At 70.1% G+C, this 57,077-nt stretch carries 50 protein-coding genes, 1 tRNA gene and 1 pseudogene (2 of these 52 running past the window's edge); 20 read left to right on the top strand and 32 right to left on the bottom strand.

The genetic code is table 11. From position 1 onward, the window contains the following. The 3 genes in view from ABKA17_RS37455 to ABKA17_RS37465 are tightly spaced (at most 38 nt apart) and all read left to right on the top strand, a layout consistent with a single transcriptional unit that may run on beyond the window. Positions 1 to 69, top strand: the 3' portion of a protein-coding gene (locus ABKA17_RS37455; protein ID WP_353696836.1) for a M18 family aminopeptidase. It extends 1,224 nt beyond the left edge of the window; the window shows 69 of its 1,293 coding nt (coding positions 1,225-1,293); its start codon lies off the left edge, out of view; it ends in the stop codon at positions 67 to 69. 38 nt (positions 70 to 107) lie between these two features. After that, complete coding sequence (locus tag ABKA17_RS37460; RefSeq protein WP_353696837.1) at positions 108 to 848, top strand: thioesterase II family protein; 741 nt, start codon at positions 108 to 110, stop codon at positions 846 to 848. Further along, the gene (locus ABKA17_RS37465) at positions 845 to 2,707 is read left to right on the top strand and encodes a non-ribosomal peptide synthetase (RefSeq protein WP_353696838.1); all 1,863 of its coding nucleotides are present in this window, start codon (positions 845 to 847) and stop codon (positions 2,705 to 2,707) included. Before ABKA17_RS37460 ends, ABKA17_RS37465 begins: the two co-directional genes overlap by 4 nt. Here the strand turns inward: ABKA17_RS37465 and ABKA17_RS37470 are convergent. After that, positions 2,673 to 4,136, bottom strand: a complete 1,464-nt coding sequence (locus tag ABKA17_RS37470) for an MFS transporter (protein WP_353696839.1) — start codon at positions 4,134 to 4,136, stop codon at positions 2,673 to 2,675. The two genes, ABKA17_RS37465 and ABKA17_RS37470, sit on opposite strands and share 35 nt — an antisense overlap. A 187-nt stretch (positions 4,137 to 4,323) precedes the next feature. On the opposite strand from ABKA17_RS37470, the gene ABKA17_RS37475 reads away from it, so the two are divergent. After that, positions 4,324 to 4,398 (top strand) — tRNA-Cys (locus tag ABKA17_RS37475). A gap of 26 nt (positions 4,399 to 4,424) precedes the next feature. On the opposite strand, the gene ABKA17_RS37480 is transcribed toward ABKA17_RS37475, so the two are convergent. The 12 genes and pseudogenes from ABKA17_RS37480 to ABKA17_RS37535 form a co-directional block, all read right to left on the bottom strand. Next, positions 4,425 to 5,594: an SUKH-4 family immunity protein gene (locus ABKA17_RS37480; protein WP_353696840.1), complete on the bottom strand. Its 1,170-nt coding sequence runs from the start codon at positions 5,592 to 5,594 to the stop codon at positions 4,425 to 4,427. Between the two features lie 132 nt (positions 5,595 to 5,726). Continuing rightward, a pseudogene (locus tag ABKA17_RS37485) lies at positions 5,727 to 6,074 on the bottom strand (phosphotransferase); the annotation flags it as partial. A 44-nt stretch (positions 6,075 to 6,118) separates the two neighbouring features. Then, complete coding sequence (locus tag ABKA17_RS37490) at positions 6,119 to 6,241, bottom strand: hypothetical protein (RefSeq protein ID WP_353696841.1); 123 nt, start codon at positions 6,239 to 6,241, stop codon at positions 6,119 to 6,121. Continuing rightward, positions 6,238 to 8,547: a xanthine dehydrogenase family protein molybdopterin-binding subunit gene (locus ABKA17_RS37495; protein ID WP_353696842.1), complete on the bottom strand. Its 2,310-nt coding sequence runs from the start codon at positions 8,545 to 8,547 to the stop codon at positions 6,238 to 6,240. Before ABKA17_RS37495 ends, ABKA17_RS37490 begins: the two co-directional genes overlap by 4 nt. After that, complete coding sequence (locus ABKA17_RS37500) at positions 8,544 to 10,235, bottom strand: 2Fe-2S iron-sulfur cluster-binding protein (RefSeq protein ID WP_353696843.1); 1,692 nt, start codon at positions 10,233 to 10,235, stop codon at positions 8,544 to 8,546. Before ABKA17_RS37500 ends, ABKA17_RS37495 begins: the two co-directional genes overlap by 4 nt. Further along, positions 10,232 to 11,125 carry an FAD binding domain-containing protein gene (locus ABKA17_RS37505; protein ID WP_353696844.1) on the bottom strand — a complete coding sequence of 298 codons (894 nt, stop codon included), beginning with the start codon at positions 11,123 to 11,125 and terminating at the stop codon, positions 10,232 to 10,234. The genes ABKA17_RS37500 and ABKA17_RS37505 overlap by 4 nt, the downstream gene beginning before the upstream one ends. Before the next feature lie 255 nt (positions 11,126 to 11,380). Next, entirely contained in the window at positions 11,381 to 13,012 is a 1,632-nt protein-coding gene (locus ABKA17_RS37510; protein WP_353696845.1) for a beta-N-acetylhexosaminidase, read from the bottom strand. 1 nt (position 13,013) lies between these two features. Then, on the bottom strand, positions 13,014 to 13,838 hold the full coding sequence (locus ABKA17_RS37515; protein WP_502994509.1) for a carbohydrate ABC transporter permease: 825 nt from the start codon (positions 13,836 to 13,838) through the stop codon (positions 13,014 to 13,016). Between the two features lie 29 nt (positions 13,839 to 13,867). Further along, positions 13,868 to 14,758 carry a carbohydrate ABC transporter permease gene (locus tag ABKA17_RS37520; protein WP_502994510.1) on the bottom strand — a complete coding sequence of 297 codons (891 nt, stop codon included), beginning with the start codon at positions 14,756 to 14,758 and terminating at the stop codon, positions 13,868 to 13,870. 80 nt (positions 14,759 to 14,838) lie between these two features. Next, entirely contained in the window at positions 14,839 to 16,131 is a 1,293-nt protein-coding gene (locus ABKA17_RS37525; RefSeq protein WP_353696848.1) for an extracellular solute-binding protein, read from the bottom strand. Between the two features lie 198 nt (positions 16,132 to 16,329). Then, positions 16,330 to 16,617, bottom strand: coding sequence for a DUF3039 domain-containing protein (locus ABKA17_RS37530; protein WP_079309856.1), 288 nt, complete (start codon positions 16,615 to 16,617; stop codon positions 16,330 to 16,332). Positions 16,618 to 16,647: 30 nt separating this feature from the next. Next, positions 16,648 to 17,220 (bottom strand): YqgE/AlgH family protein, encoded by a 573-nt coding sequence (locus ABKA17_RS37535; RefSeq protein ID WP_353696849.1) that lies wholly within the window; start codon positions 17,218 to 17,220, stop codon positions 16,648 to 16,650. Positions 17,221 to 17,530: 310 nt separating this feature from the next. Between ABKA17_RS37535 and murA the strand changes: the two genes are divergently transcribed. Further along, positions 17,531 to 18,877: a UDP-N-acetylglucosamine 1-carboxyvinyltransferase gene (murA, locus tag ABKA17_RS37540; RefSeq protein WP_353696850.1), complete on the top strand. Its 1,347-nt coding sequence runs from the start codon at positions 17,531 to 17,533 to the stop codon at positions 18,875 to 18,877. Between the two features lie 166 nt (positions 18,878 to 19,043). Here the strand turns inward: murA and ABKA17_RS37545 are convergent, their stop codons facing one another. The 6 genes from ABKA17_RS37545 to ABKA17_RS37570 all read right to left on the bottom strand — a co-directional run bounded on the left by ABKA17_RS37545 (position 19,044) and on the right by ABKA17_RS37570 (position 26,101). Continuing rightward, a complete protein-coding gene (locus ABKA17_RS37545; protein ID WP_007382399.1) occupies positions 19,044 to 19,325 on the bottom strand; it encodes an HU family DNA-binding protein in 282 nt (93 codons plus the stop codon). Between the two features lie 286 nt (positions 19,326 to 19,611). After that, positions 19,612 to 21,024: an NAD-dependent malic enzyme gene (locus tag ABKA17_RS37550; protein ID WP_353696851.1), complete on the bottom strand. Its 1,413-nt coding sequence runs from the start codon at positions 21,022 to 21,024 to the stop codon at positions 19,612 to 19,614. A 304-nt stretch (positions 21,025 to 21,328) separates the two neighbouring features. Further along, positions 21,329 to 23,758: a HelD family protein gene (locus tag ABKA17_RS37555; protein WP_353696852.1), complete on the bottom strand. Its 2,430-nt coding sequence runs from the start codon at positions 23,756 to 23,758 to the stop codon at positions 21,329 to 21,331. Between the two features lie 69 nt (positions 23,759 to 23,827). After that, the gene (locus ABKA17_RS37560; RefSeq protein WP_353696853.1) at positions 23,828 to 24,655 is read right to left on the bottom strand and encodes a zf-HC2 domain-containing protein; all 828 of its coding nucleotides are present in this window, start codon (positions 24,653 to 24,655) and stop codon (positions 23,828 to 23,830) included. Then, entirely contained in the window at positions 24,655 to 25,176 is a 522-nt protein-coding gene (locus tag ABKA17_RS37565) for a sigma-70 family RNA polymerase sigma factor (protein WP_010039908.1), read from the bottom strand. Before ABKA17_RS37565 ends, ABKA17_RS37560 begins: the two co-directional genes overlap by 1 nt. A 328-nt stretch (positions 25,177 to 25,504) precedes the next feature. Next, on the bottom strand, positions 25,505 to 26,101 hold the full coding sequence (locus ABKA17_RS37570; RefSeq protein ID WP_353696854.1) for a CGNR zinc finger domain-containing protein: 597 nt from the start codon (positions 26,099 to 26,101) through the stop codon (positions 25,505 to 25,507). Positions 26,102 to 26,273: 172 nt separating this feature from the next. On the opposite strand from ABKA17_RS37570, the gene ABKA17_RS37575 reads away from it, so the two are divergent. Then, positions 26,274 to 26,774, top strand: coding sequence for an anthrone oxygenase family protein (locus tag ABKA17_RS37575; protein WP_353696855.1), 501 nt, complete (start codon positions 26,274 to 26,276; stop codon positions 26,772 to 26,774). 171 nt (positions 26,775 to 26,945) lie between these two features. On the opposite strand, the gene ABKA17_RS37580 is transcribed toward ABKA17_RS37575, so the two are convergent. From ABKA17_RS37580 to ABKA17_RS37590, 3 genes are all read right to left on the bottom strand, one after another. Beyond that, the gene (locus ABKA17_RS37580; RefSeq protein ID WP_353696856.1) at positions 26,946 to 28,100 is read right to left on the bottom strand and encodes a uroporphyrinogen-III synthase; all 1,155 of its coding nucleotides are present in this window, start codon (positions 28,098 to 28,100) and stop codon (positions 26,946 to 26,948) included. Positions 28,101 to 28,223: 123 nt separating this feature from the next. Then, on the bottom strand, positions 28,224 to 29,609 hold the full coding sequence (locus ABKA17_RS37585) for a nitrate/nitrite transporter (RefSeq protein WP_353696857.1): 1,386 nt from the start codon (positions 29,607 to 29,609) through the stop codon (positions 28,224 to 28,226). A gap of 215 nt (positions 29,610 to 29,824) precedes the next feature. Next, positions 29,825 to 30,748, bottom strand: coding sequence for a hypothetical protein (locus ABKA17_RS37590; protein ID WP_353696858.1), 924 nt, complete (start codon positions 30,746 to 30,748; stop codon positions 29,825 to 29,827). 160 nt (positions 30,749 to 30,908) lie between these two features. Here ABKA17_RS37590 and ABKA17_RS37595 point away from each other — a divergent pair, with 160 nt between their 5' ends. The 7 genes from ABKA17_RS37595 to ABKA17_RS37625 all read left to right on the top strand — a co-directional run bounded on the left by ABKA17_RS37595 (position 30,909) and on the right by ABKA17_RS37625 (position 36,880). Continuing rightward, positions 30,909 to 31,601: a hypothetical protein gene (locus ABKA17_RS37595; RefSeq protein ID WP_353696859.1), complete on the top strand. Its 693-nt coding sequence runs from the start codon at positions 30,909 to 30,911 to the stop codon at positions 31,599 to 31,601. Further along, the gene (locus ABKA17_RS37600) at positions 31,598 to 31,984 is read left to right on the top strand and encodes a hypothetical protein (protein ID WP_353696860.1); all 387 of its coding nucleotides are present in this window, start codon (positions 31,598 to 31,600) and stop codon (positions 31,982 to 31,984) included. Before ABKA17_RS37595 ends, ABKA17_RS37600 begins: the two co-directional genes overlap by 4 nt. Next, positions 31,963 to 32,157: a hypothetical protein gene (locus tag ABKA17_RS37605; protein WP_353696861.1), complete on the top strand. Its 195-nt coding sequence runs from the start codon at positions 31,963 to 31,965 to the stop codon at positions 32,155 to 32,157. Before ABKA17_RS37600 ends, ABKA17_RS37605 begins: the two co-directional genes overlap by 22 nt. Positions 32,158 to 32,340: 183 nt before the next feature. Then, a complete protein-coding gene (locus tag ABKA17_RS37610) occupies positions 32,341 to 32,847 on the top strand; it encodes a hypothetical protein (protein WP_353696862.1) in 507 nt (168 codons plus the stop codon). Between the two features lie 133 nt (positions 32,848 to 32,980). After that, a complete protein-coding gene (locus tag ABKA17_RS37615) occupies positions 32,981 to 33,595 on the top strand; it encodes a hypothetical protein (protein WP_353696863.1) in 615 nt (204 codons plus the stop codon). Then, on the top strand, positions 33,595 to 33,831 hold the full coding sequence (locus ABKA17_RS37620; RefSeq protein ID WP_353696864.1) for a helix-turn-helix domain-containing protein: 237 nt from the start codon (positions 33,595 to 33,597) through the stop codon (positions 33,829 to 33,831). The genes ABKA17_RS37615 and ABKA17_RS37620 overlap by 1 nt, the downstream gene beginning before the upstream one ends. Before the next feature lie 649 nt (positions 33,832 to 34,480). Continuing rightward, positions 34,481 to 36,880: a proprotein convertase P-domain-containing protein gene (locus ABKA17_RS37625; protein WP_353696865.1), complete on the top strand. Its 2,400-nt coding sequence runs from the start codon at positions 34,481 to 34,483 to the stop codon at positions 36,878 to 36,880. A gap of 97 nt (positions 36,881 to 36,977) precedes the next feature. Here the strand turns inward: ABKA17_RS37625 and ABKA17_RS37630 are convergent, their stop codons facing one another. The 8 genes from ABKA17_RS37630 to ABKA17_RS37665 form a co-directional block, all read right to left on the bottom strand. Further along, on the bottom strand, positions 36,978 to 37,160 hold the full coding sequence (locus tag ABKA17_RS37630; protein ID WP_353696866.1) for a hypothetical protein: 183 nt from the start codon (positions 37,158 to 37,160) through the stop codon (positions 36,978 to 36,980). Next, entirely contained in the window at positions 37,141 to 37,479 is a 339-nt protein-coding gene (locus tag ABKA17_RS37635) for a hypothetical protein (RefSeq protein ID WP_353696867.1), read from the bottom strand. Before ABKA17_RS37635 ends, ABKA17_RS37630 begins: the two co-directional genes overlap by 20 nt. Before the next feature lie 162 nt (positions 37,480 to 37,641). Further along, positions 37,642 to 38,085 (bottom strand): hypothetical protein, encoded by a 444-nt coding sequence (locus tag ABKA17_RS37640; RefSeq protein WP_353696868.1) that lies wholly within the window; start codon positions 38,083 to 38,085, stop codon positions 37,642 to 37,644. A 72-nt stretch (positions 38,086 to 38,157) separates the two neighbouring features. After that, entirely contained in the window at positions 38,158 to 38,796 is a 639-nt protein-coding gene (locus tag ABKA17_RS37645; protein WP_353696869.1) for a hypothetical protein, read from the bottom strand. A 319-nt stretch (positions 38,797 to 39,115) separates the two neighbouring features. Continuing rightward, positions 39,116 to 40,363, bottom strand: a complete 1,248-nt coding sequence (locus tag ABKA17_RS37650) for an acyltransferase family protein (RefSeq protein WP_353696870.1) — start codon at positions 40,361 to 40,363, stop codon at positions 39,116 to 39,118. Next, positions 40,360 to 42,573: a bifunctional polysaccharide deacetylase/glycosyltransferase family 2 protein gene (locus tag ABKA17_RS37655; protein WP_353696871.1), complete on the bottom strand. Its 2,214-nt coding sequence runs from the start codon at positions 42,571 to 42,573 to the stop codon at positions 40,360 to 40,362. Before ABKA17_RS37655 ends, ABKA17_RS37650 begins: the two co-directional genes overlap by 4 nt. Further along, positions 42,573 to 43,379, bottom strand: a complete 807-nt coding sequence (locus ABKA17_RS37660) for a hypothetical protein (RefSeq protein ID WP_353696872.1) — start codon at positions 43,377 to 43,379, stop codon at positions 42,573 to 42,575. The genes ABKA17_RS37655 and ABKA17_RS37660 overlap by 1 nt, the downstream gene beginning before the upstream one ends. A gap of 310 nt (positions 43,380 to 43,689) precedes the next feature. Next, positions 43,690 to 44,661, bottom strand: coding sequence for a LysR family transcriptional regulator (locus ABKA17_RS37665; protein ID WP_353696873.1), 972 nt, complete (start codon positions 44,659 to 44,661; stop codon positions 43,690 to 43,692). A gap of 430 nt (positions 44,662 to 45,091) precedes the next feature. Here ABKA17_RS37665 and ABKA17_RS37670 point away from each other — a divergent pair, with 430 nt between their 5' ends. From ABKA17_RS37670 to ABKA17_RS37700, 7 genes are all read left to right on the top strand, one after another. Beyond that, on the top strand, positions 45,092 to 46,345 hold the full coding sequence (locus tag ABKA17_RS37670; RefSeq protein WP_353696874.1) for an MFS transporter: 1,254 nt from the start codon (positions 45,092 to 45,094) through the stop codon (positions 46,343 to 46,345). 230 nt (positions 46,346 to 46,575) lie between these two features. Further along, entirely contained in the window at positions 46,576 to 47,871 is a 1,296-nt protein-coding gene (locus ABKA17_RS37675) for an ABC transporter substrate-binding protein (RefSeq protein WP_502994511.1), read from the top strand. Continuing rightward, a complete protein-coding gene (locus ABKA17_RS37680) occupies positions 47,868 to 48,818 on the top strand; it encodes a carbohydrate ABC transporter permease (protein WP_353696876.1) in 951 nt (316 codons plus the stop codon). Before ABKA17_RS37675 ends, ABKA17_RS37680 begins: the two co-directional genes overlap by 4 nt. Beyond that, complete coding sequence (locus tag ABKA17_RS37685) at positions 48,815 to 49,639, top strand: carbohydrate ABC transporter permease (protein WP_353696877.1); 825 nt, start codon at positions 48,815 to 48,817, stop codon at positions 49,637 to 49,639. Before ABKA17_RS37680 ends, ABKA17_RS37685 begins: the two co-directional genes overlap by 4 nt. 11 nt (positions 49,640 to 49,650) lie before the next feature. Next, entirely contained in the window at positions 49,651 to 51,903 is a 2,253-nt protein-coding gene (yicI, locus tag ABKA17_RS37690; RefSeq protein WP_502994512.1) for an alpha-xylosidase, read from the top strand. Next, positions 51,903 to 52,913, top strand: a complete 1,011-nt coding sequence (locus ABKA17_RS37695; RefSeq protein WP_353696878.1) for a LacI family DNA-binding transcriptional regulator — start codon at positions 51,903 to 51,905, stop codon at positions 52,911 to 52,913. Before yicI ends, ABKA17_RS37695 begins: the two co-directional genes overlap by 1 nt. Before the next feature lie 50 nt (positions 52,914 to 52,963). Beyond that, positions 52,964 to 55,882: a glycoside hydrolase family 3 C-terminal domain-containing protein gene (locus tag ABKA17_RS37700; RefSeq protein ID WP_353696879.1), complete on the top strand. Its 2,919-nt coding sequence runs from the start codon at positions 52,964 to 52,966 to the stop codon at positions 55,880 to 55,882. Here the strand turns inward: ABKA17_RS37700 and ABKA17_RS37705 are convergent. Next, positions 55,869 to 56,846 (bottom strand): extracellular catalytic domain type 1 short-chain-length polyhydroxyalkanoate depolymerase, encoded by a 978-nt coding sequence (locus ABKA17_RS37705; protein WP_353696880.1) that lies wholly within the window; start codon positions 56,844 to 56,846, stop codon positions 55,869 to 55,871. The two genes, ABKA17_RS37700 and ABKA17_RS37705, sit on opposite strands and share 14 nt — an antisense overlap. Before the next feature lie 77 nt (positions 56,847 to 56,923). Beyond that, a protein-coding gene (locus ABKA17_RS37710) for a hypothetical protein (RefSeq protein WP_353696881.1) crosses the window boundary here: on the bottom strand, positions 56,924 to 57,077 show its 3' portion. 416 nt of this gene lie beyond the right edge of the window; 154 of the gene's 570 nt are visible here — the last part of the coding sequence; its start codon lies off the right edge, out of view; it ends in the stop codon at positions 56,924 to 56,926.

Genomic DNA, 57,077 nt, shown 5'->3' on the forward strand with positions numbered 1-57,077 from the left:
GAACTGTGCGGGGCGGCCGACCCCGGGTATCTGACCCGGGCGCTGACGGAGTTCGTCGCGGCGGGCTGAACCAACGACAAGAGGGTGGGCAGAAGGTGTCGAGGAACGTGACCCTGGCAGGGGCCGACCCGGAGCGGGCCGCGCTGCGGGTGCTGATCGTGCCGCACGCGGGCGCGGGTGCGGCGAGCGGGCAGCCGTTCGCCGCGCACGCCCCGGACGACTGGCTGGTGGCGACGGCCCGCCTGCCCGGCCGCGAGTCCCGGGTCCGGGAGGCCGGGGCCGACCTCGACGCCCTCACCGCGGACGTCGCCGCCACGATCCGGGACCTGCCGGGCTCGGCACCCCTGCTCGTGGTCGGCGTGTGCTCGGGTGCCGTGATCGCGCTGGAGACCCTGCGGCGTTCGGGACCGGCCGGGGTGGCGGGTCTCGCCGTGGTGGCGCAGTGGGCGGTGAACGAGAAGCCGGACCCCGGCCGCCGGCTGCTGCGCGACCTCGACACCGTCCGCGACCGCGCCGAAGTCCTGGACATCCTGCGGGACTTCGGCGGCGTACCGGACTCGCTCGCGGCGAACGAGGAGATGCTCGGCCTGCTGCTGCCGGCGATCGTCGCGGACATCAGGGCCGTCGAGGACTACGTCTGCGAGCCCTTCGACCCGGGCGTCCCGCTGCTGACCGTCTTCGGCGACGAGGACGAGCTGTGCACGGAGGAACGCACCGACGGCTGGTCCCTCTTCGGCCTCCGCACCCGCACGGTCTGGCTCCCGGGCCGCCACCTGCTCCTCGTGGACGAGCCGGAGGCACTGGCAACGACGGTGGCGGACAACCTCGACCACTGGGGCCTGGCATGACGAGCCCGAGCGCGAGCACGAGCACGAGGGACACGGCGGACTCCGCCCGGCGGATCGACGTACTGCTCCTGGAACGCCTGGGACGGGATCCCGGCCGACCTGCGCTGATCGCCGCCGACGGCACGGTCGTGAGCGCCGGACGGTTACGGGAGCGGGTGCTGGGGGTGGCGGGCGCGCTGCGCGCCAGGGGGCTGGGGCCCGGCGACCGGGTCGCGGTCCATCACGAGCGGTCGGTCGAGTTCGTGGTCGCGGTGCTGGGCGTGGCCTGCGCGGGGGCCGCGCACGTGGCGCTCGACGTAGCGGACCCTCCTGCCCGCACGCTCGGCATGCTGGCGGACTGCGCGCCGCGCGCGGTGCTGTCGAGCCGGGCCCTGCGCGACCGGCTCGACGGCTGCGGGGTGCCGATCCTGACGGACGAGGAGGCGCCGGAGTCGGCACCCGTGCCGGCGGGCGGCTCCCCGGACGACCCCGTCGCGCTGATCTTCACGTCCGGGTCCACCGGCCGCCCCAAGGCCTCGCTGATCAGCCACCGCGCCCTGGTCTCCAGGATGAACGCGCTCCAGACCACGCACCCGATGGACGAGCACGACCGGCTCGTCCACCACACCACGTGCACCTTCGACATGTATCTCGCGGAGATCTACTGGCCGTTGCTGACCGGCGCCACGCTCGTGCTCGCCGCCCCGGGCGGACAGCGCGACGCGGACCACCTGGCGGCGCTGATCCGCGACCACCGCGTCACCACGATGTACTTCGGGGTCTCGCTGCTGGAGCTGTTCCTGCTGGCCCGCGACGAGAGCGAGCGCTACGACGGGCTGCGCCAGGTCCTGACCGGCGGCGAGCCGCTCCCCGCGGACCTGGTCCACCGCTTCCACGCCCGTTCCACGGCCTCCCTGACCAACCTCTACGGTCCCAGCGAGTGCACGATCCACTGCACCGCCTGGGTCTGCCCGCGCGACCCCGACCTCGACACGGTGCTCATCGGCTCCGCCGTCCCCGACACCGAGCTGTGGGTCCTCGGCGACGACGGCCGCCCCGTGCCCGAGGGCGAACCCGGCGAGCTGTACATCGGGGGCGCGGGTCTGGCCCTGGGCTATCTCGACCGCCCCGAACTGACCGCGGAACGCTTCCTCGACTCGCCCCCGGTGGCACCGGGCCGCCGCCTCTACCGCTCCGGTGACCTCGTACGGGCCCGCCCCGGGGGCGAGTTGGAGTTCCTCGGCCGGGTCGACCGGCAGGTGAAGATCCGCGGGGTCCGGATCGAGCTCGGCGAGATCGAGGCGACGGCCCGGCGCTGTCCGGGGGTGCGGCAGGCGGTGGTGGTGGCGCACGGCTCGGGCGTGGAGAAGGCGCTGGCCGCGTTCGTGGTGCCCGAGGTGCCGTCCGCGCCGGCCGCCGAACTGACGGCGGCGGTCCGCGAGGCCCTGCGCGGCTGGCTGCCGCCCACCATGGTCCCGGCGACGATGGAGCTCCTCGACGCCCTGCCGTTCACACCGAACGGCAAGGTGGACCGCCTGCTGCTGGAGTCCCGGGCGGCCCGGGCAGCCCGTACGACGCCATCGCACCCGACGCCCGCAACCGAGGCGGGGACCGAAGGGGTTGGAGAGATCGAGGGGATCGAGGAGCTGGTGGCCGCCGTGTGGTGCGAGACCCTCGGAGTGGCCGCCGTACGACCCGACGACGACTTCTTCGACCTCGGCGGAAACTCCCTCTCGGTCGTCCGGACGGTCACCCGGCTCCGGGAGCGGCTGGCCGCGGAGATCCCGCTGGCGGCCCTGCTGGAGGAGCCGACCGCGCGGGGGTTCGCCGAGGAGATCCGGCGGGTCACGGCAGGCGCGGCCCGGTCGGCCGTTCCCTGAGCCGGGTCGTCACCCACGCCCCCACCAGCGCCACCGCCGCCATCGGCAGGAACACGGCGGCGAACGCGGCCGGATGCGATCCGCCGGCCTCCGTCGCCGTATGGCTCACCGTGCCACCGCCGAGGGCCGCGAAGGCGGCGCCGCCGGTCGCCAGCAGGACGACGTTGGACAGGGCGTCGGAGATCTGGAGGGCGGCGGAGTTGGTGCCCGCCTCGGTCGGGGCGGAGAGCTGGAGCAGCAGCACGCTGGTGGAGGCGATCACCAGGCCCATCCCGAAGCAGCCGAGCGCCCAGACCACGGCGAGGGTCCAGACCGGTACCGCGCTGATCAGCACGCTGGGCGCGGCGGCGATGGAGGCGGCGACCAAGACCATGCCCAGCGTCATCAGGCGTTGCCGGAAGGGCTCCACCCGCGGCCGCGACTGCACCCACGAGCCCAGCGCCCAGGTGAGGCCACCCGCGGCCAGGGAGAACCCGGCCAGCGTCGGGGACAGCCCGCGCTGGGTGACCAGCATCAGCGGTACGAAGGACTCGGCCGCGATGAAGGAGCCCGCGGCCACCCCGCGCAACAGCACCACGGACGGCAGTCCGCGCACCGCCCGGTAGGTACCGCGCGGGAGCAGTCCGAGCACGGCGGGTACGAGGAGTGCGGCGCCCGCGACGCCGGGCAGCAGGGAGAGCCAGCGCAGGTCCTGGGCGGCGTACTGGAGGAGTCCGGCGCCGAGCGAGATGCCGAGGGCGAGCCGGATACGGCGACGGTCGACGGCCCCGGCGTCCGTGCCGTCGACCGGTCCGGCGGCCCTCCGCCGGATCTGCGGCAGGGCGAGGGCCAGCGGGAACACGACCAGCACCGGAATCCCGACGAACACCCAGCGCCAGCCCAGGTGTTCGGTCACCGCGCCCGAGGCGAGCGGTCCGACGATCGACGGCACGATCCAGCCCGCCGCGAAGGCCGCCATGATCGCCGGCCGCAACCGCTCGGGGTAGGCCCGCCCCACGACGACGTAGAGGGCGACGATGACCAGCCCGCCGCCCAGTCCCTGCACGGCCCGCCCGAGGATGAACAGCCACATCGCGGTCGCCGTCCCCGACAGCAGCAGCCCCGCGGCGAAGGAGGCCATCCCGGCCGTCAGCGCCCCGAGCGGACCGCGCCGGTCGGACCACTGCCCGGCGAGCACCATCCCGAACAGGCTGGTCGTGAAGTACCCGGAGAACGCGAACGCGTACAGCGGGACCCCGTCCAGCTCCCGCGCCGCGACCGGCATCGCCGTCCCCACCGCCGTCGCCTCGAACGCGATCAGCAGCACGACCGACACGATCCCGACGCTGAGCGCCCGGTACGACCGGCTCAGCACCCCGTCCTCGGCACTCTCGGCCAGGTCGGGGGCGGTGCTCACGGCATCGGTGTCGTGCGGTTCGAGGGCTGTCATGGTCGCCAGCGTAAGGGCCACGACAGGGTTTGACCCCTGTCGAGAGACGGTCGGCCACCCGGACCTTCGTCGTACGACCAGCGACGGATCCCCATTCATGAACGCCGTGTGGCAGTCACATTGCAGCCCCCACGATCCCCTTGAGCCACCCCCTGACCCCGCCCTACGGTCTACATCAAGAAAGCATGGCCGTGTGCCCGAGTGGTTCAGGGAGTCGCCTGCAAAGCGACTTACGCGGGTTCGATTCCCGCCACGGCCTCCAAGTCAGGATCCGCGTCAAGGCTGCTTTCAGAGTGCTGACAGCACCCCGCTCGCCTCGTCCTGGAAGGCCTCCGTCCAGTAGTGCCAGTCGGCGTCCGTGCCGGTGCCGGTGGGGTCCACGGTGGACAGGACCTGGAGCATGGTGGCCGCCAGCTGGGCGTACGGGCCGTCGGAGAGGCCGTGGTCCTGGTTCTCGTCGAGCGTGCGCTCGTGGTGCAGCAGCCAGAGCGTGTACGCGAGCGTGGAGACGTCGGTGTTGAGCGGGTGGAGGGTCGCCTCGGGCTCGCTCCAGTGCAGGATCGCGCCCGTTCTGCCGTCGATCACCAGGCTGTTGTCCTCGACGAGGTAGCCGAGGCGGATCAAGTGCTCGGTGCCGTCGGGGAGTTCGGCGGCGGGTTCGTCCGCGTGGTGCTCGGCGAGGGTGGGGAGCGGGACGTCGGTGTCCAGCTGGAAGAGGACGCCGTCCTCGGGCAGGCCCGTCTCGCGCAGGAAACGGCGGGTCGGCTCATGGGTGAGGGTCGCCGGGAAGTCGACGTCCTCGAAGCGCCAGATCCCACCCTGACCGAACTCCTGGTCCAGGAGCCGGACGGGAAGGTCCAGGGCCAGCCCGGACGATCTGCCCGGGCCCGCGGTCAGCGACAGCGGGCGGATCAGCGCCGTCATCCGCCAGTACGGCGGCACCTCGCCGTCCGCGCCCTCCTCGAAGACCGCGAGCAGCTGACGCGTGGCCTCCGCCGCGACCTGCGGTCCGAAGCGGTCGGCGTAGGAGGCGAACCGGCCGCGCAGGCGCGCCAGTTCCTCCGCCGTCGACGCGAACCGGACCAGCTTCTCCAGTGAGGGGGCGAGCGGGCGGCGCTCCATGAGCTCCGGTGTGTCGTACCAGAAGTCGGTCGTGGAGACCTCGCCTGTGACGCCGTCGAGCAGGACCGGCTCCGTCTCCTGGCCCTCGAAGTCGAGGAGTCCGCCTATGACCAGCTGGCCCCGCAGCTCCACGGCCAGTCGGTCGCCGGGGTCGCCGGTGACGTCCGCCACCGTCCGCAGGCCCTCCTGGTCCAGTTCCGCGAAGCTCAACAGGCCGATGCCGGACGGCAGTCCGGTGCCCGTCAGCCAGCGGCGCGTCGAGGCGTGCGTGACGAAGGTGTCCAGGTCGTCGTCGGTCAGGGTGATCACCGCGGTCGCGGTGCCGGTCGTGCTCATAGCTTCCCCCGTGCGTACAAGCTCATGGTCCCCGAGCAGGGCAGGGCGGTTTTTCGTGCGGGTTTCGCCGCCGTTCCCCACTGCCCAGAACACTACGCGGCACCACTGACAACGCCCTCGGTCTCAAGACGCTCAGACCACCCTGGCGCGTTGCCTCCCCGCCGGAATCTCTTCCACGGTCTCCCCCACCGTCAGCTCCGAGGAGTCCGGCCACAGCCCGATCCGCGGCGTCTCCACCCGCAGCACCCGGTCCAGTTCCGCGACCGTCCAGCCCGCCCCGTAACCCGACTTGGCCCGCCCGGCGCCCGGCGCGTGGACGACGACGTACAGCGGATGGGTGCGGATCAGACGTACGTACGCGGCCGGTTCCTCCCCCAGCACCACGTCCTGCACCACCGCCGTGAACCCGGCCCCGGCGTACGCGTCCGCGGTCGCCGCCGAGAGCCGGTACCGCAGTCGGAGCTGGGCCTCGCCCTCGCCGCGTTCGACCCCCGCATCACGACCCGCACCTCACGAATCGCGTGTCACGTCAAGTAGATGCCGCCGAGCACGACCACGGTCGCCGCCAGTGCGAACACCAGGATCCACAGCAGCAACTTCCCGACGCTGGGCGGCGGTTCGTAGCGCTGTGGGTCCTGCGCGCTCACTGTGCCGTCACCACCGCGGCCTGCGGTCGGATCGGCAGCCGGTTGACGGGGCGTCCGGTGGCGGCGCGGACGGCGGAGGCGACGGCCGCCGGGGACGTCACCACCGGCACCGCGCTGACCGCCTTCGCGCCGAAGGGCGCGATCACGTCCCGTTCCTCGACGAGCTTCACGATCCGGATGTCCGGCGCGTCCAGGGACGTCGGCAGCGCGTACCCCGTGAGGTCGGGGTGGCGGATCAGCCCGCGCGCGGTGCGCAGGTTCTCCGTCAGCGCTATGCCCACGCCCTGGGTGCAGCCGGCCTCGATGCGGGCCGCCAGCTGGGCGGGGTTCAGGATCCGGCCCACGTCCTGGGCGACGGCGAGTTCGACGACCCGGACCGAGCCGAGTTCGATGTCGACGTCCACCACCGCGCGGATCGCGCAGAAGGCCATGCCCACGAAGGCGTCGCCCTGGCCGGACTCGTTCAGCGGCTCGGTGGGGTGCGGGCGGCACTGGGCCGTCGCCCACAGCTCCTTGCCGTCCATCGCCTCGGTGACGGTGGTCGACAGGACACCGTCGTACGAGGTGATCTTGCCGTCGGTGATCTGGAGCAGCTCGGTGGACATCCCGAACTTGTGCGCCAGGGGCTGGAGGAGTTGCGTCCGCACCATCTTCGCGGCCCGTTCCACCGCGCCGCCGGAGACCCAGGTGTGGCGGCCGCGGCAGCCCGCGCCGGCCGGGGGCTGGTCGGTGTCCACGGGCGCGACGTGCACCTCGTCGATGCCGAGGGTCTCCTGGACGATCTGGCGGGCCAGCGTGGTGAAGCCCTGCCCGGTCTCGACGGCCGCGCACAGGACCGTGGCCACGCCGTCGTGGACCTTGACCGTGGCCGTGGAGACCTCGTCGGCGCCCTCCGCTCCGAGCATGTGCACCATGCCGAGGCCGTAGCCCACCCCGCGGCGGATCGCGCCGGGTTCGCCCGCGCCCTCGGGGCCGCCGGGCAGCAGCCACTCGTCCTCGGGGGTGTCCTTGGGCAGCGCGGGCAGCGGGAAGTCCCGTACGGCCTGCAACAACTCCGCCACGGGCGCGGGGCAGGTGACCGTCTGGCCGGTCGGCAGGACGTCACCCGTCGCGAGCGCGTTGCGCAGACGGAGCTCCGCCGGGTCGACGCCGAGCTTCTTGGCGACCTTGTCCATCTGCGCCTCGTAGGCGGCGCAGACCTGCATGGCGCCCTCGCCGCGGACATGGCCGGAGGGCGGGTTGTTGGTGCGGACGGCCCAGCCCTCGATGAAGGCGTTCGGGACGACGTACGGGCCGCAGGCGAAGCCCACGGCGGCGGCGAGGGCCTCGGCGGAGGTGTCGGCGTAGGCGCCCGCGTCGAGCAGGATCTGCGCCTCGACCTTCACCAGTCGGCCCTCGGCGTCGGCGTGGTGGCGGTACCTGAGCAGCGTCGGGTGGCGGTGCGCGTGGCCGAGGAAGGACTCCTCGCGCGTGGCGGTGAGTTTCACCGGGCAGCCCGTCTTGAGCGCCAGCAGGCCGAGCGGGAGCTGGATGCCCTGGTCCTCGCGGTCTGCGGTGGCGCCGGGGACGCCGGTGACGACGATCTTGACGCGCTCGGGTTCCAGGCCGTAGCAGGCGGCGGCGGTGTCCCGGTCGGTGTGCGGGTCGGTGGAGGCCAGGTACAGCTCGACGCCGCCGTCGGGGCGCGGCACGGCGAGCCCGGCCTCGGCGCCGATGGGGGCCGGGTCCTGGCGGCCGATGCGGTACTGGCCCTCGACGACGATCTCGCCGGTCGCCGACGGGTCGCCGTGGTGCAGCGGGATGTGCCGGATCAGGTTGCCGTCGGCGTGCAGCGGCTCGGCCTCGAAGGCCTGCTCGGGGTCGGTCACCGGGTCGAGCACCTCGTACTCGACGATGACGGCCGCGGCGGCCATCCGCGCGGTGTCGGGGTGGTCGGCGGCGACGGCGGCGATGGGCTCGCCGTGGTGGCGTACGACCTCGGAGGCGAAGACCGGGCGGTCGGCCTTGCCGCGGCCGTACACCGGGCTGCCGGGCACGTCCTCGTGGGTGACGACGGCGCGTACGCCGGGCATCTCGCGCGCGTGGGAGGTGTCGATGGACACGATGCGCGCGTGCGCGTGCGGGGAGCGCAGTACGGCCGCCCACAGCAGTCCCTCGGCCCACAGGTCGGCCGCGTACGGGAAGGTGCCCTCGGTCTTGGCCCGGGAGTCGGCGGCCGGCAGCGACACGCCGAGGCCGTGCGGGATCGGTTCGGGGGCGGGGGCTGCCTCCGCGGGGGTGGTCGCGGTGGCGGCTTCGTTGCTCACGCCTGGCCTCCGTCCGGTCCGTACGCCTGGTCATGCGGCGGCTCGAAGGCCGACGGGTTGACCCCGCCGGCTCCGGGGCCCGCCTGGTGAGGGATACGTGGCTCGTCGCCGTCCGACTCGGCGTCCGCCGCGGCGTGTGCCTCGCGCTCCGCGACGACCTCCTGGACGGCGTCCACGACGCCCCGGTAGCCGGAGCAGCGGCACAGGTTGCCGCACAGCGCCTGGCGGGTCTCCAGCTCGGTGGGCGCCGGGTTGCCCTCCAGCAGGTCGTGCACGGTCATCGCCATGCCGGGCACGCAGAACCCGCACTGCACGGCGCCGCACCGGGCGAGCGCGCGCTGCACGTCGGAGGGCCGGCCGTCCTCGGCGAGGCCCTCGACGGTACGGACCTCGCTGCCGGCGGCGGTGACGGCGGGGACCAGGCAGGAGGCGACGAGCCGTCCGTCCACCTGGACGTTGCAGGCGCCGCACTCGCCCTGGGAGCAGCCGTCCTTGGCGCCCGCGAGGCCGAGGCGCTCGCGCAGGACGTAGAGCAGCGACTCGCCGATCCAGGCGTCGGAGACGGGGCGTTCGACGCCGTTGACGCGCAGGACGTAGGAGGCGAGGGGGTGTTCCTCGCCGGGGTGCGCGGGGGCGTGCTCGTCCTGGGAGGGGACGGCTGCCTCGTCGGCGGCCTCGGGGTCGGCGGCTGACTCTTGTGTGGCGTCCGGCCCGGCTTCGCCGTCGTCGTCCGCCGGAGCGTGCTCCGCGTGCGGCTCGGGGGCCGTCTCGGCGGTCTCCGGGGCCTCTTGGGCGTCCTCGGGCGCATCGGCCGCCGCCGCGGCCTCACCGGGCCCGTGAGGGGGCTGTGAGACGTCCGGGGCGGAGGCGTCCGCGTGCGGCTCGGCGGGGGTGTGGCCGTGCGGCTGGGACGGGTCGTGCCCGGGGTCCGCCGACACGTGTGCGTGGGCGTCGTCGGGTGCGGGCCGGTCCGGGGCGTCGGCGACCGCGGGGCCGCCGGTGTGCGCGGCGGTCGGCACGTGCGCGTGGCCGTCGTCGGCGGGTACGTGCGCGTGGCCGTCACCGGCCGGGCCGCCGTGTTCCTGTCCGGTGTCCGGAGTCTGCGTCCCCCAGGGCTGCCCCGCCTGCGTGTGCCCCGGCTGCGTGGCCCAGGGCGCGGGCGCGCCGCCGGGCAGCGTGGCCGGGGGTGTGCCGCCCCACTGCTCGACCAGCGACGACGTGGTGAACTCGCCCGATTCGTCCGGAAGATCACCACCGGCGACGGGGATCGACCACTGCCCGGTCACATCGTGACCCGGCGCGGAAGCGGCCTCGGCGGCGGCCTCCGTGTGTTCCCCGAAGTTCCACTGCCCGGTCGCCCCGGGGTTGTACGTGAACCGGTCGTCGCCTGCGCCCTGCGGCACGGCGTTCGGGTCGGGCCACTGGGTGCCGTCCGCGGGCACCGCCCAGGTGCCGGTGGCCGCCGGGTCGGCGTCGGCGGCTGTGCCGGGGGCGACCTCTATCTGCGGCGGCACGTACCCGTGGCCGCGCGCGGCCAGCGGAGTGTCGGAGGCGGCCAGCAGGGCCTCGATGCCGCCCTCGGGGAGTTTCACGAAGGCGGTGGCACCGTCGTCGTAGTCGCCCTGGGGCAGCGGGTCCCACCGTCCGCCGCCCGGGGGCGTGCCCTCTCCGTGCCGGTCGTCGGTCACGACAGCGCCCTCCCCAGTGCTCGTCGGGCCAGCGCGGCGACGGTGCGCCGCAGGTGCAGTACGGCGGGCGGAAGCTGCTCCACGGTGCCGTCCGCGGCGGGCACCGGGTCGGGGATGCAGGCCGCGGCGACGTACTCGCCGAAGGCGTGCAGCGCCTCCGGGACCAGCGCGCGGTTGTTGTCCCAGTCGATCAGCCGGCCGACCCACTGCTCGGCATCCAGGGGCCTGAGCGGCATCGGCGCTATGGCTCCGACGGCGCACCTGACTCCGCGCCGGGCGGGGTCCAGGACGAGCGCGACGGAGGCCAGCGCGCGTCCGGGGCCGGTGCGGCCGGTGGCCTTGAGGAAGACCTGCGGGGCGTGCAGCAGCGGCACACGCACGAAGCCGATGAGTTCGCCGGCGCGCAGCATCTCCATGCCGGCCAGCAGGTGCGACACCGGGATCTCCCGGCGGGCTCCGCCCGAGCCCGCGATGATCAGCGTCGCCTCCAGGGCGGCCAGCACCGGAAGGGCGTCCCCGGTGGGGGCGGCCGTGGCGATGTTGCCGCCCAGGGTGCCCGCGTTGCGGATCTGCGGCGGGCCCGCGGCGCGTGCCGAGGCGGCGAGCGCGGGGATGAGGGCGGCGAAGTCGGGGCGGCCCATGCGCGCGTGCGTGAGTCCGGCGCCGAGCAGCGCGTGCCCGTCCTGGTACTGCCAGCCGCGGATCTCGCTGATGCGGCCGAGGCCCACCAGGGCGGCGGGCCTGAGCTGGCCGGAGTTGACGGCGGCCATGAGGTCGGTGCCACCCGCGACGGGCACGGCGGCGGGCATGGCGGTGAGGGCCGCCACCGCCTCGTCCAGCGTCGTGGGCAGCGTGACGGCCTGCGCCGCCTGCGGTGCGTGCGTGGTCAAACCGGCTGCCCCTTCCCGCTGCCCCACCTGGTCCCAGCTGGTCCCGCCTGTTGCTGCCGTACGGTACGTGCTGACAGGGCGGACGTGGCAACTCTGGCACATCTTCGCCGGGGCCGAAGACAGGGGTCCGCTAGGAGGCATTCGCCCACGTCATCGGGGAGATGGTCCGTTTTCGTACGGCATCACCGATGCGTACGGATTGACACTCTTCGGTGATGCTTACGACTGTTTTCCCCTACCTGTTCGGGAGTTCCGCTACCTGTTGGGGGGCGCTCCCTCGATCGGCCTGCCGAGCACACCCGGCCGCTGCTGCCAGGGCAACGGGCCGGTGGGCGGCCGGTAGGAGACCCCCAGGGCGTCAAGTCGCTCGTAGTGCCGTGTCATTCGCCGCTCGAAGTCGGCGAAGTCCCGCTCGGCCGGGGCGGGCAGGTCGCTCCAGGCGACCTCGGCGAAGGCCGAAAGCCGGGGGAACGCCTGGTAGTCCACGCGCGCGTGGTCCTCCATCACCTCGGTCCACAGGTTGGCCTGCGTCCCGAGCACATGTGCCGCCTGCGCCGGAGTCAGCTCCGGTGGAACGGGTTCGAAGCGGTACACGTCCTCCAGGGTGCGGACGTACCCGATGGGGACCGGCTCGTCCGCGCCTTCGTGCTGACGATGGTCCAAGTACACCTGCTGTTCAGGGCACATGACGACGTCGTGACCGGCCCGCGCGGCGGTCACACCACCCGCGTACCCGCGCCAGGAGGACACCGCGGCGCCCGGTGCGAGGCCGCCCTCCAGGATCTCGTCCCAGCCGATGAGCCTGCGCCCGCGCGCGGTGAGCCACCGGTCGAAGTGACCGATGAACCACGCCTGGAGCCCGTCCTCGTCACCCACCCCGAGTTCCCCGATTCGGGCCTGCGCGGTGGGCGAGGCCCGCCACTGGTCCTTGAGGCATTCGTCGCCGCCGACATGAATGAACTCCCCCGGGAACAGCTCCAGCAGTTCCTCGAAGACGCCTTCGTAGAAGCGCAGGGTGTTGTCAGTGGGGGCGAGTACGTTCTCGGAGATACCCCAGGTGTCCCAGACGGAGAGGGAGGTCGTGTCGATGACATCGGTGTTGCCGAGTTCCGGGTACGCGGCGATGGCGGCCTGCGAGTGTCCGGGTACGTCGATTTCGGGGACGACCGTGATATGCCGCTCGGCGGCGTAGGCCACGATCTCCCTGATGTCGTCCTGCGTGTAGTAGCCACCGTGCGGCTTCTCCTCCCACAACGGAGAGGCCCGATGGCCGAATTTCGTACGCGCCCGCCATGATCCGACCTCGGTCAGCCGGGGGTACCTCTCGATCTCGATCCGCCAGCCCTGGTCGTCCGTCAAGTGGAAGTGGAAGACGTTGAGTTTGTGGGCGGCCATCAGGTCGAGGTAGCGCAGCACGCCGTCCTTGGGCATGAAGTGCCGGGAGACGTCGAGCATGAGGCCGCGCCAGCGGAAGCGGGGGGCGTCCTCGATGATCTGATGCGGGATTCCGCGCTCGATGTCCGGTCGCACGGGGGCCTTGCGGAAGGCTTCGGGGCCGAGGAGCTGACGCAGCGTCTGGGCACCCCAGAAGACGCCGGCCGCGTCGCCGCCCCGGATCTCGACGCCCCAGTTGGCGATGACGGACAGCTTGTACGCCTCCGGCTCCAGGCTGTCGTCGACGCACAGCCGTACGGAGTCACGGGCGTCCTTCGACCCCGGCCGCAGCGGCAGGCCCAGCGCCGGACCGAGCGTGGAGCGCAGCCAACGCTCCGTGGTGCCGGTGCCCGGTCCGGCCCACAGGGTGGTGCCCTTGTCCAGCGGGACACCGCAGCGCATCGGCCCCTCGATGGCGCGGGGCGCGGGAATCAGATCCGTCGGAGAAGTCATGTCAGTCCTTAACCGCTCCGCCCAGCCCCGAGACCAGCCGTCGCTGTACGAGTACGAAGAACACCAGCACCGGAATCGTCATGACCGTCGACGCGGCCATCACACCGCCCCAGTCCGGCTCGTCCGGCTTGTAGAACACCAGCAGGGCCATCGGCAGCGTCGACTGGGACGTGTCGCTGATGATGAACGACTTGGCGAACAGGAAGTCGTTCCAGGCCGAGATGAAGGAGAACACGCTCGTGGCCACCAACCCCGGGAACACGAGCGGGAAAAGGATCTGCCACAGGAATCGCGCCCGGCTCGCCCCGTCGATGTACGCGGCCTCCTCCAGCGCCTGAGGCACCGCTTTCACGAACCCCCGCAGCATCCAGATCGCGAAGGGCAGCGAGAAGGCGATGTGCGGCAGGATCAGCGAACCCAGGGAGTTCAGCAGACCGAAGTCCCGCATCTGGAAGAACAAGGGGATCGTCAGGGCCTCCACCGGCACCATCTGGGCCACCAGAAACATGATCAGCAAGGTGGTCCGGAAGCGGAACCGGAATCGCGTCACGGCGGTGGCGGCGAGAAACGCGATCAACGCGGAGACGATCACCACACTGCACGCCACGACAAGGCTGTTGACGAAATACCGACCGAAATCCTGCTGCCCGAACACGCGCCGGAAGGAATCCAGCGAGGGTGAAAGCGTCCAGGGCCGTGGCTCGCTGGACTCGATCTCCCCGGCCGGTTTGAAGGCGCTCAGCACCATCCAGTAGAGGGGGAACGCGACGACCAGAGCGATCAGCAGCGCGGACCCCTCCGCCGCCAACCGCCACGGACGCCTCACAAAAGGCCGCACCCGGGCCCGTACAAGATTCACAGTTCCTCCCCCTGTCTCCGGAGCAGCCGCAGGTACATCAGCGTCACAGCGAGCAGGATCAGCAGCATCACGACGCCGATCGCCGAGCCGAGGCCGTACTGCGAGGAGGCGAACACCTGCTGGTAGGCGTAGACGTTCAGGACGAGGTTCTGGCCCGCGATGCCGCCGCCGTTGGTCATGACGTAGATCTGCGTGAAGACCTTGAAGTCCCAGATCACCGACTGGATGGTGACGACCACCAGGATCGGCCGCAGCATCGGCGCCAGCACGGACCGCCAGGTCCGCCACTGCGAGGCCCCGTCGAGCGCGGCGGCCTCCAGCACCTCGCCCGGCACGGACCGGATACCGGCGTACACCGTGACCATCACGAACGGGAAGGAGCACCACACCACTTCGAGCAGCACGAGAAGGAAGGCGCTGAACCGCCCGTACGTCCACGAGTAGTCACCGAGCCCGAGGACCCGGTTCACCGGCCCGAAGTCCGCGTCGAACAGAAACAGCCACACCGTCGACCCGGTGACGGCCGGCGTCGCCCACGCCCCGAGCGCGGCCAGCATCAACGCCAGCCGCGGCACGGCCCGCACACGGGTGAGCAGCACGGCAAGAGCACACCCGACAGCGAGGGTCGACACGACACAGGCCGCCGCGAAGACGACGGTGGCGAGCAGCACTTGCCAGAACTGCGAGTCCGAGAAGAGCGTCGCGTAGTTCCCGAACCCCTCGAAGGTGGTGGGTTCGCCGCCGCTGACCTGAGCTTGGGTGTACTTGAAGAGGGAGATGAGCCCGAGCTGATAGATGGGGTAGAGGAGCAACCCGCCGAGAACGACGAGTGCGGGGGCGAGATAGAGCCAGGGCGCCTTTTGACTCCGCGCGGGTCGACTCCCCAAGGGGCGCGGGGAACTGCGCGACAAGCCACGGCGGACAGGCAGCCGCGCACGCTCCGCACCCCCCACCCCAGTAGGCGCCCTCACCCCGCGGAGCCAAACGCCTCGTCCATCTTCTTCGCCGCGTCCCTCGAAGCCGCAGCCACACTGCTCTTACCGCTGATGACCTCCTGCAACATCGTCGGCAGCACCAGCGAAGAGTCGATCTGCGACCACCCCGGCGACGCCGGCACGAACTTCGTCCCCGCCCCCAGCGTCTCCACGAACGGCTTCACGTACGGCTTCTCCGCCGCGACCCGCTGCCGCACGTCGGAGAAGGTCGGCAGGAACCCCATCGCGTCGAACATCGAGGTCTGCGTCTTCTTCGAGGCGAGCCGCTCCATGAAGTCCACGGCCAGCGTCCGATGCGACGTGCTCTTCAGCACGCCGATGTTGTTGCCGCCGGCGAAGGCGGGAGCGATCGACCCGGGCGCGACCCCGGGCAGCGGGACGACCGCGTACTTGCCCTTGACCTTCCCCGCCTCGACCGCCGCGTGGCTGAAGTCGCCGCCGATCGCCATGCCCGCCTTGCCCGCCGCGAACGCGGTGATCGTGTCGTTGCCGCCGAAGCCCGCGCACTTGGCGGCGGGACAGTTGTCGTCGGAGAAGAGGGACGTATAGGCCTTGATGCCCTTGCGGGCGGCCGCGCTGTCGATCGCGGAGGTGTACGAGCCGCCATCCCCCGTGGCGAGCTCACCCCCGTTGGCCCACACGAACGGCATCGCGCCGTAGGTGTAGGCGCCGCCGACGACCAGGCCGTACAGCTCGGGCTTCGCGGCCCGGATCTCGCGAGCCGCCGCAGCCAGCTCGGTCATCGACCGGGGCACTTCCAGGCCGAGTTCCTCGAAGACGTCAATCCGGTAGTACAGGGCGCGTACGCCGACGTAGAAGGGCGCGCCGTAGACCTTGCCGTCGACCGTGACCGACTGTCTCGCGGTCGGGTCGGTGTCCTTCGCCTCGGTCCAGGCGCCGAACTCCTTGGTGACGTCGAGGAGTCCGCCGTCCTTCACATAGCCGGCGGTGTCGGTGTTGCCGTACTCCATGACGTCGGGCGCGGAGTCGGGGTCGTTGAAGGCGGCCTTGACGCGCTGGGCGCGGGTGTCGACCGGGATGTACTCGACGTCGACCTTCGTGTCGTCGTGGGCCTTCTCGAAGGCGGCGACGACGGAGTCGACGACCTTCTCCTTGGGCTTGTTGCCGACCTCCTGGAAGAGCCAGACGCGCAGGGTGCCGGTCTTCTCGTCCTTGTCGGAGGAGGAGTTGGTGGAGGTCTGGGGTGCGCAGGCGGTGACGACGATGGCCGTGAGCAGGACGGCCAGGCGGGGGGCGAGCTTCATGGAGTGGGCCTCCGAGCATGCGTGCGTTGCAACATGTGCAATGATAGTTTCGCTCTGCACAACGGAGGCTAGGGACTACATGAACATGCCCACAAGAGGTCTCAACCACTTCGTGACATGCGAAGGCCCCCGGAGCGCGCCGAAACGCGCCCCGGGGGCCTCACAAAGCTCAGTCGGGCGGCGAGCCCGGCAGCGGGCCTACTTGTCGCCGCCGCCCTTGCCGTCGCCGTCCCCGCCGGCACCCATGGACTCGTAGATCTCCTTGCACATGGGACACACGGGGTACTTCTTCGGGTCGCGGCCCGGCACCCACACCTTGCCGCACAGCGCCACGACGGGGGTGCCGTCGAGGGCGCTCGCCATGATCTTGTCCTTCTGGACGTAGTGGGCGAAGCGCTCGTGGTCGCCGTCGCCGTGGGACACCTGTGGCGTCGGCTCTACGAGGGTCCCCGTACCAGTCCCGCGCTCGGGCTCAAGAGTGCTCATAAAGGCCAAGGGTACTGAAGGTCACACCCATCAGTTGAGCGAAGGGTCGTCCGGGTACGTGGCCACCATCGCGAGCTCGTTGCGCTGGCGGCGCAGGACCTCGCGCCAGAGCCGCTCCGGGCACGGGGAGGAGACGTCGCCGGGTTCGGACTCGACGACGTACCAGGCGCCCTCGACGAGCTCGTCCTCCAGCTGGCCGGGCCCCCATCCGGCGTACCCGGCGAAGATCCGCAGGGAGCCCAGGGCCGAGGCGAGGAGTTCCGGCGGGGCCTCCAGGTCGACCAGACCGATCGCGCCGTGCACCCGCCGCCAGCCCAGCGGGGCCCGCTCGCCGGACGCGCCGCCCGGGATGACGGCGACGCCGAGCGCGGAGTCCAGGGAGACCGGGCCGCCCTGGAAGACGACACCGGGCTCGCCGGCGAGGTCCGCCCAGCCCTCCAGGATGTCCCCGACGTCCACCGGGGTGGGCCGGTTGAGGACGACACCGAGGGAGCCCTCCTCGTCGTGGTCGAGAAGGAGCACCACCGCACGGTCGAAGTTCGGGTCCGCCAGGGCGGGCGTTGCCACGAGCAACCGCCCTGTGAGCGAGGACACCTCGGTCATGCCAGACATGATCCCGCATCTTCCCCGCGCATGGGGAGGCAATGCCTGTACGACGGGGAATGCGGCTGTGAATCAGAAGAAGCGGCCCGTCAGGGCCTCGTTTGAGGGTGGTGGTGGGAGACGGGTGGGCGCAACCGTGCGCCCCTCCACGCGATCCGGCCCCGGTGACCCCATGTGCCCGCCCCTCAACGGTTCGTGTTGTGACACAGCTATGACGTGTCTGGGCGGCACTTGGGCTTACGGAAGGGGGGTAGGCGGCGATTACCCTTTCCCTTCTGGCCCCTGCCCCACTCATCGGAACGCGAGATACATGACCGTCAACGGCAATGACGACGTACTGCTCGTCCACGGCGGAACCCCGCTGGAGGGCGAGATCCGTGTCCGCGGTGCGAAGAACCTCGTACCGAAGGCCATGGTCGCCGCCCTGCTGGGCAGTGGGCCGAGTCGACTGCGCAACGTTCCGGACATCCGTGACGTGCGAGTCGTACGCGGTCTGCTGCAACTGCACGGGGTGACGGTCCGTCCGGGTGAGGAGCCGGGCGAACTGGTGATGGACCCGACGCACGTCGAGAGCGCGAACGTCGCTGACATCGATGCCCACGCGGGTTCGAGCCGGATCCCGATCCTGCTCTGCGGTCCGCTGCTGCACCGCCTCGGGCATGCCTTCATCCCCGGTCTCGGCGGCTGCGACATCGGTGGCCGGCCGATCGACTTCCACTTCGAGGTGCTGCGCCAGTTCGGCGCGACGATCGAGAAGCGCGCGGACGGTCAGTACCTGGAGGCGCCGCGGCGGCTGCGCGGTACGAAGATCCGGCTGCCGTACCCGTCGGTCGGCGCGACCGAGCAGGTGCTGCTGACGGCGGTGCTGGCGGAGGGCGTCACCGAACTCTCCAACGCCGCGGTGGAGCCCGAGATCGAGGACCTCATCTGCGTGCTGCAGAAGATGGGCGCCATCATCGCGATGGACACCGACCGCACGATCCGCGTCACCGGTGTGGACTCGCTCGGCGGCTACAACCACGCGGCGCTCCCGGACCGTCTGGAGGCCGCCTCCTGGGCTTCGGCCGCGCTGGCGACCGAGGGCAACATCTACGTCCGCGGCGCCCAGCAGCGCTCGATGATGACGTTCCTCAACACCTACCGGAAGGTGGGCGGGGCCTTCGAGATCGAAGACGAGGGCATCCGCTTCTGGCACCCCGGTGGCCAGTTGAAGTCCATCGCGCTCGAGACCGACGTCCACCCGGGCTTCCAGACGGACTGGCAGCAGCCGCTGGTGGTGGCGCTCACCCAGGCCACGGGCCTGTCGATCATCCACGAGACGGTCTACGAGTCCCGCCTCGGCTTCACCTCCGCGCTGAACCAGATGGGTGCTCACATCCAGCTGTACCGCGAGTGCCTGGGCGGCAGCGACTGCCGCTTCGGCCAGCGCAACTTCCTCCACTCGGCCGTCGTGTCGGGCCCCACGAAGCTCCAGGGCGCCGACCTGGTCATCCCCGACCTCCGCGGCGGCTTCTCGTACCTGATCGCGGCCCTGGCCGCCCAGGGCACGTCCCGCGTCCACGGCATCGACCTCATCAACCGCGGCTACGAGAACTTCATGGAGAAGTTGGTAGAGCTGGGCGCGAAGGTGGAGTTGCCGGGCAAGGCCCTCGGATAGCCCCTCTCACACAACGCCGATGGGGCGGTCACCCGAGTCCGGGTGACCGCCCCATCGGCGTTGTGCTGAGCGCCCCTGCAGGGGCGCGGGGAACTGCGCGACCAGCCACGGCGATACCGTCAGCCGAAGGACGGCCCGCAGTTACCCGGCGCTCGTAGCGGAGCGCTTACTTACCCTTGGCGGCTTCCTTGAGCTTCGAGCCCGCGGAGACCTTCACGCTGTAGCCCGCGGGGATCTGGATCGGGTCACCGGTCTGCGGGTTGCGCGCGGTGCGAGCGGCACGGTGGGTGCGCTCGAAGGTCAGGAAGCCGGGGATGGTGACCTTCTCGTCGCCCTTGGCGACGATCTCGCCGACGGTCTCGGCGAACGCGGCCAGCACGGCGTCGGCGTCCTTGCGGGTCACCTCGGCGCGGTCGGCCAGGGCGGCCACCAGCTCACTGCGGTTCATGTTGTTACTCCCGTGTTCTTCTTGCCGTTGGGGTGTGCCACGCGGCCAATCCGCGCGAGGCACAGCGAAGCCGATGCGCTCGCGCCCAGGGACGCATCCTGCCCCTACCTGCTGCGGGAAAGCCAATCCGGCACCCGCTGGAGTCGTGAGAACACCCTTGGGTGTCACACGAAGAGAGGTCCCGAGCCTGGCCGACACGATAAACGTCGTCCAGCGGGCCCGGGTTCCACGACGCGCCGATGCAAGGCCTTGCCGTGGCGATCCTCACAGACTGTGCGCAACCGCCCTACGAGGCCGAAGCCGCCTTCGCCGCCTCGCGCACCGCTCCCGCGACCGCGCCCGCGACCTTGTCGTTGAAGACGCTCGGGATGATGTAGTTCGGGTTCAGCTCGTCCTCGGTCACCACGTCCGACAGGGCGGTCGCGGCGGCCAGCATCATGTCCGTGTTGACCGTGCGGGACTGTGCGTCCAGCAAACCCCGGAAGACACCCGGGAAGACCAGCACGTTGTTGATCTGGTTCGGGAAGTCGGAGCGGCCGGTGGCCACGACAGCCGCCGTCTGGCGGGCGACCGCCGGGTCGACCTCGGGGTCGGGGTTCGCGAGCGCGAACACGATGGCGCCCTCGGCCATCGCGGCCACGTCGTCGCCGTCGAGGACGTTCGGGGCGGAGACGCCGATGAAGACGTCCGCGCCGCGCACGGCCTCCTTCAGCGTGCCCGTCAGGCCCTCGGGGTTGGTGTTGTCGGCGATCCAGCGCAGCGGCGAGTCCGCGGCGGCGGACACCAGGTCCTCGCGCCCCGCGTGCACGACACCGTGGATGTCGGCGACGACGGCGTTCTTCACACCGGCGGCGATCAGCAGCTTGAGGATGGCCGTACCGGCCGCGCCCGCACCGGACATGACGACGCGAATGTTCTCGATCGCCTTGCCGGTGACCCGCAGCGCGTTCTTCAGAGCGGCCAGGACGACGATCGCGGTGCCGTGCTGGTCGTCGTGGAAGACGGGGATGTCGAGGGCCTCGCGGAGCCGCGCCTCGATCTCGAAGCAGCGGGGCGCGGAGATGTCCTCGAGGTTGATGCCGGCGAAGCCGGGGGCGATCGCCTTGACGATCTGGACGATCTCGTCGGTGTCCTGGGTGTCCAGGCAGATCGGCCAGGCGTCGATGTCGGCGAAGCGCTTGAAGAGGGCCGCCTTGCCCTCCATGACCGGCATGGCGGCCATCGGGCCGATGTTGCCGAGGCCGAGGACGGCGGAGCCGTCCGTCACGACCGCAACGGTGTTGCGCTTGATGGTCAGTCGGCGGGCGTCCTCGGGGTTCTCGGCGATCGCCATGCAGACCCGGGCCACACCCGGCGTGTAGACCATGGAGAGGTCGTCACGGTTGCGGATGGGGTGCTTGGACTGCATCTCGATCTTGCCGCCGAGGTGCATCAGGAACGTACGGTCGGAGACCTTGCCGAGGGTGACGCCCTCGATGCCGCGCAGCTCCTCGACGATCTCGTCGGCGTGCGCGGTCGACGTGGCCGCGATGGTGACGTCGATACGGAGCTTCTCGTGACCGGAGGCGGTGACGTCGAGGCCGGTCACCGAGCCTCCGGAGGACTCCACGGCGGTGGTGAGCTGCGAGACTGCGGTTCCGCTCGCGGGCACCTCCAGCCGGACCGTCATCGAGTAGGAGACGCTGGGCGCCGTTGCCATGGCCGACTTCCTCTGCTTTCACGTGTGCGCTGGATGCCGTCCGATCGTCGCACCTACCGACGGGTAGGCGTTAGCCGCGCTGGATTGCGAACGTTTTGTTCACAACGAAAGAGGCCCACGTCACTTTTCCGGTGACGTGGGCCTCCCACAAGATCAATGACACCGACCCGCCATGCTCGCCTCGCGGCAAGTGGTCCCTCTGAGGGACGAAGGTTGGGCCCGGGGGCTTGGATCGGGCCGGTGCCACACCCAGGCTAACAAACGGATCCCGTAAGGCCATTCCCGTCTCGAGAGTTCATATGGATCAATCTCGAAGGAGATCCGGCACTCCGTTCGAATCCGGCTCGTCCCGGTCCGCCGATACGACCGTGAGCTGCTGTGTCGCCCGGGTCAGGGCCACGTACAGCACCCGCAGGCCGGCCGGGGACTCGTCCGCGATCTCCGCCGGGGAGACGACGATCGTCGCGTCGTACTCCAGGCCCTTGGCCTCCAGGCTGCCCAGGGCCACCACCCGGTCGCCGAGCCCGGCGAGCCAGCGGGCCGCCTCCTCACGGCGCTGCATGGCCACGACCACGCCGACCGTGCCGTCGACCCGGTCCAGGAGACGGGCGGCCTCCTCGCGGACGGTCTTCGCGAGGGAGTCCTGTACGGAAGTGAAGCGGGGCTCGACTCCGGTGGACCGTACGGCTGACGGGGACTTGGACCCCGGCATGGCCAGGGCCAGTACCTTCGCGGCCAGCTCGGCGATCTCGGCCGGGTTGCGGTAGTTCACGGTGAGCTCGAAGCGGCGCCGGGGGCGGGTGCCGAGGGCCTCGTCGCGGGCCTCGGCGGCCTCTTCGGGGTCGGACCAGGAGGACTGGGCCGGGTCTCCGACGACTGTCCAGGTGGCGTGCCGGCCACGGCGGCCGACCATGCGCCACTGCATCGGCGTGAGGTCCTGGGCCTCGTCGACGATGACGTGGGCGTACTCGGTGCGTTCCTGGGCCAGTCGCTCGGCGCGCTCGCGCTGGGTCTCCTCGCGGACCGGCATCAGCTCCTCCAGGCCGCTCAGCTGGTCCAGCGGGTCCAGCTCGCGCCGCTTCTTGGGGCGGGCCGGGGTGCCGAGGATCGCCTGGAGCTCGTCGAGCATGGCGATGTCGTGCACGGAGTAGCCGTCCCGCCTGAGCGAACGGGCGACCTTGCGGACCTCGCCGGGGTTGAGGATGCGGCGGGCCCAGCGGCCGAGGCGGCGCTCGTCGGCCATGGCGGTCAGCACGGCCTTGGGGGTGAGCTCCGGCCACCAGGCGTTCAGGAAGTCGACGAAGCTGTCCTCGGTGCTGACGTCCTCGTCGAAGGAGGAACGCAGCTCCGCGGCGAGCTCGGGATCGGTGTGCCGGCCGGCGGCGCCGGAGCGGGCCCACAGGGCGTCGAGGAGGAGCTTGCGGGCCCGGGGACGCAGCAGGTTCACCGGTGCGGTGCCGCCGAGGGCGTTGTGGCGGATACGTTCCAGCTCGGGCGCCTCCAGCTCCAGGCGCCGGTTGAAGGCGACCACGCGGAGACGGGTGGGCGGGCCCGCGGGGGCCTGGGTGTCGTCGCCGAAGGCGAGCTGACCGGCAGGGCTGTCGTCGCCGCCGAAGGCGAGCTGCGCGACCGCCTCGGCGCGGTCGCGGCGCCCGGACGGGGCGCCCCTGGACGCCCCGCTCCCCGAGGTCCCCTCCAGCGCCCCGCGAGCGGCCTTCCGCAGCACCTTGAGCATCCGGTACGAGCCCTTGGCGCGGGCCGTGGACGGGGAGTCGTACAGCGTGGCCTCGACGCCGTCGACGAGGGAGCCGATCGCCCGGATGGCGACCTGGCCCTCCTCGCCCAGCGACGGGAGCACGCCCTCGGTGTACGCCACCAGCAGCGGGGTGGGCGAGACGATGAGGATGCCGCCGGAGTACCGGCGCCGGTCCTGGTAGAGCAGGTAGGCGGCGCGGTGCAGGGCGACGGCGGTCTTGCCGGTGCCGGGGCCGCCCTCGACGTAGGTCACGGACGCGGCGGGGGCCCGGATGACCAGGTCCTGCTCGGCCTGGATGGAGGCGACGATGTCCCGCATGGTGTGGCTGCGGGCCTGGCCGAGGGCGGCCATCAGGGCGCCGTCGCCGATGACGGCCAGCTCGTGGCCGTCGAGGAGGGCCTTGAGCTCGGGGCGCATGAGGTCGTCCTCGACGCCGAGGACGCGGCGGCCCTTGGAGCGGATCACCCGGCGCCGCACCACGCGTCCCGGGTCGACCGGGGTGGAGCGGTAGAAGGGCGCCGCGGCGGGGGCCCGCCAGTCGATGACGAGCGGCGCGTACTCGGAGTCCAGGACCCCGATCCGGCCGATGTGCAGGGTCTCGGCGATGTCGGCGGTGCCGTCCTCGCGCACCGCGCCCTCGGCGGGCTCCACGGCGGTGTAGGCGCCGTCGGGCCCCTTCTTGCCGTCCTTGCCGAGGAGCAGGTCGATACGGCCGAAGAGGAAGTCCTCGAACTCGTTGTTGAGCCGGTTGAGGTGCACCCCCGCCCGGAACACCTGCGCGTCCCGCTCGGCGAGCGCGCCGGGCGTACCGACCTGGCCACGCTTGGCCGCGTCGTTCATGAGGAACTCCGCCTCGTGGATCTTCTCCTCGAGACGCAGGTACACCCGGTCCAGGTGTTCCTGTTCGACGCTGATCTCCCGGTCCCGAACCGAGTCGTGAACCGAGCCGACCGCAGATGGTTGAGCCTGAGCGGCCACCGGGCCCCCTTCTGACGTGCTGGGCAGCCGTCAACCGTACGCGAAGGGGACCCGGCATAGCTACGTCGGCTACGCGTCGACTTCCACGAGTCGCTTGCCGTCGAAGGTCATGACCTCGAAGTGATCGATGTCGTTGAGGTCGAAGGCGGCGCCGCCATGGACGTAGAGAGGCTCCTTGGCCTGGGCCGTCTTGGCGTTCGGGATGCCGTAACCCCAGGTCGGGACGGACCAGGAGGTGACCGTCTCACGCTCGCCGTTCTTGCCGACGGCGATGAGGGAGCACTTCTCCGGCCCCTTGACGTTCTTCAGCTGGAGGACCGCGTGGGTGCCCCAGGCCTTCTCCTCCACGGCGACGGTCGCACTGACGTCCGTGCTGGGGTCGGTCGCCGTGAGCTTGTCGGGCATGTGCTCGAAAGCGTCCTTGGCGGGGCTGCTGCTCTTGGGCTGCGCGGAGACGTTTCCGCCCGAGTCGTCGCCGGTGGCGCCCACGGCGACCAGGGGACCGCCGATGATCAGCGCGGCCGCGGCGGCCACCATGTAGAAGGCGCGCCGGCGCTTCTGGGCGCGGCGTTCGGCGACCTCGTCGACCAGCTTGTTCACCAGCCGCGGACTGGGCTTGGCGGACAGGGACTCGCCGATCGCGGGGGTGCCGGAGCCGGGCAGGTCCGCGAGCGCGGCCAGCATCGGTTCCATCCCGGCGAGCTCGTCGAGCTGCTGGGCGCACCACTCGCAGGTCGCGAGGTGCATCTCGAAAGCGGTTGCCTCGGCGTCGTCGAGAATCCCGAGGGCGTAGGCGCCGACGGTCTCGTGCTCGTTCGGCACCGGAGATCCCTGCATGGCACCAGACATACCCGAACCACCTGTGCCGAATCCCTGGTTTCCCCCGTAAACACTCATCACGCCGTCACCCCCCGCTCCTCCAGTGCCAGCTTCATCGACCGCAGGGCATAGAAGACCCGCGAACGGACGGTGCCGCTGGGTATCCCGAGCGTCTCGGCCGCCTCATTGACCGTACGCCCCTTGAAGTACGTCTCGACGAGCACCTCGCGGTGTGCGGGGGTCAGGTCGTCGAGCGCGTCAGACAGCGTCATCAACCACAGCGCCTTGTCGATCTCGTCCTCCGCGGGGATGACCTCCAGCGGCGACGGATCGACCTCCTGCGGCCGGGCCTGCCGGCTTCGGTGGCCGTCGATGACGATGCGCCGGGCGACCGTCACCAGCCAGGGGCGTACAGATCCGGTCGCTCGATTGAGCTGACCGGCGTTCTTCCAGGCACGGATCAGCGTCTCCTGCACCACGTCCTCTGCTCTTTGGCGGTCTCCGGCGACCAGCCGCAGTACATAGGCGAGCAGGGGTCCTGCGTGCTCTCTGTACAGAGCACGCATGAGCTCCTCATCAGGTTCCGAGGGCTGGGACATGCGATGTCGGGCCCTCGATCCACGTTCATTGGCCACGACGGAATCCTTGCGCACGCCCACCTCCGATGTCCGGGGGTTCCCCCAGCCGGTCGCTCAACACGAGGTACGGACGCGGGCGGTTGAGTGTTCAAAGTGACATGACAGATTTCTTATGTGTGCCGAGACGAGGGGGACATGGGGGCACATTCCCGCCCCTCGATCTTTACATTTCCGCCACATTGGCGCGAACGGCGCGGCTGCCCGGGCGCGCTCGCGAGTAAACGGCATGTAATCGAAATCACTTCGACAGCCGCTCCACAGAAGGGACATAACGCCCCCTCAGTCGGGCTCAGGCCCGCGCGAGTGCCGCCCGACGCCGGTGCCGAGCCACCCTTTCACGGTTCCCGCAGACCTCACTGGAGCACCAACGCCTCCTGCGCCCCCGGGACGTATCGAGATAAACGATCGGGCAGTTGTCCCCCGCGCACTGCCGCAGACAGGCCCGCGCGACGGGGTCCGTGAGCAGTTCGACGGCGTCCCGGGCGATCGCGCCGAGCAGCGCGGCGAGTTCGGGCGGCCCCGCCAACTCCCGCACGAGCGAACCGTCCTCCGCCGGGACGGCACGGGGTGCCGGGGGCGCGGTGCGGGCCAGGTCGTTGACCCGGGCGAGCGCGAGGTCGTATGACGGGCGCGGCTCGGGGACGAGTCCGGCCCGCACCAACTGTCCTATTTGACCCCGGAGTTCGCGGAACCCGACGAGCCAGGACGTATCGGCGTGATCCAGCGGGGTGCCCGGCGGTACGAGCCCGCCTTCGGTGATCCAGGCGAACAGCACCTCGGTCGAGTCGAGCCGTTCGACGGGATGGGTGGTCGCGAGGAGATCGAGGCAGATCCGCCCCGCGTCGAACCGCAGCTCGTACGGGGCCGTGGCCGTACCCAGTGCCATGTGCCTGTCACCGCCTAGGGGTGCCCAGAGGCTGGGAGAAAAGGGTCCCTCTCACAGTGCCTGCCCGCTCGCGCCGTCGGAACCCCTCGTACCGGCGACGCGTGGACGCGCGCGTATGGGGATGCGGCTTTGGACCATGTTCCGGTGGGTGTGGCGGCCGTTGACTGGAGGCATGACGACGACCAGGAACACGAAGTCCACGAAGAGCGCGGGAACCGTACTGGGAGCGGCCACGGTCGCGATGGGGCTGATCGCCGGGGCGTTCTACGTCTTCGCCTGTGCGGTGATGCCCGGGCTGGCCCGCAGCGACGACGAGGTCTACGTCGAGGTGATGCGGAACATCAACGACGTGATCCAGAACCCGGTGTTCATGCTGAGCTTCCTCGGGGCGCTGGTGCTGTCCGCGGTGGCGGCGTGGCAGGGCCGCGGACAGCCGTACCGCCGATGGGTCTGGGCGGGGCTCCTCGCGTACGCCCTCGCCTTCCTGGTCACCGTCGCCTTCAACATCCCGCTCAACAACGACCTCGACAGCGCGACCGACGTCAGCGCGGTGCGCGACGACTTCGAGACCGCGTGGGTGGCGTGGAACGCGGTGCGGGCGGTGCTGTCGACGGTGGCGATGGGGTTTCTGGCGCGGGGGTTGGTGGGGTACGGCCGACTGGCGAGGCAGTGATCTTGCCCCCGCCGCCAGGGGGTGCCTGGATCTTTCAGCCCGTCCGGCGTTTGAGGACGAGGCCCTTCGGGCCGATGGGGGTCTGGGGGCGCAGCCCCCAGCGGGGTCGAAGGGGCAGCGCCCCTGGAGATGGGACGGGTAAGGGCGGTGGGGGCGAGGAGAGCCCCCGCCTCACGCGTCCGCGTACTTCGCGTCCGCCGCCGGGTCCAGGGCCAGCCGGTAGCCGCGCTTCACCACGGTCTGGATCAGCTTGGGGGCGCCCAGGGCCGTGCGGAGGCGGGCCATGGCCGTCTCCACCGCGTGCTCGTCCCGTCCCGCCCCCGGCAGCGCCCGCAGCAGTTCGGCCCGGGCCACCACCCAGCCCGGCCGCCGGGACAGCGCGCGCAGCAGCGACATCCCGGCCGGCGGTACGGGCCGCAGGACGCCGTCGACCAGCACCGCGTGGCCCCGGATCTCGACCCGGTGCCCGGCGATCGGCAGGGACCGGGCCCGGGCGGGCAGCTCCTGGCAGAGGAGCTGGACCAGGGGGCCGAGCCGGAAGCGGTCGGGCTGGACGGTGTCGACGCCGCGGGCCTGGAGGGGCAGCGCGGTGACGGGGCCGACGCAGGCCGGCAGGACGTCGTGGTTGAGGGCGGCGAGCAGCTCGGGCAGCAGCCCGCGCTCCTCCGCCCGGTTCAGCAGGGACGCGGCGGCGGGCGCGCTGGTGAACGTCAGCGCGTCCAGACCGCGGGAGACCGTCGCGTCGAGCAGCCGGTCCACGGGACCGATGTCCTCCGGCGGCATCCACCGGTAGACGGGGATCCCGAGCACCTCCGCGCCCGCGGCCCGCAGCGCCTCCACGAACCCGGGCAGCGGTTCACCGTGCAGCTGGATGGCGATCCGGCGCCCCTCGACCCCCTCCTCCAGGAGCCGGTCGAGCACCTCCGCCATGGACTCGGAGGACGGCGACCAGTCCTCGGTCAGCCCGGCAGCCCGGACCGCGCCCTTGACCTTGGGACCGCGCGCGAGCAGCTCGATACCGCCCAGCCGCTCCAGCAGGTTCTCGCCCAGGCCCCAACCGTCGGCGGCCTCGATCCAGCCCCGGAAACCGATCGCGGTCGTGGCGACCACGATGTCCGGTACCTCGTCGATGACGCCCTTGGTCGCGGCGAGCAGCTCGCTGTCGTCGGAGAGCGGCACGATCCGCAGGGCCGGTGCGTGCAGGACGGCGGCTCCCCGTCGCTGTAGCAGTGCGCCCAGCTCGTCGGCCCGGCGCGCGGCTGTCACGCCCACCGTGAAGCCGGCCAGGGGGCCGTGTTGTTCCGGTCGCTGCTGTTCGTCGTACATAGAACTCTCGTCCCGCACTCGAGTCGTTTGCACCTACACGGGGTGTGATGGCACCTGCATGCCGAACGAGCCTGTCAACGGTGCGTGACAGGCTCGGTTCGACTTGATGTCGACGGTGTTACGTCACACCTCGGCGTAGCTGAGCTGCGGCTTCGCCTCGGAGGAGGCCGAGGAGGCCTGGATTCGGGAGGCCGAGCGGCGAAGGTATACGGCCCAGGTGACCACGAAGCAGGCGGCGTAGAAGGCGAGGAAGACGACGAAGGCGCCGGTGCCGGAGCCGTTGGAGAGGAAGGACTGGCGGAAGGCCATGTTGATGCCGACACCGCCGAGCGCGCCCACCGCGCCGATCAGTCCCATGGAGGCACCGGAGAGGCGCCGGCCGTAGGCGGCGGCCTCTTCTCCCTGAAGTCCCTTGGCGAGGGCCTTGGCCTGGAAGATGCCGGGGATCATCTTGAACGTCGACCCGTTGCCGAGCCCGCTCAGGATGAAGAGGACGACGAACACGGCGACGAAGAGCCCGAGCGACTTCTCCATGCTCGCCCAGATCAGGACACCGGTGGCGACGGCCATGGCGACGTAGTTGTAGAGGCTGATCCGGGCACCGCCGTACTTGTCGGCGAGCCAGCCGCCCAGCGGCCGGATCAGGGAGCCGAGCAGCGGGCCGATGAAGGTGAGGTAGGCGGCCTGGAGCGGCGTACGGCCGAACTGGACCTGGAGGACCTGGCCGAAGGCGAAGGCGTAGCCGATGAAGGAGCCGAAGGTGCCGATGTAGAGGAAGGACATGATCCACGTGTGGGCGTCCCGCGCCGCGTCCTTGGCCGCACCGGTGTCGTTCTTCACGGAGGCGAGGTTGTCCATGAACAGGGCGGCGAGGACTGCGGCGATCACGATCAGCGGGATGTAGATGCCCAGCAGCACGCGCGGGCCGCCGCTGGCGCCGATGACGGCGAGCGCGATCAGCTGGATGACCGGTACGCCGATGTTGCCACCGCCGGCGTTGAGCCCGAGGGCCCACCCCTTCTTACGGAGCGGGAAGAAGGCGTTGATGTTGGTCATGGAGGAGGCGAAGTTGCCGCCGCCGATACCGGCCAGCAGACCGACCAGGAGGAAGGTGTTGAACGAGGTCCCGGGCTCCATCACCGTGAACGCGGCGACGGTCGGGATGAGAAGCAGACCGGCCGAGACGATCGTCCAGTTCCGGCCGCCGAAGATGGCCACGGCGAAGGTGTACGGAACCCGGACGACGGCACCGACCAGCGTGACCATCGAGGTCAGCAGGAACTTGTCCGCCGGGGTGAGCCCGTACTCCGGGCCCATGAAGAGCACCAGCACGGACCACATGGTCCAGATGGAGAACCCGATGTGCTCGGAGAGGACGGAGAAGAGAAGGTTGCGGCGGGCGATCTTCTCGCCGCCTTCCTTCCAGAAGGTCTCGTCCTCGGGATCCCACTGCTGGATCCAGCGGCTGCCCCTGCTTGGGGGTGCGGGGGCTGTGCTAGGGGCTGTCATGCTGCCTCCACGGGCTCCGGGCTCAGTCATGCGTCGAGCGGCTGATCCGAAGGTAGGGAGGGCGCGTTTCCTCGCTGTGGCACCGGGTGACCGGAAAGGAACTTTGCTCTCACCCGGCGCCGGGGCCGGATGAGAGGTACTTGCGGCCCTTTGTTACGAACAGCTCCCCGTGAGACCCAGGTCACAGCGCCGGGCGCCCGGCCGGGGCGCGGGGGTCAGTGCTGGGGTGACTGCCAGTTGGGGTTCTGCTGGGGGTAGGGCTGGGGCGGGTAGGCCTGGGGCTGCTGCGGCGGGTACGGCTGCTGCGGCTGCTGGGGGTACGGCGGCTGGGCGGCGTAGGGGCCGGGGGCGGTGGGGGCCGGGGGCTGCTGGGGGTAGCCGTAGGGCTGGGGCTGCTGCGGGGGGTACGGCTGCTGTTGCGCGGGCTGGGGCTGGCCGTAGGGCTGCTGCTGCGGGAACTGATTGCCGTACGGCTGCTGCTGTGGCTGCTGCGGGGGCTGGTTGCCGTACGGCCCGGCGGCGAAGGGGTTCGCCTGGCCCGGGAACTGCGTGCCCGGCGGGAGGTAGCGCACCCGGCCGGTCTCGTCGGTGACCGGCATGAAGCCGACGGCGTGCAGCCGGGCCGCGAACTTGGCGTTGCGCTTGCGCGTCACGGCGAACCCGATACCGAAGACGGCCATGAAGAACAGCCACGCGCAGGCCGCGGCGACGAAGTCCTCGGACGCCCCGCCGAGCCGGTAGGCGAGGATGACGCAGCCGATGGTGACGCCGAGCGCGCCGTAGCCCATCCGCTTCTCGGCGTTCTTGCCGGTGAGGTCGAAGTTGATGCGGGCCTTGAGCAGTTCGAAGGCGTCCGGCACGAGCGGCGGCACGGAGACCCCGTCACCCGCGTTCGGATACTGGGCCCAGTTCTGCGCGGCGCGGGCACGGGCCTGCGGGCTGGGGTCCGGGACGAGCAGCATGATGAGCGCGCCGTTGCGCCCGGAGCTCTGCCGTACGTCGGCGTACTCGTACCCGAACTGCTGGGCGATGAAGGCGAGTCGGGCGAGCTTCTTCACGGAGGCCATGGCGCTGGTGAGCTCGACGGGCTCCCCGCTCGCCATCAGCCGGAGCATCTTCTGTACCTGCCGCTTGCTCATCGCCGTCCGCTCCCCACCGGGCCACCCCGTTCACTTCCGCAACCGACGCAGTCTCGCACGCGCGTCTGTGCCGCGGAAACCGCTGTCCCCTTGGTTTACGGGATCTTGGCGCGCCGGACATGCCCGGTACGCTGAACCACTCGTGATCTGTGGGGGAACTGTGCGAACGAAGTCGGCGGTCGTGGTGGCCTGCCTGGTGGTGGGCGGGCTGCTGACCGGCTGCTCGGCCGGAACCGGCGGCTCAGAGGAGCGCACCGCACAGGAACTGCTCGACGAGGCGAACGCAACGATGAGCGACCTGAAGTCGGTCACGATTGAGGCGACCACGATCAAGCCCAAGGGCGACACCTTCACCACCCGCCTGACGACGGACCTCGACAGCAGGTGTACGTCAAAGGTGACCTGGGGCGAGAAGGGCGCCGCCCTCGAACAGATCCGTATCGACACGACGGACTACGTCCGCCCGAACCGGGCGTACCTGGAGGAGTGGTCCGGCAAGGAGATGGACCGAGCCCAGAACACCTGGTTCAGGGCACCGGTCAGCGATGCCAAGCCGGACTCCGGACTTTCGGAGTGCACCCGGGACTTCACCTCCTTCGGCACGGCGAAAAAGGGTGAGCCGACGGAGCTCGACGGCACGTCGGCGATCGCGCTGGCGGTGACCGACAAGTCGGTGAAGACCGGCGCGTACACCTTCTACGTGGCCACCGAGGGCGAGCCGTACCTCCTCAAGGTCGTCTACAAAGGCACGGACTTCCACACCACCACGACGTACAGCGACTTCGACAAGCCCCTGAAGGTGAAGGCACCGGCGGCAGTCGACGTACTGGACGCGAGCAGCCTCGGCCGGTGACACCACCCGAGCGCCCGGTCCCGGAACACGTACTCGCCCGTTCCGTCATCGCCCCGCTGGGCGGCCTGCTGGAGGTGGGCGCGGTGACGGCGACGGGTACGTGGTCGCTGTCGGACGCCTCGGTGGGCGCGTATGTCGAACGCCGCCGCAGCGAGGTCGACCGTCTGCTGGCCGGCATCCACACGGTGGGCGGCTTCGGGCCGGTGTTCATGGCGGTACTGGATGAGTTGGGGTACTTGCGGGACCACGAGGTGGCCCTGCGCTGTTGCTGTGGTCGGGCGGTGTGGAGGGCGTTCCGGCGGATGGCCCGGAGGACTGGACGGACCTGGAGCGACCGGCGGCGGTACGCCGGATGTGCCGTATGGCGGCGGACCTGCAACTGACCGAGTTCCTGCACGGGTTGCTCACGGCGGCGATCGCGGCGGGCGTGGAGGCGGGGGCGAGCGGCGTCCGTACGACAGCTGAAGTCCTGGGCCTGGCGGCCGACTTGGCTGGCGGGGTGCTGGCCGATGCACGCCGGCAAGCGTCTTCCGGACGTGGCGGGTTGCTCGACTGACGACGCTGTTGCGGCGGGGGGCGGATGCGCCGGAGTGGGGGAAGGCGGGGTTTCGGAGGTGGGAGCGGAGGTTGGCGGCGGAGCTGCTGACTCTGTGAGCGTCCGGTCGCGGCCGTCTCCGCCCAGCTAGCCTGACTCGGCTTAGCCTAATTCCGTTACGGCTATCCGGTAGTCCGTGATCCTTTGGCCACAGGCAGCCCTCTAGTCATCGACGTCGTCGTCGTGATCGTCGTAGTCCTCAGCAAGCCGAAGCCCCAGATCGGACTCCCACTCCAGGGCCCATCGCCGCAGCTCACTGATCTCCTCCGGCCCGAGTCCGTACGCCGCGAACTCCTCGTCGCTCACCCAGACGACGCTCTCCAGCCGGTCACGCAGCTCTACCAGGTCGAACTCACCCTCGTCCCGCAGTCCGCGCTGCTCCGCAAGGGCGTCGCCGCCAGTGGTGGCGCGACCGACGTCAACTCCCTGGCGTCCGCGGCCAATTCCTCGGGCGGTGTCGACACCGAGTACGGAGCCTCGGGATGGTTCAGCGCCGACATGCCGTTGCTCATGGGCACGCCGGATGCCAACGGTGACGGGGTCCCCGACATCTGGGCCGTGAAGCCCGCCGGCTCCGTCCGGTTCTACGTGGGCAGCAAGACCGCGGGGACGGGCGCCGGTTCGGAGGTCGTCGCGGCCAACGACTACTGACAGAAGCGGATCGGCATCGGCTGACGCGGACGGCTCACGACGGCATGGGTCCCCTGGCTTGCTTCACGCACCCCTGACGCTTATCGTTTCTCGATAACATCGATAAACGATAAGCACCTGCGACGGGGGACCCATGACCGAAGACCGGAAGATGCTCGAGCCCATGGCCACGGTGGTGTCCACGGCTCTGCGTGTGCTGCTGGGGCTCCTGACGGTGGGGGTCGTGTTCAACCTCGTGCGCGGGAGTTGGGGAAGCGGCAACGTCTGTATAACCGACGAATCGGCCGGCAGCTCGACCGTTCCCGGCGGCTTCACGGCAGCGCCCGGGGCGGTTGTCGGCTCGGTCCCCCAGTACTGCACCGAGACCCCCGACGCGGTGGCGCGCTTCCTGGACGAGCTCGGTGCGCTGCCTTCGATGCTGCTGTTGATCAGCAGTCTGTTCCTGTTGCACCGGCTCCTTCAGGGAGCGGCGCGGGAGGGCGTCTACACGGTCCCCACGGCATCCCGACTCCGACTGCTGGGTTGGTGGCTGCTGTTGGGAAGCCTGCTCGCCAGGGTCATCGAGGCCAACGCCAATGCGGCCCTGCTCGCGCAACTCGCCAAGGGGGACGACTTCACGGCCGGAGCCTGGCTGGGCTTCTGGTCGTTCCCCTACCTCGCCGTCCTGACCGGCCTCGGGCTGCTCACCTTCGCCCGGATCACCCGCGCGGGCACCGCGATGCGCGAAGACCTCGAAGGGGTCGTCTGATGGCCCCTGCCGAGGACGACCACGAGGGCCACGACATCGTGGTGCATCTCGACGAGTTGCTCCGGCAGCGCGGGATGACCGTCACCGAGCTCGCCCAGCGGGTCGGTGTCACCAACGTCAATCTGTCCGTTCTGAAGAACGGGCGTGCGAAGGCGATCCGGTTCACCACCCTCACCCGGATCTGCGAAGTCCTCCAGTGCCAGCCGGGCGACCTGCTCAGCTACCGCAAACCCTGACCGAGACACACATGTGCGGCGAGGAAGGGCGTACCCCGATCGGGCCCGGCGCCCCGCTGGCGCCCGCTTCTTCGTCCCGTTCGGCTACAGCCCCGGGGTTCGAGGAGCGGGAGACGGTTGTGGGCGCCGTCTCAGCAAGGTGCGGATGGCTTTGGAGCTCTGGGCCCAATAGGCACTGTGGGTGGGCAGTTGTCAGTCCTGGCAGGGGTCGCGCGAGACGTCCGGGCCGCCTTGAGCATCCACTCGAAGGTGCCGTCCGCCGCCCACCGACGGAAGTCGGTGCGGAACTTCCACACGATCCCGTTGAGGATCCTTCGTCGGTGTCCACACCGTCCTGACCGTCGTACTCCTGCCGGTTCGCCGCCTGACACCCTCGGCTGAAGCAAGTCTCAAGTGAACCTCAGAAGACGCGAGATGCTCTCGCCCGACGCCCGCACCCCGTGGAAGGATCAAGCTGCGCGGGGACGCCGAAGGGGAAAGGCGAATCCGAGCGCAGGGGGCGTGGGCACTGCTGAGAAGTGGTGCCTCTCTTTCGGACGCAAGGCGTTTTCCTGCTGACTCTGCCCAACCGGCTTTCTCAGTTCGGTCGAACTCTTCCTTCACATACTTCCGCTGGCTTTGCCATGCCTGATTGTCTTTCGAGGGTGCCATGAAGAGACGGATATGGGCGGCGGTCCTCACCTCGGTGATGACCGTGGGCCTTGGCGCGATACCCGCCCACGCTGTCCCGCCGCAGAGCATCACGACGACGGCCACGACCGCGGGCGACCCGGTCGATCCACCGCTCTACGACGAGACCGCGGACGGGGACACCGTGCGGGTCAACGTCGTGACCGAGAGCCGCGACGATCTCTCGAGCGCCGCGAGTACCGGTGACACGCTGATGTCCTTCTCGTCACTGCCGATGATCACCCTCCGGGTCGACCGGTCCGGGCTCGACGAACTCGCCGCCCAGGACGGTGTGGTGAGCGTCAGCGAGGACACCCTCTCCGAGCCCACGCTGGACGAGAGTGTGCCCCACATAGGTGGCGATCAGGCCATCAAAGCCGGGAAGACCGGTGCCGGAAGCGCCATCGCCGTCATCGACACGGGAGTCGCCACCAGTCATCCGTTCCTGAAGGACCGGGTCGTCGCCGAGGCGTGCTTCTCGCCGATCGACCCCGCCTACTCGGCCACCAGCCTGTGTCCGCAGGGAACAGCCGCCGAGGAAGGGCCGGGAACGGCCAACTCCGAGGTCGGATCGTGCGCGACGATCACCGAGTGCGAGCACGGCACGCATGTCGCGGGCATCGCGGCGGGTGACGGTACGGGGATCACCGGGGCGCCCGTCTCGGGCGTCGCCCCGGGCGCCGACGTGATCGCGATTCAGGTGTTCAGCAGGTTCGACTCCGAGGACTACTGCGGCGAGGGCAACACCCCCTGCGTGAAAAGCTTCGCCAGCGCCCAGGTCAGGGCACTGGAGAAGGTTCTGCAACTCCGGCAGGCCGGAACTCCGGTGATCGCCGCGAATCTCAGCCTCGGCGGCGGACAGTACAGCTCCGCGTGCGCATCCGACGTACGCAAGTCCATGATCGACGCACTGCTGGAAGCCGGAGTCGCCACCGTCGTCGCATCGGGCAACAACGGATTCAGCAACAAGGTCAACAGCCCGGCCTGTGTCGCCAGCGCCGTCACCGTCGGCGCCACCACCGACGACGACAAGGTGGCCTCCTTCAGCAACCGCGGCCCGCTGCTCGACCTCTTCGCCCCCGGCGACGACATCGTCTCCTCCGTCATCAGCGGCTACGGCTCCAAGAGCGGCACCTCCATGGCCACGCCGCACGTCGCCGGCGCCCTCGCCGTCCTCAGGCAGGCCTATCCCACCGAGGGCATCTCCAGCCTGGTCTCACTGCTCGCCACCAGCGGCACCCTGGTCACCGACGACGCGGGCGTCACCGTGCCCCGTATCGACGTCGGCAAGGCCGTCGCCGCGATCGAGCCGAAGCCGGAGGCCGACAAGAAGCCCCGCGCCTTCCAGGTCGACAACGACAAGGACGTCGCGATCCCCGACGCCACGGCCACCGCCGCGGGCGCCACGGTCACCTCGCCCGTGACCGTCGCCGAATACCCGGGCAACGCGCCGAAGAACCTCAAGGCGTTCGTCAACATCACCCACGCCTACCGGGGCGACGTGAAACTGGAGCTCGTCTCGCCGGCCGGTACGACCCATCTGCTCAAGGTCGCGAGCACCTCCGACGGCACGGACGACATCGTCGCGGAGTTCACGGTCGACGCCTCCGCCTCGGTCGCCAACGGCCAGTGGACGCTGCGGATGACCGACACGGACGACGGCGACACCGGCACGCTGACCACCTGGTCGCTGATCTTCCCGACACCGTTCGAACAGACCACCAGCCAGGCCATTCCGGACTCCGGCACCCTCACCTCCACCATCGACGTCACCGGCATCGACGGCAACGCGGCCGGTCCGCTCCAGGTGTACGCGAACCTCACGCACACCAGGATCGGCGACCTGCGGCTGATCCTGCAGAGCCCGGACGGACAGTCGTACACCCTCAAGCCCTACGGCTCCGAGGCGGGCGGCACGCTCCAGACGACGTACGGCGTGGACGCCACCGAGACGGCTGCCAACGGCACCTGGACGCTCAAGGTGACCGACTCCGCGACCGGGTCCACCGGTACCCTCAAGGGCTGGTCGCTCGGGTTCCCGTCGTACGAGAACCAGACCGTGAAGGCCATCCCGGACAAGAACTACACCGAGATCTGGACCAAGGCGTCCGGGCTGTCGGGCGTCGGTTCCGACAAGCTCCAGGTGTATGTACATGTCGAGCACGAGTTCCTGGCCGACCTCAAGATCCATCTGCTCGCCCCGGACGGCTCCATGCATCTGCTCAAGGACAACGGCTCGCCCGGGCGGGCCGGGACGCTGAAGAAGGTCTACACGGTCGACGCCACCGATCTGCCGGTCAACGGCTGGTGGAAGCTCCGCGTGGACGACGTGGGCCTCGGCGACACCGGCACGGTCAACAACTTCGTCGTGCGGTTCTGAGCCGCCCCGGTAGCAAGGTCCCCTCACCTGCGCCCTCGCACCTCTCCCGGTGCGGGGCGCAGCCCCTTGCCGAGCCTGGCTGAACTTGGTGGTTCCCCTACTTGGCCCCGCGGACCGGGCTCGGCCTGCTCACCTTCGCCCGCATCATGCGCACCGCCTGGCCCGGCAGTTCCCACCAGGACGGGGAGTACGGGAGCAGGATCACGACGAAGGCGAACGATCCGGTGGCCTGGGCCGGCGGGATGTCGTTGAGGCGGTGCTTAGCCTCGATGGCCCGCACGGCGTGCGGGAACGTTCGGGAAGAAGAGGCCGGGCTGGACGGTACAGACCTTGAGCCGGTGGACCTCGCGCCAGGGCAGATGTCGCGGCTTCCGGCGGAGCGTCTGCCGGTTGCCCCTGACGGCCAGGATGCCGTGCCCGCCCCGGGCGATGACACGCTCGGCATGGCCGGACCGGGTCTGCGTCGCGTCGGCGGTGATGACACGTCCTCGCAACTGAGAGATGACGGCCCGGCCCTCGGGCAGGACGGCGGCGAGGAGATGGACGGCCGTCTTCTCGCCGGTGCGGCTACCGCGTACGGCCTTGCCGTCGACGGCCACACCCACAGCTCCACGGCGTCATCGAGGGCGTCGCCGTCCGGACGGGACGGCGAGGGGCCCAGCGTGGTGGTGCCGCCGAGCACCGCGAGCAGGTGCAGCAGACCCGGCGTCCTCGCCGTGACGCCGGGGTTGTGTTCATCGCATGCCACCTGTTGAAAGCTCCTACGGTGTGAGCTTTTGCTTGCCCTCCAGAATGGCGATCGCCCATTTGGTCTTCTCGCTATCGGGCGAAACGGTCAAGCTCTGCTCGGCTCCTTTGTCGATGAAGACGTGTCCGATGGCGACAGGGCCGCCACACTTGACCTGAACCGGGTCAGAGGTCCCGTCTCCAAGGGAAATTCCGCCCTTCCCTTCACACCGCAAGTGGACGGTGTAGACGCCTCCTTTGGGATGAAAGGTATCGATATCCTTCGTACCCGATCCAGAAATGGCCGGGACCAAGTAGTCAGCCTCCTTCGGCAGCTTCAGATCGAGTGTTTCACTTCCGGTCGAAGCCCGGGAAACCGGCTTGGCGTCATTCTTGCTCTCGGCCTCTTTGTCTCCGGATGTGCATGCCGAAAGTGCCAGGGCAAGCAGCACAGGGGCAACGAATGCAGCTTTACGCATTGATGATCTCCTAAAGATGTGTGCCCCGGACCCCCCTCAGGGTGGTCCGGGGCACCGCCTGGCACTGGCTAATCAGCCGCCGATGACCCAGCCCTCACGGTACGGAGCCCAGATGGTGTTGTACTTCTTGTTGGTGATGGTGCAGTCGCTCCCGACGCGGGCCATGTAGCCGTACAGCTTCTCCTTCTTGATGCCGTAGTCGCCGTACACGGTCTTGCCCGCCTTGACCTTGCCATAGGCCTCGACCCCCAGCTCGGAGGTCCAGGACTTCTTCGCGGAGACCTGGTAGTCGGTCTTGACCTTGCCCAGCCACAGGACCTTGGCCTCGGTGCTCAGGGTGAAAGAACCGCCGATCTCGGTCGTGCCGGACCTCTTCGTGGTGAACTTCCAATCCATGGTGGTGCTGCGCTTGTTCTGCACGAAGGTGCTGTACTTGACGGACATCGTGTTCGCCAGGTTCCGGGTGACGTGCACGAAGTTGTACGGGGCGCCGCAGTACTGTCCGGAGGGCGAGGAAATGTCGTCGTCGCCGGTGATGACCGCGTCGGGAAGTTCCGGGCCATCGGCCTGACTGGGCAGGTCGAGTTCCTCGTTGAGTTCGTCGATGGACTCGACACCGTCGAGGATCTCTGCTCCTTCGGACGGAGCGTCGCCGATCTCGCCGGGCAAAATATCCGAGCCTTCGGAGATTACCGGCTCGTCGACCGGCACGTCAGTGTCCGCGAATGCCGGGGAAGTCGCGCCCCCGAGGATCAGGATACTGACTGCGCCGGCCGCAAGTCTGGTACGAACGGACACTATTGTCCCCCCAAATTCTTACGCTTTCCCCACCGGAAGCGCTTTCTAGAAAGGATTCTGACACGCCACCTACCCCCCGGTCAGAAAACTCCGAATGCTTGAGATAGATCTGAGCTTCCCGCATCGACAACGTTGTCTCACCATGGAAATGAAAAAGACAAATCACCCATCCGGGTCGAGTTGTCTTTTCCAGTCCTCGCTACGCGGGTTCGCTACGCGGGTGGTGCCCGGGTCAGGCCCGGTGCCCCGCCCCCGCCCGCTTCTTCGCCCCGTTGGGCCACAGCCGAGGCCTGCGCTTGGCCGCGAGGTCCTCGATCCAGCCCACGCTCAGGATCGCCAGCCCGATCAACGGCCAGACCAGGAAGAACATCCAGATCATGTAGGTCGAGTCGAGGGCGGCCGTGGCCCGCTCACTCTCCATGAAGGGAAGGCTGTACAGCTGGTCGAGGATCGGGACCGTGGCCATGATGAGCATGTTGTGCCACAGGTAGATGGTGACCGCGCGGTTGTTGGACAGCGTCACCAGCTTGTCCCACTTCGCGAGCCGGCCCGGGAGTTCCTGCCAGGACGGGGAGTAGATGAGCAGGATCACGACGAAGCCGAAGGACCAGGTCGCCTGGGCCAGCGGGATGTCGTTGAGGTCCCAGCCGTCCGGGCCCAGGTGGCCCGAAGCCCACCACAGACCGAAGGCCATCACCAAGGTCGCGCAGGAGACGGCGACATAGCGCGGGACCTTCGTCAGCAGACCCTCGTGATGGGCGAAGCCCAGCACCCAGCAGCCGCCGTAGACCGCGAAGTCCGAGACCGCGTTGCCCGTCTCACCCGGGATCGTCACCAGGCCCGTGCCGACGATCGCCGTCAGCCCCAGCGGGGCCAGCAGCGTCGGCCACGGCGCCCGGCGGAACGCCCACAGCAGCAGCGGGGAGGCGACCACGAACCAGAGGTACGCCCGGAGGTACCACAGCACGCCCGCCGCCTGCACCGCCCAGGTGTTCTCCAGCAGCCCCGACTGGGAGCCGATGCTCCACGGGAAGGGCGGCGCACCGAACGGGATCACATAGTTGACCAGTTCCACCAGGCCCCAGACCCCACCGTGGTCCGGGTCCTCCGAGATGTTCCAGCCGCCCGCGAACATCAGTGTCAGCACCACCGCGCTGAACACCCACAGCGGCGGCAGCAGACGTCTGATCCGGCCCCTGATCACACCCCACGCGGGCCGCTTCAGCGAGCGAGCCATCAGTGAGCCCGCGAGCGCGAACATCACGCCCATGGAGGGGAACAGGATCGTCAGCCAGGCCCAGCCGAACAGGTGGTAGGCGACCACGCGGACCAGGGCTATCGAGCGCAGCAGATCCAGATACCGGTCACGCCCCGGCTTCTTCGGAGCGGCCACCGCAGAAGTGGCCGCCGCCTGTGCGGGCGCCTCGGGGACTCCGGGCGCCGCCTGGGCACCGTACGACTGTGTGTATCCCTGGCTCATCCCACCGGCCTTCGATCGCCTCGGTCACTGCTGTCGCTCGCACCGCGTGCCCCTTGCCGCGGCACCGGGCCGCCGGGCGCCTCGACGACACCCGTGCGCCGCAGCTTCTGCCAGCGCAGCCGGCCGCCGGTCAGGGCGGTGATCCAGGACTGGAGGAGGACGACGTACATGAGCTGGCGGTACAGGATCTGCTGGAGGGGCAGCGAGATCAGGTGGGTCATGCGTTCGCGGTCGAGGCGGAAGGCGTAGGCCGCGCAGACCAGTTGGATCGCCAGGACGCCCAGCCAGGCCATGACCGTCTTCTGGGTGGGGCCGAAGACCAGGCCGTAGATGAGGAACACGTCGATCAGCGGGGCCAGCAGGGGCGCCAGCACCATGAAGAGCGAGACCAACGGCAGGCCGACGCGGCCGAAGCGGCCCGACGGTCCGCGTTCCACCAGGGCCCTGCGGTGCTTCCAGATCGCCTGCATGGTGCCGTACGACCAGCGGTAGCGCTGCGACCAGAGCTGCTGGACGGTCTCCGGTGCCTCGGTCCAGGCCCGGGCCTTCTCGGCGTAGACGACCCGCCAGCCGTCGCGGTGCATCGCCATGGTGATGTCGGTGTCCTCGGCGAGCGTGTCGTCGCTCATGCCGCCGACCCGCTCCAGAGCCGACCGGCGGAAGGCCCCGACGGCGCCGGGGATGGTCGGCATGCAGCGCAGGATGTCGTACATCCGGCGGTCGAGGTTGAAGCCCATCACGTACTCGATGTGCTGCCAGGCGCCGATGAGGGAGTCGCGGTTGCCGACCTTCGCGTTGCCGGCCACGGCTCCGACGGCCGGGTCACCGAAGGGCTGGACCAGTTCGCGGACGGTGGACGGTTCGAAGACGGTGTCGCCGTCCATCATCACGATGATGTCGTAACGGGCGTTGGCGAGGCCTCGGTTGAGCGCGGCGGGCTTGCCCGCGTTCAGCTGGCGGACGACCCGGACGTTGGGCAGGCCCATCGCCTCGACGATCCGCGCGGTGCCGTCACTCGAACCGTCGTCGACGACGATCACCTCGATGGGGTGCTCGCTCGCCATCAGGGAACGGACGGTGTTCTCGATGCACTTGGCCTCGTTGTACGCCGGCACCAGCACCGAGACCGGTTCGAAGACCGGGTTCCCCCAGCGGAAGCCGCGGCGGCGCACCCGGCGGGCGTGCACGCCGGACAGCAGGAGCATCAGCACGAACCGGCTGATCACGAGGAACCCGATGATCGCGAGGGCGACCACCAGCACCGCGGTGATGTTGTCGGAGGCGCCGACCAGGAACACCCACGCCTTGCCCTTCCACAGGTCGGCGCCGGTGACCTGGGTGTGCGCGCTGGGCGCGCCGAGGGCCTCGGTGAGGTTGTCGAACTCGTAGCCCTGGGACTTCAGTTCGGGCAGGAACCGGTCCAGCGCCTGCACGGTCTGGTGGCGGTCTCCGCCGGAGTCGTGCATCAGGACGATCGCGCCCTTGCCGCCCTTGGGCGTGGCGTTGCGGATGATCTCCTCGACGCCGGGCTTGCGCCAGTCCTCGCTGTCGGTGTTGTTGACGACCGTGATGTAGCCGCGGGTGCCGATGTAGTCGGTGACCGGCCAGGACTTGTTGTCCATGGCGTCGGCGAAGGAGGAGTACGGCGGGCGGAAGAGCGAGGTGCGGATGCCGGCGGCGCCGGTGATCGCGAGCTGGTTCTGGGACAGCTCCCAGTCGATGCGCTTCTTCGACTGGTAGGACAGGTCGGGGTGGTTGAAGGTGTGCAGACCGACCTCGTGGCCCTCTTCGACCATGCGCCGGACCAGGTCCGGGTAGCGGGAGGCCATGGTGCCGGTGACGAAGAACACCGCGTGGGCGTCGTGCTCCTTCAGCACGTCGAGGACCTTCGGGGTCCACTCCGGGTCCGGGCCGTCGTCGAAGGTGAGGACGAGGCGGTGGTCCTTCAGGCTCAGGCTCTGGGTGCGGCCGCTGCGGGTGTCGATGACCGGGCCGCCCTCGATGATCCGCTCCGGGACCTGGTCGGCGGAGGCGGGGGCCTGGACGCGGTGGTCGGCGAGGATCTCGCTGTGGACGTAGCCGCGCAGCATCAGCATCGCCATCAGGGCGACGAGGAAGAGGCAGGGCAGGAGCAGGCGCATGGGCAGCCGGCGCCGAGAGCCGTCACGGGCTCCGGTCGCGGCCCCGGGACGGCGGGTACGGGTTGCCATCAGACGGTGCTCTCCGGGGGCGGTGTCGTGGCGCCGACCGGCGCGGGGTTCGGCGCGCCGTCGGCCACCGTGTCGGTGCCGGTGCCCGCGCTGTCGCCGGCCGGGGTCTCGGTCGGGTCGGGCGAGGGTTCCTCGGTCGGCGTCGGGTCGGGCGGGTTGCTCGTCGCCGGGTCGGTCGGCGTCTCGGGGTCCGGGGTGGGGTCGCCGCCCGGGCCCGGGACGGTGGTCTTGGTCGCCGTCGGCTTCGGGTCGGTGACGGCGCCCGGCTCCTGAGCGCTCGCGGAGGCACCGGGCGCGGTGGCGCTCGACGACGGGGTGCCGGCGTCGCTCGGGACCGGCGAGGTTCCGGGCGAGAGGCTTCCGGCGTCGGTGGGCACGACGGTCTCCCCGGGCAGCGGGGAGTTTTCGACCTGGCCGGCCTCCTTGCCCTCGCCCTGACCCGGTACGGGCAGCCAGGGCGCGTTGGAGTTGCCGGACAGCAGCGTCATGACGATGACGATGGCGTAGACCGCGCAGGCCAGCCCGACGAAGATGCCGATCCGGCGGTATCTACGGCTTCTGCGGCCCGACTCGTCGACGAAGACCGGGCCGTCGGAGTTCTCCGGGGTCTCCCCCGCCTGCCCGACGAGACGGTTGTCGGCCCGCAGGGCGACCGCGTCCAGCTGGACGGTGACCTCGTGCGGGTCATGGGCGTCATGGGCGCCGGGCGCTCCGTGGCCCTCCTGGACGCCGTGGACGTCGCTCCAGGGGTCGGCGATACCGGACCTCCCGGGGCTCACTCCGGGAAGCGCCTCGGTCTCGTCCACCGACGCGAGGACATCCGTTCCTCTCGGCTCCGGAAAGGCCTGGACGCCGTTCTCCGGAAACGCCCGGGTGCCGTTCCCCGTCGCGGGGAAAGCCCTTACCCCCGGAGCCACTGAAGGCCATTCCGGTTGGGCGTCTTCCCGCCAATTGTTCTCGCGCACGCACATCCCCCCACGGGACAGTTCAGGGTGCGCGTACGACCCGAGCAACGTCGACCGAACCGGGCCCCCACCCGGTCCAAGCGCCCCCATTTACCACAGCGTGCTCAGGCGACGAATGTAGCGCACGCGCGGTTGGTGTGTTTGTGATGTGTCACTTGTGGACATTCATGCCCGCTATGTCAATGGCCGGAATCCATCCATCGGCGGGCCGCTGAAGCCACCCTTCCGCCGCCCCCAGCTCACTCGCCGCCCGTCGTAGCGCGTCGATTCCGGGGTGCGTCAGGCCCTTGCGCCAGACCAGGGACACGGGCGACAGGGGCACCGGATCGACCAGTGGCCGAAGGACGGTCTGCGGCATGGCCGGAAAGCCCACCACCGCGAGGACCGGGTTCCGTGTCCTGGACATGACCCGTTGGAACTCCTCGCGCCCGACCGCGAGCGGCGCGGGAGCCGCCACGGCGATCCCCCGGCCCTCGAAGAGCAGCCGCGCGAGGTCGGTCCACTCCGGCGTCCGGGGGTTGCCGGCCCCGGCGTACACCTCCTCCCCCGCCAGCTCGGCCAGCGGCACCTCCGGCAGCGCCGCGAGCCGGTGGTCCTCGGGCAGGACGACCGCCATGCGTTCGAGGCGGACGATCTGGTGGTCGAGGCCCGCCCGCAGCGCCGGGGCGAGCCCCGCGTACCGGCCGAACGAGGCGTCCAGGCGACCGGCGAGCACCTCGGCCGCCGCGCCGGTCAGGCCGCTCTCGTAGCGGGCCATCAGCTCGAGGTCGGGGGCGAGTTCGCGGGCCCGGAGCAGCACCCGGTGCCCGGTGCCGAGGCCGGGCGAGTTGAGGTCGACCAACAGCGGCCTGACCTGCCCGAACGCGGCGATCAAGGCGTCCTGCGCGTCCAGCACGCGGCGGGCGTGCGGCACCAGCCGCTCCCCGTCGGAGGTCAGGGTCACCTGCCGGGTGGTCCGTACGAAGAGCTCGGCGCCCAGCTCCCGCTCCAGTCGCCGCACGTCCCGGCTGAGGGCCTGCTGGGCGACGTAGAGACGGGTCGCGGCCCGGGTGAAGTGCAGCTCCTCGGCGACGGCGAGGAAGGCGCGCAGGAGGCGGGGGTCGAGGTGGGTCGGGGCAGGCATCCGGCGAAGCTACAACGGGGGCGGGTGAATCGGCATCGGGGATTCCGGCGGATCGGCATCGCGATGCCGGCGGGTCGGCACCACGGGTTCCGGCGGATCGGCGCCACGGTTCCTGCGGGTCGGCGCCACGGTTCCGGCGGATCAGCGCCACGGTTCCGGTGGGTCGGCGCCACGGGTTCCGGCGCATCGGCATCCCAGGTCCCGACAGATCGGCAACGCGGGTCCCGGCGCATCGGCATCCCAGGTCCCGACAGATCGGCAACGCGGGTCCCGGCGCATCGGCATCCCCGGGTCCCGGCGCATCGGCATCCCAGATCCCGGCAAACCGGCACCATGCGTCCCGGGCCCCCGCGGATTCACAATCAATCCGCGTGAATGCCCCCCAACCAGGTGTTGGACCCCGTGATCACTCCCGGGCGACGGTGGACGCATGCCGCAACCCATGTTCACGACGACCGGAGACATGCTCGTCGCCGTCGACTTCACTCCCCGTCCCCCGCGCACGCCCGGCCCCTACCGCCGGCTCTTCACCCACCCCGGCACTCGCGCCTTCACCGTCGGGAACCTGCTCGCCCGGCTCCCCATGGGCATGTTCAGCGTGAGCGCGGTCGTCATGATCGTCGCCGCGCGGGACTCGTACGCCCTCGCCGGCGCCGTCACCGCGACCGGCCTCGCGGCGACCGCGCTGGTGGCGCCCTGGACGGCACGGCTCGTCGACCGGTACGGCCAGGCGCGGGTGGCGGTGCCGGCGACGCTGCTCGCGGCGCTGGGGTCACTCGCACTGGTGCTGTGTGTGCACCGCGGCGCCCCCGCGTGGACGTTGTTCGTCGCGTACGCCGCCACCGCCACGACCCCGAACATCGGCGGCATGTCCCGGGCCCGCTGGGCCCACCTCCTCAAGGGCGACGACAAGGCCCTGCACACCGCGAACTCCTTCGAGCAGGCCGCGGACGAGCTGTGCTTCATGCTGGGCCCGGTGCTGGCGGTCCTGTTGTGCAGCGCGCTCGCCCCGCAGGCGGGGACGCTGGTCGGAGTGGGGCTGCTGGTCACGGGGATGCTGGTGTTCACGGCGCAGCGCTCGACGGAACCGCCGGTGTCCAGGGCGCTGGACAGAGGCAGGGCGCCGCTCCGGGCCCCCGGTATCCGTCCCCTCCTGGTCATCTGCCTCGCCATGGGCGCGGTGTTCGGCTCGATGGAGGTCGTCACGATCGCGTACGCGGACGCCCAGGGGCATCCGGCGGCGGCCGGTGTCGTCCTCGCCCTCCAGGCGGCCGGTTCCTGCGCGGCCGGGCTGCTGTACGGCGCGTGGAAGCCGGCGGGTCCGGCGGAGCACCGCTACCCCTGGTGCGTGGCGGCGATGACGGCCCTGATGGCGCTCCCGCTCCTGGCCGCGTCCCTCACGGGGTCCCTCCTGGCCCTCGCGGGAGCCCTCCTGCTCGCCGGGATGGCCACCGCGCCGACGATGGTGACCGGCATGACCCTCGTCCAGGAGCGCACCCCCGAGGGCCGCATCAACGAGGGCATGACCCTCGCGGTGACCGGCCTGCTCGGCGGGATCGCCGCGGGCAGCGCGATCGGCGGCTGGATGTCCGAACACGCCTCGGCGCCAGCGGGGTTCGGGGTGCCGGTGACCGCGGCCGCGGTGGCGTTGATGATCTCGCTGGTGGGGGCGGTACGGAGGTGAGCGCACCGGCGCCTCCGACCCCCGACTCCCCATGATCGACCCGTCGAACCCCCGCCCCAATTCGCGCGCACCCCATTGACGCCCCCACAGCTCGCACATACCTTCGCCCGTCGAAGCGCTTCGACGTCACGCATCGAAACGGTTCGACGACCGCCCCCAGCGGCCGATCAACCAGCGTCGCGTGACGCCCCCCAGCACCATCCGGCTCCGAACTTCCCTGGAGGCACGGGATGTTGACGGCACGAAGGCGTGTGATGGCGATGGCGGTGGCCCTGAGCGGGTCGCTGCTCCTGGCCTCCTGCGGAGACTCGGACAGCGGGTCCTCCGAGGACGGCAAGACGCTCAAGCTGTGGCACTACGAGGCCCCGAACAGCGCGATGGGGCAGGCCTGGGACGAGGCGATCAAGGAGTTCAAGGCCAAACACCCGGGCGTGAAGGTGGAGTTCGAGGCGAAGGGCTTCGAACAGATCCAGAAGACCGCCCCGATGGTCCTCAACTCCTCCGACGCCCCCGACGTCATGGAGTACAACAAGGGCAACGCGACCGCGGGCCTGCTCTCCAAGCAGGGGCTCCTCACCGACCTCACCCAGGAGGCCACGAGCCGCGGCTGGGACAAGAAGCTCAGCGCGAGCGTGCGCACCACCAGCGTCTACGACACCAACGGCGTCATGGGCTCCGGCAAGTGGTACGGCGTCCCCAACTACGCCGAGTACACGATGGTGTTCTACAACAAGGACCTCTTCGCGAAGTACGGCATCGCCGAGCCGAAGACGTTCGACGAACTGACCGCCGCCATGGACAAGTTCGTCGAGAACAAGGTCACCCCGCTCGCCAACTCGGGCGCCGAGTACCCCGCCCAGCAGTACCTCTACCAGCTCGCCCTGTCGAAGGCCGACCGCGCCTGGGTCGACTCCTACGAGCTCTACAAGGGCAAGACCGACTTCCACGACCCCGCCTGGACCTACGCCGCCGACACCTTCGCCGACTGGGTGAAGAAGGGCTACATCGCCAAGACGTCCAGCAGCACCAAGGCCGAGGACGCGGGCGTCTCCTTCATCCAGGGCAAGTCGCCGATCCTGTTCTCCGGCAGCTGGTGGTACGGCCGGTTCGTCGACGAGGCGAAGTTCGACTGGGGCACGTTCCTGTGGCCCGACTCCAACCTCACCCTCGGCTCCGGCGGCAACCTGTGGGTCGTCCCCAAGGGCGCCAAGAACAAGAAGCTGGCCTACGACTTCATCGACATCACCATGTCGAAGAAGATCCAGAACCTGCTCGGCAACAAGGGCGGTGTCCCGGTCGCCGCCGACGCGAGCGCCATCACCGACCCGAAGTCGAAGGAGCTCATCGACAACTTCAACGTCCTCTCCCAGCGCGACGGCCTCGCCTTCTACCCCGACTGGCCGGTCCCCGGCTACTACGACGTCCTCGTCTCCGAGACCCAGAAGCTGATCACCAGCAGCGAGGAACCGGACGGCTATCTGGACGCCCTCCAGGAGGCGTACGACAAGGGCGCGCCGAAGCAATGACGGTGACCGTCGAACGCGGCGCACGGGCCGTCCGCAAGAGCCCCGGCGACAGGCCCGTGCGCCGCCCCCGCGACTCGTACGCCCTCTTCCTCCTCCCCGGCTTCCTCGCCTTCCTCGCGGTCATCGTCGTCCCGTTCCTGATGAACACGGGCGTCAGCTTCACCGACTGGCAGGGGGTGGGCTCACCCAGCTGGTCCGGGCTCGCCAACTACCGCGAGCTGATGGACGACTCGGAGTTCTGGGCGTCCTTCCGGCACAGCCTCTTCATGGTCCTCGCCATGGCGGCGATACCGACGGCGGTCGGACTGGTCCTGGCGGCCGCCCTGTTCGACTACGTCGGCAAGCACTTCGGCAGCCGGATGACGGCCGTCCTGCGCGCCTGCTTCTACCTCCCCCAGGTGCTGCCGATCGCGGTCGCGGGCATCGTCTGGAGCTGGATCCTCGCCCCCGACAACGGCTCCCTCAACGAACTCCTGAAGGCCGTAGGCCTGTCGAGCTGGCAGCAGGACTGGCTCGGCGACCCGGACATCGCCCTGTACTCCGTCATGGGCGTCATGGTCTGGGTCCAACTCGGCTTCCCGCTGGTCGTCTTCATGGCGGGCCTGCAACGCGTCGACCCCCAGCTGTACGAGGCGGCCGAACTCGACGGCGCCGGCTGGTGGCGCCGCTTCTGGCACATCACACTGCCGCAGATCCGCCCGGAGATCTACGTCGTCCTGACCTGGTGCACGATCGCCGCGCTGAAGGTCTTCGGCGCGGTGTACGTCCTGACGAAGGGCGGACCGGGCGGCGCGACCAACGTCCCGTCCTACTTCTCCTTCACCACGTTCTTCGAGAAGACGCAGGTCGGCTATGGCGCCGCCATCTCCACCGTGCTCACGGTGATCATCCTGGCGCTCTCCCTGATCGGCCTGAAGCTCCAGACCCGCGCGGAGGGGAGAGCATGAGCACCGCGCTACGCCGTTACCCCGTCCTCGTCGCCCTGTGCGTCGCGGCCCTCTTCATGATCGTGCCGTTCCTGATCGTCGCGATCAACGCGTTCAAGTCCCCCACCGAGTACTCCCAGAACGGCCCCCTCAGCCTCCCCGACGGTCTCTACCTGGACGGTCTGAAGGATTTCTGGGAGCGCGTCGACTACAGCCAGAAGCTCTTCAACTCCCTGCTGATCAGCGGCGCGGTGGCGGTTCTCGCGGTGATCCTCTCGGTGCTCAACGCGTACGCGATCGGCATCGGCCGCATCAAGGGCCGCACCTGGGTCCTGGCCTTCTTCGTGCTGGCGAACATGCTGCCGCAGGAGGCGCTGGTCTACCCGATCTACTACCTGAGCAAGGAAGCCGGGCTCTACGACACCAGGCTCAGCGTGATCATCGTGTTCACGGTGATCCAGGCGGCGTTCGGCACCTACCTCCTCTCCTCCGTCCTGGGCCAGTTCCCCCGCGAGATCATCGAGGCCGCGAAGATCGACGGCGCGAACAAGTGGCAGATCCTCTGGCGGATCGTCGTCCCGGTCAGCCGCCCCACCATCGGCGTACTGCTGGTCTTCTTCTTCATCTGGACCTGGAACGAGTTCCTGCTCCCCCTGGTCATGCTGATCTCCAACGACAACCAGACGGTGTCGGTGGCCCTCGGCGTCCTCCAGGGCCAGCGTCTGATGGACGCCACGATGACCAACGCGGCGGCCCTGCTCGGTGTCCTCCCGGCGATCGTCTTCTTCCTCCTCTTCCAGCGCACGCTCACCCGCGGCATCGCCGTGGGAGCCGTGAAGTAAGGACCCCCCACATGAAGTTCACCGACGGTTACTGGCTGCTGCGCGAGGGCGTCACGGCGGACCACCCGGCCGAAGTCCTCGACGTCACCCCCACCGAGCGCGGCGGCCTGGAGATCCACGCGCCCTCCCGGCCGATCCGCAGCCGCGGCGACCTGATGACAGGACCGGTCATGACGATCAACGCCCACACCCCGATGCCGGACGTCATAGGAGTGACGTTCACGCACTTCGAGGGCGAGCAGCGGACCGGCCCCGAGTTCGAGCTCAGCACGGACAACCCCGCCGCGCAGGTCTCGTACGACGACGACCACGCGACCCTGACCTCGGGCGCCCTCTCGGTCCGGTTCGCCGCCTCCGGGCCCTGGCACCTCGACTTCGTCGCCCAGGGCCGGGTCCTGACCAGCAGCGGCCACAAGAGCATGGGCATCATGCGGGACGCGGCCGGCGGCCACTACCTCCGCGAGCAGCTCAACCTCACGGTCGGAACGTCCGTCTACGGCCTCGGCGAGCGCTTCGGCCCGCTGGTGAAGAACGGTCAGGTCGTCGACATCTGGAACGCCGACGGCGGCACGACCACCGAACAGGCCTACAAGAACGTCCCGTTCTATCTGACGGACGCCGGCTACGGCGTCTTCGTCGACCACCCGGGCAAGGTCTCCTTCGAGGTCGCCTCGGAGGCGGTCTCCAGGGTCCAGTTCAGCGCGGAGACGCAGGAGTTGACGTATTACGTCATCCACGGCCCGACCCCGAAGGAGATCCTCCGCAAGTACACGGCCCTCACCGGTCGTCCGGCGCTCCCGCCCGCCTGGTCGTTCGGCCTGTGGCTGTCGACGTCGTTCACCACGTCCTACGACGAGGAGACGGTGACCTCCTTCATCGAGGGCATGCGGGAGCGTGAACTGCCGCTCTCCGTCTTCCACTTCGACTGCTTTTGGATGCGCGAGCACAACTGGTGCGACTTCGAGTGGGACCCCCGGGTCTTCCCGGACCCGGAGGGCATGCTGAAGCGGCTCAAGGCGAAGGGGCTGCGGGTCTGCGTCTGGATCAACCCCTACATCGCCCAGCGCTCCCCCCTCTTCGCCGAGGGCAAGGCGCTCGGGCATCTGCTGAAGCGGCCCGACGGTCGCGTCTGGCAGTGGGACATGTGGCAGCCGGGGATGGCGTTCGTGGACTTCACCAGCCCGGCGGCGCGTGAGTGGTACGCGTCGAAGCTGGAGGCGCTGCTGGCCCAGGGCGTCGACTGCTTCAAGACCGACTTCGGCGAGCGGGTGCCCCTCGACGTGGCCTGGTCCGACGGCTCGGACCCGGAGCGGATGCACAACTACTACACGTACCTCTACAACCGCACGGTCTTCGACGTGCTGCGCAAGCAGAAGGGCGAGGAGGAGGCGGTCGTCTTCGCCCGCTCGGCGACGGCGGGCAGCCAGAAGTTCCCGGTGCACTGGGGCGGCGACTGCGAGGCGACCTACGAGTCGATGGCGGAGTCGCTGCGAGGGGGGCTCTCCCTCGGGCTGTCCGGCTTCGGGTTCTGGAGCCATGACATCGGCGGCTTCGAGGGCACGCCGACGGCCGCGCTGTTCAAGCGCTGGCTGGCCTTCGGCCTGCTGTCCTCCCACAGCCGCCTGCACGGCAGCTCCTCCTACCGCGTCCCGTGGCTCTTCGACGAGGAGTCGGTCGACGTGCTGCGGCACTTCACCCGCCTCAAGCTCAGCCTGATGCCCTACCTCTACGAGGCCGCCCGCACCGCCCACGCCGAGGGCACCCCGATGATGCGGGCCATGGTCCTGGAGTTCCCGGACGACCCCGGGTGCGCGCATCTGGAGCGGCAGTACATGCTCGGCCCCGACCTGCTGGTGGCGCCGGTGTTCAGCGACGAGGGCGAGGTCGCGTACTACGTCCCGGAGGGCACCTGGACCCACTTCGTGACCGGCGAGACGGTCACCGGCCCGCGTTGGGTCCGGGAACGCCACGACTTCCTCAGCGTGCCGCTGCTCGTGCGGCCCGGTGCGGTGATCCCGGTGGGCGCGGTGGCCGACCGGCCCGACTACGACCACGCCGACGGGGTGACGCTGCGGGCGTACGGCCTGAAGCGGGGCGCGCAGGTGACGGTACGGGTCGGGGACGTGGCCTACACCGTCGTACGGGAAGGGGACACGCTGCGAGCGTCGTGCGCCGACCCCTCGGCGCCGTGGGCGCTGGCGGCCGGGGAGCGGGTCGTGCGGGCGCCGGCCGGAACCGGGTTCCTCACGGTGGAGCTGGGCTGATGGTGAAGATCACGGATGTGGCCCGGCACGCGGGCGTCTCCCCCAGCACCGTCTCCTACGCCCTCAGCGGCAAACGCCCCATCTCCGAGGAGACCCGGCAACGCGTCGAGGCCTCCATCCGCGAGCTCGGCTACCGCCCGCACGCGGGCGCCCGCGCACTGGCCAGCAGCCGCTCGAACGTACTGGCCCTGGTGGTCCCTTTACGGACCGGCATCCATGTCCCGGTGGTCATGCAGTTCGCGGTGTCGGTCGTGACGACAGCCAGGCGCTACGACCATGACGTGCTGCTCCTGACCCAGGAGGAGGGCGAGGACGGGCTGCGGCGGGTCGCGGACACCGCGCTGGTGGACGCGATGATCGTCATGGACGTCCAACTCGACGACCCCCGGCTGCCGTTGATGCGCTCACTGGACCGACCGGCGGTGATGATCGGCTTCCCGGCGGAGGCGGACGGCCTCACCTGCATCGACCTCGACTTCAAGGCGGCCGGCGAGGCGTGCGTGGAGCATCTGGCGCGGCTCGGGCACCGGGTGGTGGCCTTGGTCGGGTCGCCGCCGGAGGTGTACGTCCGGCAGACCGCGTTCGCCCAGCGGGTCGTCCAGGGTTTCACCGCCGCAGCGGACCGGGGCCGCCTCGCCTCCTCCGTCCACCCTTGCGAGGCCTCACCCGCCGCCGCCCGCGAGGTCGCCGAGCAACTGCTGCGCGAGCAACCCGCGTTGACGGGCGTGGTCGTCCACAACGAGGCGATCCTGGAGCCGCTGATCGACGCCTTCGAGCAGCTCGGGCTGCGCGTCCCCGCCGACCTCTCCGTCACCGCGATCTGCCCCGACGAAATCGCCGGGAACCTCCGCGTCCCGGTCACCTCCGTCGCCCTGCCCTCGGCCGAAGTCGGCACGCGGGCCGTCGAGTTGCTGATGAAGAAGCTCGACAGCAAGCCGGTGCCCGAGGCCACGCTGCTGCCGCCCCGGATGACGGAACGCGCGAGCACGGCACCGAGAAACGCGCCCTGAACCCCGTACCCGCCCAGTTGTTGCAAGGCCCTACTCGAAGGAGCCGTGACATGAAAGGCATGAAAGGCAAGAGACGTAGATCCACCCTGGTGGTGGCGCTGGCCCTGGTCGCAGGGCTCGGCGCCACCGTCCCCTCCCACGCGGAGGAGACGTACCCCTTCCGCGACCCGTCCCTGACCGTGGACCAACGGGTCGACGACCTGCTCTCCCGCCTCACCCTCGACGAGAAGATCGGCCTCCTCCACCAGTACCAGGCGGCGGTCCCCCGGCTCGGCATCCAGTCCTTCCGCACCGGCACCGAGGCCCTGCACGGCGTCGCCTGGCTCGGCGAGGCCACCGTGTTCCCGCAGGCCATCGGACTCGCCTCGACCTGGGACCCCGCGCTGATGGAGCAGGTCGGCTCGGCGGTCGGCGACGAGGCGCGCGGCTTCCAGCAGGAACGCCCGCCCGGCTGGGGCCTCAACCTCTGGGCGCCCGTGGTCAACCCCCTCCGCGACCCGCGCTGGGGTCGCAACGAGGAGGGCTACAGCGAGGACCCCGGCCTGACCGGCGCACTGTCGACGGCGTACGGCGAAGGCCTGACCGGCGGCGACCCGGACCACCTCAAGACGGCCCCCACTCTCAAGCACTACCTCGCCAACAACAACGAGTGGCACCGCACCACCACCTCCTCCGACCTGCGCCCGCGCGTCGCGAAGGAGTACGACGAGGCGGCCTTCAGACCGGCGATCGAGGCGAACGCGGCAACGGGCGTGATGTCCTCCTACAACCTCGTCAACGGCCGCCCCGCTACGGTGAATCCGGACCTGAACGACGTCGTACGGAAGTGGACCTCGTACGACCTCCTGAACGTCTCCGACGCCTTCGCCCCCGGCAATCTCCCCGGCGACCAGAAGTACTTCCCGAGCGTGGTGGAGGGCGACGCGGCCGCGATGAAGGCCGGCCTCGACAGCTTCACGGACAACGACGCGAACTCGTCGGTGACGACCGGCGCGGTCAAGTCGGCTCTGGAGCAAGGGCTGTTGGAGGAGTCGGACGTCGACGAGGCCGCCGGGCACATCCTGTCCGTCCGCGTCCGGCTCGGTGAGTTCGACCCGGGCGGCGGCAAGTACGGCTCGATCGACAGGTCCGTCATCAACAGCCCGGCCCACCAGAAGCTGGCCCGCGAGGCGGCGACCGAGGGCGCGGTGCTGCTGAAGAACCAGGCGGGTGCCCTCCCGCTGAAGAAGTCCGCCAAGAACGTCGCCGTGGTCGGCCCGCTCGCCGACACCCTCTACACCGACTGGTACTCGGGCACGCTCCCCTACGCGGTCACCCCCGCCGAGGGCATCGCCGCCAAGCTCGGCGTTTCGCAGGTGGCGCAGAGCGAGGGCGTCGACCGCATCGCGCTCAAGAACGCGGCGACCGGCAAGTACGTTACGGCGGGCACGGACACGGACGGCGAGCCCCTGAAGGAGACCGCGGCCTCGGACACGAGCGCCCAGTTCGACGTCTTCGACTGGGGCAGCGGTGTGGTGACCCTGCGCTCGGCCGCCAACGGCAAGTACGTCGGCTACAACTGGTCCTCGTTCGTCAACGACCAGGTACAGCCGGGTGGTTGGTTCGCCCAGCAGCAGTTCAAGCTGGAGGAGCAGTCCGACGGCACCTACCTGCTGCGGTACGCGGGTTACGAGACCGAGGAGCCCTGGTGGGGCAACCCGGTCTACCTCGGCCCGACCGGCACTGACGGCACGCTCGGCCTGGTCGCGAAGGACGCCGCCGCGCACTACTCGAAGGACGTCGTCCGCAGCGGCGTCGAGGAGGCCGCGGCCGCGGTGAAGGGCAAGGACACCGCGGTGGTCGTGGTCGGCTCCAACCCCTCGATCAACGGCCGCGAGGCCCACGACCGCACCGACATGAGCCTGGCCCCGGCCCAGGAAGCCCTGGTCAAGGCGGTCCGCAAGGCCAACCCGAAGACGGTCGTGATCGTCGAGAACAGCTACCCGACCACCCTCGGCGCCCTCCAGCAGGAGGTCCCCGCCGTCCTGTGGACGTCCCACGCGGGCCAGGAGACCGGCAACGCGCTGGCGGACCTCCTGTACGGCGACGCCAACCCCTCGGGCCGCCTCACCCAGACCTGGTACAAGTCGGAGTCCGACCTCCCGTCGATCCTCGACTACGACATCATCAAGTCCGACCGCACCTACCAGTACTTCAAGGGCCGCCCGCTCTACCCCTTCGGCTACGGCCTCTCCTACACCTCCTTCCGCTACGGCTCCCTGAAGCAGGTCCCCGGCGGCTACGAGGTGAAGGTCACCAACACCGGCCACCGCACCGGCGCCGAGGTCGTCCAGCTCTACGCCCACCAGCGCGTCTCCCGCGACAAGCAGCCCCTGAAGCAGCTGGAGGCGTTCCAGAAGGTGTCGCTGAAGCCCGGCGAGACCAAGACGGTCAAGCTGAAGGTCACGAAGAAGGACCTCGCGCACTGGGACGTCACCCGCTCCAAGTGGGTCGTGGAGAGCGGCACTTACGACGTGCTGGTCGGCGCCTCCGCCACGGACATCCGTGCCCGCGCCACCTGGCAGGTCTCCGGCGAGACCATCCCCGCCCGCGACCTGTCCCGCACCACCCGCGCCGAGAACTTCGACGACTACGACGGCACACGTCTCGTCGACGAGTCGAAGGAGCGCGGTACGGCGGTGGGCGTGACGGCCGCGGACGGGGCATGGCTGAAGTTCGCCGACTCCCAACTCGGCTCACGGGCCTCGAAGTTCACCGCCCGGCTGGCCGGCGCCTCCGGCACGGTCGAGGTCCGGCTGGGCTCCCCGACCGGCACCCTCGCCGGTACGGCCACCTTCGGCGGTACGTCATCGCCGTACGCCTACGAGACGGTGACCGCCGACCTCTCGCGGGCGGCGAAGGGCCGTACCGACGTGTACCTGGTGCTGAAGGGGGAGGGCCTGCGGCTGGCGACGTTCAGCCTGCGCTGAGTCCCCAGGCCAGGCCCATCCGGTACGCGGCGCACAGGTTGACGTCGAGGACGTACGCCCCGGCGGTCCCGCACTGCTCGACGCCGCTCCCCGGGTCCACGGGCTGTCCGTGGCCCATGCCGGTGAGGCTGTAAGTCTCGACGACGGGGTTCCCCGCCGGGTCCCGGTAGACCCGATGGGGATACCCGGCGACGGTGTCGCTCACGTCGGCCGTCCGGTCGGTGCCGTGCACGTCCGTCCACTGCTCGACCAGGTCGGTCATGTTGACCGGCTTCACGGTGTAGTCGGCCGTGCCCTGGAAGGCGACCAGCGTCGGCCAGGGCCCGGCGTACCCGGGCCGCGCGGCCCGCACCCGGTCGCCCCACTGGTCCGGGGTCTGGGTGGCCCCGACGTACATGCACACGTACGGCGAACCGGCCGCCTGCGCACACCCGTACGGCAGCCCGGCGACGATGCCGCCCGCGGCGAACTTCTCCGGGTAAGCCGCCATCATCACGGCGGCGAGCCCGCCCCCGGCGGACAGCCCGGTGACATGCACCGGGCCCCCGCCGACGTCCCCGACCTGCCGTTCCACCATCTGCGCGACGGACGCGGCCTCGCCCTGGCCGCGCGCGATGTCGCCTGCCTGGAACCAGTTGAAGCAGAGCGAGGAGTTGTTGGCCGACTGCTGCTGGGGCAGCACGACGGAGAAGCCCCACCGGTCGGCGAGCTGCGTCCAGCCGCTGCCGGTGCCGTATCCGGCGGCGTTCTGGGTGCACCCGTGCAGCGCGACGACGACCGGCCGCCCGACGGGCAGCCCGTCGGGGACGTACCGGAACATCCGCAGCGCCCCGGGGTTGGTGCCGAACCCGGTGACCTCCTGGACGGAGGCGGCGGAGGCGGCGGACGCGGGCGTCGGGGTCAGGAGGACGGCGAGGAGGGCCGTCAGGACGGTGAGCAGGGTCGCGGCTCTGGTCTGTGTCATGGGGAGGGACCGTAGAAGCGTGAACGAACCCCCGATATGGGGTCACGCACCACAACGGGCCGGTCCGCCATGGTGGTTCACCCGGTGAGCGAGGCGTCCCCGTTCGTACGGAACTGCCGTACCAGTGTCCCCGGACGCCTCACGACCTCCCACAGTCCGACCGAGAGCAGCAGCAGACTGGCGACGAAACAGACCCAGAACACGAACTGGGTGCCGGAGGCAAGGTTGTGG

Origin of the sequence: Streptomyces sp. RG80 (assembly GCF_040446465.1) — a bacterium.
Classification (GTDB): domain Bacteria; phylum Actinomycetota; class Actinomycetes; order Streptomycetales; family Streptomycetaceae; genus Streptomyces.

Excerpts from the sequence above, each read along its gene's own strand:
- ABKA17_RS37465 (WP_353696838.1), top strand. The coding sequence starts at position 845 with ATGACGAGCCCGAGCGCGAGCACGAGCACGAGGGACACGGCGGACTCC.
- ABKA17_RS37470 (WP_353696839.1), bottom strand. The coding sequence starts at position 4,136 with ATGACAGCCCTCGAACCGCACGACACCGATGCCGTGAGCACCGCCCCC.
- ABKA17_RS37480 (WP_353696840.1), bottom strand. The coding sequence starts at position 5,594 with ATGAGCACGACCGGCACCGCGACCGCGGTGATCACCCTGACCGACGAC.
- ABKA17_RS37510 (WP_353696845.1), bottom strand. The coding sequence starts at position 13,012 with ATGACTTCTCCGACGGATCTGATTCCCGCGCCCCGCGCCATCGAGGGG.
- ABKA17_RS37525 (WP_353696848.1), bottom strand. The coding sequence starts at position 16,131 with ATGAAGCTCGCCCCCCGCCTGGCCGTCCTGCTCACGGCCATCGTCGTC.
- ABKA17_RS37530 (WP_079309856.1), bottom strand. The coding sequence starts at position 16,617 with ATGAGCACTCTTGAGCCCGAGCGCGGGACTGGTACGGGGACCCTCGTA.
- ABKA17_RS37535 (WP_353696849.1), bottom strand. The coding sequence starts at position 17,220 with ATGACCGAGGTGTCCTCGCTCACAGGGCGGTTGCTCGTGGCAACGCCC.
- murA (WP_353696850.1), top strand. The coding sequence starts at position 17,531 with ATGACCGTCAACGGCAATGACGACGTACTGCTCGTCCACGGCGGAACC.
- ABKA17_RS37545 (WP_007382399.1), bottom strand. The coding sequence starts at position 19,325 with ATGAACCGCAGTGAGCTGGTGGCCGCCCTGGCCGACCGCGCCGAGGTG.
- ABKA17_RS37550 (WP_353696851.1), bottom strand. The coding sequence starts at position 21,024 with ATGGCAACGGCGCCCAGCGTCTCCTACTCGATGACGGTCCGGCTGGAG.
- ABKA17_RS37560 (WP_353696853.1), bottom strand. The coding sequence starts at position 24,655 with ATGAGTGTTTACGGGGGAAACCAGGGATTCGGCACAGGTGGTTCGGGT.
- ABKA17_RS37565 (WP_010039908.1), bottom strand. The coding sequence starts at position 25,176 with ATGTCCCAGCCCTCGGAACCTGATGAGGAGCTCATGCGTGCTCTGTAC.
- ABKA17_RS37570 (WP_353696854.1), bottom strand. The coding sequence starts at position 26,101 with ATGGCACTGGGTACGGCCACGGCCCCGTACGAGCTGCGGTTCGACGCG.
- ABKA17_RS37575 (WP_353696855.1), top strand. The coding sequence starts at position 26,274 with ATGACGACGACCAGGAACACGAAGTCCACGAAGAGCGCGGGAACCGTA.
- ABKA17_RS37580 (WP_353696856.1), bottom strand. The coding sequence starts at position 28,100 with ATGTACGACGAACAGCAGCGACCGGAACAACACGGCCCCCTGGCCGGC.
- ABKA17_RS37585 (WP_353696857.1), bottom strand. The coding sequence starts at position 29,609 with ATGACAGCCCCTAGCACAGCCCCCGCACCCCCAAGCAGGGGCAGCCGC.
- ABKA17_RS37590 (WP_353696858.1), bottom strand. The coding sequence starts at position 30,748 with ATGAGCAAGCGGCAGGTACAGAAGATGCTCCGGCTGATGGCGAGCGGG.
- ABKA17_RS37605 (WP_353696861.1), top strand. The coding sequence starts at position 31,963 with ATGGCGGCGGACCTGCAACTGACCGAGTTCCTGCACGGGTTGCTCACG.
- ABKA17_RS37615 (WP_353696863.1), top strand. The coding sequence starts at position 32,981 with ATGACCGAAGACCGGAAGATGCTCGAGCCCATGGCCACGGTGGTGTCC.
- ABKA17_RS37620 (WP_353696864.1), top strand. The coding sequence starts at position 33,595 with ATGGCCCCTGCCGAGGACGACCACGAGGGCCACGACATCGTGGTGCAT.
- ABKA17_RS37625 (WP_353696865.1), top strand. The coding sequence starts at position 34,481 with ATGAAGAGACGGATATGGGCGGCGGTCCTCACCTCGGTGATGACCGTG.
- ABKA17_RS37640 (WP_353696868.1), bottom strand. The coding sequence starts at position 38,085 with ATGCGTAAAGCTGCATTCGTTGCCCCTGTGCTGCTTGCCCTGGCACTT.
- ABKA17_RS37650 (WP_353696870.1), bottom strand. The coding sequence starts at position 40,363 with ATGAGCCAGGGATACACACAGTCGTACGGTGCCCAGGCGGCGCCCGGA.
- ABKA17_RS37655 (WP_353696871.1), bottom strand. The coding sequence starts at position 42,573 with ATGGCAACCCGTACCCGCCGTCCCGGGGCCGCGACCGGAGCCCGTGAC.
- ABKA17_RS37665 (WP_353696873.1), bottom strand. The coding sequence starts at position 44,661 with ATGCCTGCCCCGACCCACCTCGACCCCCGCCTCCTGCGCGCCTTCCTC.
- ABKA17_RS37670 (WP_353696874.1), top strand. The coding sequence starts at position 45,092 with ATGCCGCAACCCATGTTCACGACGACCGGAGACATGCTCGTCGCCGTC.
- ABKA17_RS37675 (WP_502994511.1), top strand. The coding sequence starts at position 46,576 with ATGTTGACGGCACGAAGGCGTGTGATGGCGATGGCGGTGGCCCTGAGC.
- ABKA17_RS37680 (WP_353696876.1), top strand. The coding sequence starts at position 47,868 with ATGACGGTGACCGTCGAACGCGGCGCACGGGCCGTCCGCAAGAGCCCC.
- ABKA17_RS37685 (WP_353696877.1), top strand. The coding sequence starts at position 48,815 with ATGAGCACCGCGCTACGCCGTTACCCCGTCCTCGTCGCCCTGTGCGTC.
- yicI (WP_502994512.1), top strand. The coding sequence starts at position 49,651 with ATGAAGTTCACCGACGGTTACTGGCTGCTGCGCGAGGGCGTCACGGCG.
- ABKA17_RS37695 (WP_353696878.1), top strand. The coding sequence starts at position 51,903 with ATGGTGAAGATCACGGATGTGGCCCGGCACGCGGGCGTCTCCCCCAGC.
- ABKA17_RS37700 (WP_353696879.1), top strand. The coding sequence starts at position 52,964 with ATGAAAGGCATGAAAGGCAAGAGACGTAGATCCACCCTGGTGGTGGCG.
- ABKA17_RS37705 (WP_353696880.1), bottom strand. The coding sequence starts at position 56,846 with ATGACACAGACCAGAGCCGCGACCCTGCTCACCGTCCTGACGGCCCTC.